The organism is Pseudomonas sp. KB_15, from assembly GCF_052114525.1.
Classification (GTDB): Bacteria; Pseudomonadota; Gammaproteobacteria; order Pseudomonadales; family Pseudomonadaceae; genus Aquipseudomonas.
Genome location: NZ_JBFREX010000051.1, coordinates 1 through 55,389 on the forward strand (window position 1 = coordinate 1; position 55,389 = coordinate 55,389).

Genomic DNA, 55,389 nt, shown 5'->3' on the forward strand with positions numbered 1-55,389 from the left:
TAGCGCATTGGAATACTGCGACGGAAACGGGTACAGCCCCGGCTGGCGCATGAAGGCTTCGAGCGCCGCGGCCGAAGGGCCGCTGCGGGCGATGCTGTTCGGGTCCTGCACGGGAGCCGGGCCGACGGTCGGAACCGGGAAAGTCAGGGACGGCGCTGGCAGTGTCGGGTCGAGTTTCTCCGTGCCGAATTCTTCGAACAGCAGCAGTTGTTGAGTGTACGGCTGCGCCCCAAACAATGGGCTGGGCTTGCCATTGGTGGGGATTTTGAATGAAGTTTGCAGGGCTGGCGGCAGCACGTTTTCGGTCGTTGGCGTGGTGCGGGTGCCGTACATACCATTGGGCAGGGCGATGGAACCCTGGTAGGTGGGAGGCATGGTCAGTATCGAATCCAGCGCAGCCTTGGGGTCGGCCGCCGGGTTGGTATACGCCGAAGGATCCGTTGGCGGCGGCTGGCTGACATCGTCAAGCGGTGCAGCGTTGGCGTTGCCGAAGCTGATGTTGATCAGCATCACAGCGGCGATGCCCGGTTTTCGGAAAAAACCGAGTGACTGGAGGTCAGGCATTTTTTTCATGTTGTTCCCCTCGGGGGCGCGCCGGTGTGGCAGACGTTCGCAATTCGCTTAATGCAAGAGGTGCGCCAATCGCGGGGAGATCAAGGGAGACAAAAACCTGATTGATATCAAAAGGCTGGCGGTTTGGACTTTAGTCGCCGCGCCGCAGTGGGTGGGAATCCTCAAAGATGGGGGGCTTCACCCACCTATTCCCCTCACTCACACCACAGACCGGCGTGATGGTGGACGCGTTCGCGAGCAGGCGAGCTCCCACAGAAGATCGAGGAGTGGGCAAAACCGCAGTCCCCTGAGGGAGCGGGCCTGATCGCGAAGAGGCAAGTTTATCCAGCACAAAGTGTGCCTGAGTCACTGCTGTCAGCTTCGAAAACGCAACGCCTTCAGCAGTAACGCAAGCGCCTGCGATGCGCATGGCTGATGAATGGGGGTTGTCCATCAGCCTTCGGACCGGACGCGTCAGGCGCGCTATGATAGGCGGCCCTTGCCTCCCGGAGTCCGTCACCGCAATGCCCCTGATCAGCCATTTCAAGACCCCGTGCCCCGAGCACATCAATAGCCAGATCCTGCAGATGGTGGTCGACAACCTGACCGACATCAGCATGGTCGCGATCCCGCCCAGCAACCTGCTGTACAACCTCTATCAATATGCGATCGGCTATGAGGTGCATCTGTATCTGGAGGCGCTGAACGGAGAAAAGGGCATTGCCGTGGAGTTGATCGTTGCCACTGACGAAGACGACCCGCAAAAGGTGATTGGCTTTTTGCTGTACCTGCCGGTGCAGGACGACCCCGAGGCTTGCGGCGTGGCGTACATGGCGGTACAGGCCGAATATCGGCGCCAGGGCGTGGCCCGGCGGATGCTGCGGGAGATGGTCGGCCGTTATCCCCATGCCGAGTTGACCTGTGCGGTGGCCAAGGTGCCGTATTTCGAAGCGATGGGCTTTCAGGTAGTGGGCGTGCGTGCGACCCAGGTGTTGATGAACACCCGCGACCACGCTACCGATGGCTTGATGGCGCTGCTGGACGTGGCGTCGATCTACAGCTCGCTGGAAGTGCGGCAGATTCATACCTACCTGCTGCAAAAGCACGGCAAGCGGGCCATGACCGACGCGGAAAAACAACGCGACCGGCATCTGGACCAGTTGACGCGCAAGGCTCAGGAGTTTGTGCGGGCGCGGTTGGGTGATGATGCGGTGCCGGTGTCTGGCCCCCGGTTGCGCCTGGTCTGATCGCACTCTCCCAAACACCACAAATCCCCCTGTGGGAGCGGCGGTGCGGCGATCCGACTTGCTCGCGAAGGCGGTGTGTCAGCCAACATTTATGGCGACTGAAACGACGCCTTCGCGGGCAAGCCCGCTCCCACAGGGATTGAGTTGTCCGCGAGAGAGCCGGTCAGCGTTTAGGCCAGCTTCACATTCATGGTGATCCGCGCCGTGAACACCTTCTTGCCCTCGGCATCGTGAATGTCCACCGGCACGATCTTGTCGCCTTCAGTGGTCCAGTCCACTGCATCCCCCGCGGCCACCGCCGTCACATCGCTCTTGGCCTTGGCCAGGTATTCCACGGTCATGCCTTTGGGAATCCAGCGTGCGCCGGCGGGAATGGAGACGTCGGTCATCATCCCGGCGGCCAGTTCGGCGGCGTTGCACATGGCAATCGCATGCACCGTACCCAAATGATTGGTGATCTCCCGGGCAAACGGCACATGCACGGTGGCAGAGCCTTTGCGCAAATCCTTGACCAGCGGGTTGATGCTGGAGAAATAGGGCGCCACCTGGCAGGCCATTTTGCTGAACCCTTCTGGCCCTGCGCTGTTGAACATGCTGAGGAACTGACTCATTTTTTTGCCTCTTGAGGATGACAGTTTGCAGAATATTCTTCCGTAACAGAATAATGTTCTGTAACGGAACAGTATTCTGTTGAAAGGAAATCTGTCAACCTAGCGCCACTTGTTCGCTGGCAACCACCAGCCTCCACCCATGACTTTCCCGGACTGTTTTTCAGCATGGATACCGCCGATCTACTCGAACGCTGCTACCCCGGACGACGCGCCGAACTCAAGCGCGACATCTTCAGAAAGGCCCTCGGCCTGTTCAACGAACAGGGGATCGAGGCCACGACTATCGAAATGATTCGCGCCGAATGCGATACCAGCGTGGGCGCGATCTATCACCATTTCGGCAACAAGGAAGGCCTGGTGGCGGCGCTGTTTTTTACCGCCCTCGATGATCAGGCCCGTTTGCGCGACAGCTACCTGGCTGACGCCAAAACCACTCAAGCAGGGGTGCATGCGCTGGTGCACAGCTATGTGGATTGGGTCGATAGCCAGCCGGAGTGGGCACGGTTCCAGTACCACGCACGGTTTGCCGTCACCAAGGGGCCGTTCAAGGATGAACTCGCCACCCGCAACAAGACGCGCAACAAGCAGTTGCTGGAGTGGCTGAGGGCACAGGGTAATGAGCTGGGGAGTTTTCCGGCGGAGTTGATACTGTCACTGATCGTCGGCCAGGCCGACAGCTACTGCCGCGCCTGGTTGTCGGGCCGGGTCAAGGGCAGCCCGAAGGCGTACCGGGACATGCTGGCGCAGGCGGCGTGGCGTTCGCTGTGCATCCCCCAACCCCAATGAAAATCCCCCCCTGTGGGAGCGGGCTTGCTCGCGAAGGCGTCATATCAGTCGCCAACCATGTTGGCTGACACACCGCCTTCGCGAGCAAGCTCGCTCCCACATTGGAGATGTGTTGATTGGAAAATGGTTTTTCAGAGGCAAAAAAAGAGCCTCAAAGCTCTTTGATGGGGAGGAAGTAGAGCCGAGAGGCTCAAGATGCGCATGAAGCAGGCGGTGAGCTTGGTAGGGGTTCAGTGCACTCACCACCTGCGCAGCGATTTGAGTCAACAAACGGCTGCGCAAGTTCATCGTAAAAAGACCAAGTGTTTCACTCAAGTACCACTAGTCGCATCCCCCGGCCAGCCGGCGCGGCGCAACGCCTTGAGCAACGTTTCGACATCCAGCCCTGGTACCGCATGCCCATTGCCTTCGGCGGTGTCGGCGGCGAGCAAGGCATTGATGATGGCTTCTTCCACGGCTTCGGTGGCGGCCAGGAACAGCTCGCTGATGTGGTCGTTGTTGACCATGCTCAGGTTGTCGGTGGTCGGCGCTTTCTTGCTCTCATAGGCGGCTGGTGGCACGTGATCGTTACCGGTGGCGAAGGCGATGAAGATGTCGCCGCTGTGGTCCTCATTACCGCCGCCGGTGCGGGCCAGGCCGAGGCTGGCGCGTTGGGCCAGGCGCGTGCACTGGTGTGGCAGCAACGGCGCATCGGTGGCCAGGCAGACCACGATCGAACCCATGCCCGGATGCGGTAACGAGGCCTTGAGGAATGGCGAATCGACCTGTTCCATGTAGCGCCCGACCGGATAACCATCGACGCGCAGTTCATGGCGGATGCCGTGGTTGGCCTGGACAATCGCCCCCACCGTCCAGCCGCCCTGGGCGCTGTTCAAGCGTCGCGACGCGGTGCCGATGCCGCCCTTGAACTCATGGCAGATCATGCCGCTGCCACCGCCGACATTGCCTTCGGTCACCGGACCGCCCGCCGCCGAACGCACGGCCTGGGCCACGTGTTCCGGCTTCACGTGAAAGCCGTTGATGTCGTTGAGCAAGCCGTCGAAGGTTTCCAGCACCACCGGCATGTTCCAGTAGAGACGCCCGTCATCGGGTTGCTGCTCGCGGTCGAGCACAATCAGCGCATCGCGTACCACACCCAGGCTATGGGTGTTGGTGAACGCGATGGGGCTGGTCAGCAAGCCCGCTTCGCGAATCCACTCCAGCCCTGTGGCATCGCCGTTGCCGTTGAGCACATGCACGCCGGCAAAGCACGGTTGCTGGCTGGTGGAACCGGCGCGCGGTTCGATGACGGTGACGCCCGTGAGGATGTCGCGGCCGTTGGTGGTGCGTCCTCGTACATTGCTGTGGCCGACCCGTACGCCGGGGACGTCGGTGATGGCATTGAGCGGGCCGGGTTGCAGTTGGCCGATCGGGATGTTCAGGTCGCGGGCGCGTGGTTTCATGGGTTTTCTCATCTTCGATTCGTGGCAGAAAAAATTGGCGGGGCGGATGCTTTACCTGTGGGAGCGGGCTTGCCCGCGATGGCGTCATGTCAGCCAACATCAATGCTGAATGTGCTGGCCTCATCGCGAGCAAGCTCGCTCCCACAGGGTTTTGTGGTGTCCTCGTCACTGACCGTTTTTGACCTTGCTCCAGATCCGCGTGCGCACGCGCTCGGTAGCCGGCGGCAGGGGCTGGAGGGTGAACAGGGTGGCCATGGCTTCGGCTGGCGGGTAGACGGCCGGGTTGCTGCGGGTCGCCTCGGCAACCAGCGTCGTGGCGCTGCGGTTGCCGTTGGGATAATTGAGGTGGTCGCTGACCGGGGCGATGACTTCAGGGCGCATCAGGTAGTCGATGAAAGCCATCCCTTGTTCCGGGTGCGGTGCGTCCTTGAGCAGCACCAGCGTGTCGAACCACACCGGCGCGCCTTCCTTGGGCAGGCTGTAGGCGATCTTCACACCGTTGCCGGCCTGCTCGGCGGTGGCCTTGGCTTCGAGCATCGCGCCGGACCAGCCGACCGCCACGCAGATGTTGCCATTGGACAGGTCGCTGATGAACTTCGACGAGTTGAAGTAGGCAATGTGCGGACGCAGCTTGAGCAGCAGTGCTTCGGCTTTTTTGTAGTCCTCGGGGTTAGTGCTGTTGGGTGGCAGGCCGAGGTAGTGCAGGGCGACCGGCAGCATCTCCGACGGCGAGTCGAGCATGGCCACGCCGCACTCGCCAAGTTTGGCCAGGTTCTCCTCCTTGAACACCAGGTCCCAGGAATCCACCGGCGCCTTGTCACCCAGCACCGCGCGCACTTTGTCGACGTTGTAGCCGATGCCGTTGGTGCCCCAAAGATACGGCACGGCGTACTGGTTGCCCGGATCGTTGTTGGCCAGTTTCGCCAGCAGATCGGCGTCCATGTTCTTGAAGTCCGGCATCTGCGCCCGGGGCAATGGCGCCAGGGCACCGGCCTTGATCAGGGTGGGCAGACTGAAATTGCTCGCCACCACCACGTCGTAGCCGCTGCGGCTGGTGAGCAGTTTGCCTTCGAGTACTTCGGCGCTGTCGAAGGTGTCGTAGACCGGTGCGATCCCGGTGTCACGCTTGAAATCCTGCAGGGTGGTGGGGCCGATGTAGTCGTACCAGTTGTATACGTGCACGGTCGGGGTTTCGACGGCAAAGGCCGACAGTGACACGGCCAGACAGGCGCCAAACCCCAGATTGAAATACAAGCGGTGACGACTCATGATGCGGCACTCCTGGCCTGCTATGGCCGGTGGTAATCAGGAGTTTGCAGCGTATCGACCGGGGTGGCCTTCACCCATTCCCATCATGGGTTACTCAAAAGGGGTAGTGCGTGGACGCGTTGTTGAAAGAGTTGCCGGTGCACCAGGGGCTGGCGCGGGTTTTCACGACGGTGGGGCGGGACGGTTTCTGGCGTGCGCTGGTCGATACCCTGCGCTTGCTGGTGCCGCTGGACAACGCCCTGGTGGCGCTGATGCGTCCGGGCCATGTGCCGCGCCTGCTGATTGATTTCGATGCCAAGGGCAGCAGTGATGAGCACGAAGAACTGGCGGACTACCGCGCCGGCATGTACCTGCTCGATCCGTTCTATCAAGCCGCCTGCGCGGGCATCGCCGACGGCTTGCACAGCCTCGAATCGGTGGCCCCCGACCAGTTCCAGCACAGCGAGTACTACCTGAGTTACTTCAGTACCGTGGTCGGTGGGGACGAGTTGCAGTTCATGGTCAACATCGACGGCGCCGTGCTCGGCCTGTCCCTCGGGCGTTCGACGCGCTTCAGCCTTGAGGAGCAGGGCCGCCTGCTGTGCGTGCGTGACTGGGTGCTGGCAGCGATGCGCCGACACCTGGATTTGCTGCCGCCGGAAGGGCCGGTCGCCGAACCACCGGCCGGCGATCTGGCGACCTTGCTCGATCGCTTCGACGCACGCCTGACGCTGCGGGAAATCGAAACCGCGCGCCTGATTCTCCAGGGCTTCTCCAGCAAGGCCATCGCCCAGCAAATGGGCATCTCCCCGGAGACAGTGAAAGTGCACCGGCGCAACCTCTATCACAAGCTCAATGTGAACGGGCATGGCGAGTTGTTTGCGCTGGTGTTGCAGCCGCGATAAGTCCGTTGACCCTGGTGACCATTCCGACGTCATCGCGAGCAGGCTCGCTCCCACAGGTGTTGTGAACGCCGCCAATCCAGTGTGGGAGCGAGCCTGCTCGCGAAACAAGCGACTCGGTGTTACTGCCGAAACACCAACGCCTTCAACCCACACTCGACATTGGCATCCGGAAACTCCGGCGGATTCTCCAGCCGCTGCTCGAACCGCAAGCTCGGGGCTTCGCGGGTCACGCCGTCAATGAGGAAGTCGGCACCAAATGCCGGGTCGTTCATGCACGCCAGCACGGTACCTTGCGGGCTGAGCAACTCCGGCAAACGGCGCAGCACGCGCTGGTAATCCTTGGTCAGCAAAAAGCTGCCTTTCTGGAACGACGGCGGGTCGATGATCACCAGGTCGTACGGGCCTTTGCCGATCACCTTGCCCCAGGACTTGAAAAGGTCGTGGCCGAGGAAACTCACTTTGCTCAAATCGTGGCCGTTGAGCCGGTGGTTGTCGCGACCACGGCTCAGGGCCGGGCTCGACATGTCGAGGTTGACCACGTGGGTCGCGCCGCCTTCGATGGCCGCCACCGAGAAACCGCAGGTGTAGGCGAACAGGTTCAATACCCGCTTGCCCTCGGCATTGGCCCGTACCCAGTCGCGGCCGTAGCGCATGTCGAGGAACAGCCCGGTGTTCTGTTTGCGGCCCAGGTCGACCCGGTACTTCAGGCCGCCCTCGGTGATGGTCATTTCCTCGATGACTTCCCCGAGCAGCCATTCGGTGGTGCTTTGCAGCAGGTAGCGATGTTGCAGCAACAGCGTATGGGCGCCGGATTTTGCCCACTGCCCAGACCGGGTGATCGCCATCAGCACCTGCTTCAAGTCTTCCAGTTGCTCAGCTTCCGGCTCCTTGAACAGCGCCACCAGCACCACACCTTGCAGCCAGTCCACGGTCACTTGCTCCAGCCCCGGCCAGCAGCGGCCACGGCCGTGGAACAGGCGGCGGGTTTCGGCAGGGGCGGCTGCCAGTGCCGTCAGCAAGTGGTCGTGAAGGGTGGCAAGGGCGTCTGTGTTCATTGGTCTGGGTCGGCAATTTGCGGGGGCGGCATTTAACCATAATTGCACAACCGGCGGACCACCACAGAACCCTGTAGGAGCGAGCTTGCTCGCGATAGCGGTGGGTCATTCAGCAGTTGTATCGCCTGACACGACGCCATCGCGAGCAAGCTCGCTCCCACAGGTTTTTCGGTGCTCGTTGTGAGCGAGTTATCACGTTTAATTTAACTTTACGTGAGGATTTGGCGATCTTCCGGCTCCCATAATCGGCTCCAACGAATAACAACCGGGAGCCGGACATGTCGCAGACCACTCCTTCACCCAAGTCCAGTCATCCACGCTGGCTACGCCTGACTCACTGGCTCAACGCCCTGGCGGTGCTGGTGATGGTTACCAGCGGCTGGCGCATCTACAACGCCTCGCCGATCTACGAATTCAGTTTTCCCAAGTCGATCACCCTCGGCGGCTGGCTTGGCGGCGCGCTGCAATGGCATTTCGCAGCGATGTGGTTCCTGGCGATCAACGGTCTGATCTACCTCGCCTTCAACCTGTTCAGCGGACGCCTGAAGCGGCGTTTCTTCCCGGTTTCGCCCAGAGGCGTGCTGCATGACCTGTGGGCCGCGTTGCGCGGAAAGCTCGGACACGCCGACCTCAGTCATTACAACCAGGTGCAACGAGTCGCCTACCTGTTCGTGATGGTCGATATCACGCTGCTGGTGCTCTCCGGGCTGGTGTTGTGGAAGTCGGTGCAGTTCCCGCTGTTGCGTGAATTGCTGTTCGGTTACGAAGGCGCGCGCCGTGTGCACTTCTTCGCCATGGCTTTATTGGTGGCCTTTGTGGCGGTGCATCTGCTGATGGTCGCGCTGGTTCCGAAAACGCTGTGGGCCATGATCGTCGGCCGCAAGGAGCAGGTATGAAAAAGCGCATTCAGGTACCCGGGCTGGACGAGGCTTCGATCCTGATCGACGCCCGCAAGATTCTCGCCCCACAGATCGAAGACCGCTCGCGCCGCTCGTTCCTGCTGCGCGGCCTGACCCTCGGCGGCGTGGCGATGTTGTCCGGTTGCAACATCACCGACAACGAAAGTGTCGAGACGGCGTTGTCGTCCATGTCGCGCTTCAATGACCGCGTGCAAGGCTGGCTGTTCAACCCCAACGCGATGGCGCCGACTTATCCCGAATCGATGATCACCCGGCCGTTTCCGTTCAATGCCTTTTACGGCATCGACGAGGCACCGACGGTGGAGGAGGAGGGCTATCGCCTGGAAGTCACCGGACTGGTCGCCGACAAGCGCAGCTGGCGCCTCGAAGAGCTGCGCGCCATGGCCCAGACCGAGCAGATCACCCGGCACATTTGCGTTGAAGGCTGGAGCGCGATCGGCCGTTGGGGCGGCGTGCGTTTCAGCGATTTCCTCAAGCGCATCGGCGCCGACACCGATGCCAAATACGTCGGTTTCAAATGCGCCGACGACTACTACACCAGCATCGACATGGCCACCGCGCTGCACGCGCAGACCCTGTTGACGCTGACCTGGGACGGCGCGGTGCTGCCGCGCGAATACGGCTTCCCGATGAAGCTGCGTATGCCCACCAAGCTTGGCTACAAGAACCCCAAACACATTCAGGCGATTTTCGTCAGCAACACCTACAGCGGCGGCTTCTGGGAAGACCAGGGCTACAACTGGTTTGGTGGCAGCTGATGAATGCCCGAAACATTCACCGTCCGCAAACCCGTGCTCCAAGGAGTTTCACCATGAAAAAGTTGACCACCGTTGTTCTGTCCATGTGCCTGGCCGTTGGCGCTGCCTCTGTGTTCGCTGCTGACACGATGAGCAACGACAGCATGAGCAAGGACTCGATGTCCAAGGACGCCATGTCCAAGGATGCGATGAAGAAAGATGCGATGAAGAAGACCGATTCGATGTCCAAGGACGCCATGAAAAAAGGCGATGCGATGTCCAAGGACGCGATGAAAAAAGGCGACTCCATGTCCAAGGACGCCATGAGCAAAGATGCGATGAAAAAGGACGCCACGTCGCAGTAATCCCAGGCAACCTCGGACCCTGTGGGAGCGGGCTTGCCCGCGAAGACGGACGCCCACCAGCTCATCAACAACAAAAAAGAGCGTTTGCAACCATGACTCATCATCACTGCCGCGTCTTCGCCAGCGTCCTGCTGCGCTCTTCGAACCCGAACATCTGCCACGCCAGGCCCTGTGCTTGCGTGTGCTGCTGAACACCCAAACACATCCCTCTGCGTCCCCAAGAGTAATGATCATGAAAGAACTCGACCTGTACATCGGTGAAGGTTTCGAAGGCCCGGGCGTGAACGCCGCGCACATCAACATCCTGATCGGCCCGCGCAACGGCCCGGCAGGGCAAGCGTTCGCCAACAGCCTGGCGTCGCCAAGCCAGGGTCACTGCCCGTTCATGGTGATCGCCCAGCCGAACATCCCGGTCAAGCCGATGACCCTGTATGTGAACAAGGCCGCGATCGGTAGCGACCTGCACGGCAACGCCACCTGGGGCGCGTCCCAGGCCGGCATCGCCAAGGCGGTTCTGGAAGCGTTGCTTGACGGCACCCTGCCGCCGGAAGCCGAGGACGAGTGGGCCATCGTGACGGCCAACTGGGTCAACCCGGCCTGCGATGACCTCGACGCCGTGTACCTGAACAACTACAACGCCTGCCGCACCGCGATCCGCGCCGCCCTGACCGGCAAACCGGAAACCGCGCAGCTCAAGGATGTGGTCGATCACATCAGCAACCCTTTCTACACGCCAAAAGCCTGAGGTCCGCGCCATGCAATACATTCGTTTGGGCAACTCCGGCCTCGAAGTCTCCCGCCTGTGCCTGGGCACCATGAACATGGGCACCCCGGACTGGAAACCGTGGATCTTCGATGAGAAGAAAAGCGAGCCGATCGTCAGGCACGCCCTGGACAACGGCGTGAACTTCATCGACCTGGCGGACTTCTATTCCGCTGGAGTCGGCGAGGAAGTGGTGGGGCGTATCGTCAAGCGCCTGGCCCGTCGTGAAGACCTGGTGATCACCACCAAGGTCGGCTACGGCACCCGCAGCGGCATCAACGCCAGCGGTCACTCGCGCAAGCACATCATGGACAGCATCGACGCCTCGCTCAAACGCCTGGACATGGATTACGTCGACGTCTTCATGTTGCACTACTTCGACATCAACACCCCGGTCGAAGAAACCATGAGCGCGATGAACGACATCGTGCGTTCCGGCAAGGCCCGCTACATTGGCGTGTCGACCATGCTCACCGGGCAACTGGCGAAAATCCTCATGGCTTGCGAGCGCAATGGCTGGGTCAAGCCGATCAACATGCAGCTGCAACTGAACTGCGCCTACCGTGAAGAAGAGCGCGAGATGATCCCGTTCTGTCGTGATCAGGGCCTCGGTGTCTCGGTGTTCAGCCCGTTGGCTCGCGGCCTGCTGACCGGTGACGCGCAGTCGACCCGCAATCAGACCGACTTCTTTACCCAGCAGATGTACAGCGACGAAGCCTCGTTCGAAATCGCCCATTCGGTGCAACGTGTCGCCCGTGCCCGTGGCGTGTCCAACGCGCAGATCGCCCAGGCGTGGGTGGCCAACCATCCGGGCGTGGATTGCATGCTGGTCGGCGCCGACACCACCGAACAGTTCGACAGTGCCCTGGCGGCCCTGGAAACCAGACTCGACGCCGAAGAGCTGCACGAGCTGGAACGCAACTACACGCCGTGCGACGTGATCAACGATTACACCGCTGGCAGGCGCATCCTGCGTACCGCCCGTCCGGGTCTGGAACGCTTCAACCTGACCGAGGCCGTGGCATGAGTACTTTGATCCGCCACGGCAATTTCATCGATGGGCAATGGTTAAGCGGTGAGGGGCCCAGCGGCGGTGCGACTTATCCGGTGCTGAACCCGGCCAACGGCGAGCTGATCGCCGAGGTGCAAAAGGCCGGTGCTGAAGAGACTGATTTGGCCATCGAAGCCGCCAACCGTGCATTGCCGGCGTGGCGCAAGCTGACCGCCAAGGAACGCAGCCAACGCCTCAAGCGCTGGAGCGAACTGATGCTGAGCAACCAGAAGGATCTGGCCACGCTGCTGAGTCGCGAACAAGGCAAGCCATTGGCTGAGGCCATGGGCGAAGTGGTGTATGCCGCGAGCTTCCTGGAGTGGTTCGCCGAAGAAGCCAAGCGTGCATATGGCGATGTGATCCCGAGCCACAAGGCCGATGCGCGGATCATCGTCACCAAGGAAGCCATCGGCGTGGTCGCGGCGATCACGCCGTGGAACTTCCCGCTGGCCATGGTCACCCGCAAGGTCGGCCCGGCGCTGGCCGCCGGTTGCACGATGATCCTCAAACCGTCGGAAGAAACCCCGCTGTCGGCCTTCGCGCTGGCGGTGCTGGCCGAGCAGGCCGGGATTCCGGCCGGTGTGTTCAACATCGTCTCCGGTGATGCCGTGGCGATTGGCGGTGCGCTGCAAGCGTCCAGCGTTGTGCGCAAGCTGTCGTTCACCGGCTCGACCCGCACCGGTAAATTGTTGATGCGCCAGGCCGCCGACACCTTGAAAAAGGTCTCGCTGGAACTGGGCGGCAACGCGCCGTTCATTGTGTTCGACGACGCCGATCTGGATGCAGCGGTCAAAGGCGCGATGGCCTCGAAGTTCCGCAATACCGGACAAACCTGTGTCTGTGTGAACCGCTTCTTCATTCAGGACGGTGTGTACGAAGCCTTCACCGGCAAACTCGCCGAAGCGGTTGCAGCGATGCGCGTCGGCAGTGCGTTGGACGGTGAAACCGAGCAAGGCCCGCTGATCAATGGCGCCGCACTGGCCAAGGTCGAGCTGCACGTGAGCGACGCGGTGGAGAAGGGCGCCAAAGTCCTGTGTGGTGGCCGTCGTCATGCGCTGGGCGGCACGTTCTACGAGCCGACCATCCTCGCCGAAGCCAACAGCGAGATGCTGATCGCCCAGGATGAAACCTTTGGCCCGGTGGCGGCCTGCTTCCGTTTCAAGGACGAAGCCGAAGTGCTGCAAAAGGCCAACGACACGCCGTTCGGTTTATCGGCCTATTTCTACAGCCGTGACATCGGTCGCGTGTGGCGCATGGCCGAAGGGCTGGAAGCGGGCATGGTCGGGATCAACGAAGGGATCATTTCCACGGAAGTGGCGCCGTTCGGCGGCATCAAGGAATCGGGCCTGGGTCGCGAAGGATCGAAGTACGGTCTGGATGACTACCTGGAAATCAAATACCTGTTGATGGGTGGTTTGTAAGGACGTACGCCGCCCCCTGTAGGAGCGAGCCTGCTCGCGATGGACTTGAGAACTCCGCGGGGTGTCAGGCTCCCCGCGATATCGTTGACGTCCATCGCGAGCAGGCTCGCTCCTACAGGAGTTACACGTTTCATTTCTCCGTCAATAACAACAATTGGAGATTTACATGTCCGTACAACCGGTAAAAATCGACGACCTGCCCATTGGCCGCTTTCACATCAAGATCGCCGGCCTGACCTTGAGCCAGGCGGGCAAGGCGCAGAGTCCTGTGGAGGGTGGTTCGACGGTGGCAGTGAAAGTGGCTGCCCGGGTCTAACTGACTGTCGAAGATCCAAATGTGGGAGCGGGCTTGCTCGCGAAAGTGCTGTGTCAGGCGATACAAATGTCGACTGACACTCCGATTTCGTGAGCAAGCCCGCTCCCACAAGGGGGATGTTGGTGTATCAGGGATTGCTGACCAGTCCCAACCACTCGGTAAACAACCGCACCTTCGACAGGCCCTGCTTGTCATTCGCCACATCCAGCCAATAGCCATAGGGCCCGGCCACTTCCACCGGGGTGATCGGCAGCAGGCTGCCATTGGCCAGTTCCTTTTCGATCATCTGCCGGTCGATCACCGCCAGCCCACCGCCCGCCAGTGCGGTGTGGATCACCTGGTCCAGGGTGCTGAATTCCAGCCCTTGCCCGGCATCGATGTCGTCCCGGCCCATGGCTGCCAGCCAGTTCTCCCAGACCTTCAGGCGTTTGCCGTCGTGCAGGATGTGCAGCAATGGAAATTGCCGCAGGTCCGGCGGCTGCTCGCCATTGAACAACTCCGGACTGGCCACGGCGATGTGCCGCTCCATCACCAGTAACCGACTGCTGCAATGGCTGGCGGCTTCGAGGCCGAAGCGGATATGGCAGTCGATTTCCGCAAGACTCTCGTGGCCCATCTGGTTGGTCACGCTGAGGTTGATGTCGGGATAGCGCTGAACGAACGCTCGCAGGTGCGCCGACAGCCAGCGTGTCGCCCAGGTGGGCGGCGCGACAATGCGCAGGCGTTGGCGCAGATTGGGCACGCGTACCGCTTGCAGGGCGCGTTCGATATGGTCGAAGGCTTGCGCCAGATGCGGCGAGAGGGCGGTGCCGGTTTCGGTCAGGGTCAGGCCCTGGGGCGTGCGGACGAACAGCGCGACGCCGAGGTAGTCTTCAAGCTGTTTGATCTGCCGGCTGACGGCGCCCTGGGTGACGTTCAGTTCCAGGGCCGCCTGGCTGAAACTGCGATGCCGCGCGACCTCTTCGAAGACGCGCAGCATGTTGAGCGAGGGCAGTTGACGCATGGGAGGGGGCTCATTTCTGAAGTGTTTTGTAGCGTCTATCTGACTATTGGCAACGAGCCGATGCAAGTGTTGTTTGGGCTGACGCCATCGCGGGCAAGCCCGCTCCCACAGGTTCTTTGGTGTGCACAGATTTTTTGTACGACGCGGACATTGTGGGAGCGGGCTTGCCCGCGATGGCGTCCTCATGGACGCCAAAACCTTCGGATCAGAAGTAATACCCGATGTTCACGTACAACTGATTCTCCCACTGATCAGTCCCACCCGCCCCAAGGCTCTGGGTATAGCTGCTGCGGCCAATGTACGGATCGTTCTTGCCGAACAGCCATTCGGTGTAGACCCACAATTTGCTGACCGCGAACGAGGTGCCGAGGATCATCCGTTGGGAGGTCTTGAAATCATCGGCGGATTTGTCGAAGGCGCTGTAGTTGGCGTAGAGCTTGACCCCGCTGACCTGGTCGAACAGGTACTTGCCGGCCACGTCATAGCTGAGGTCCGCCACGTACAGGTTGCCGCGGCTGGCGACGTTGTAGGTGCCGTCGTAACCACCGAGGGTCACCAGTTCATCAGTGCCGGGGTTGCGCGGTGACATCTGCTGCCGCGCCGCCTGCAACTGCACGCCCCAAGGGCCGTTCTTGCCCAGGTAGTGCACGGCCACGGCATTGCGCCGGCCGTCGTTATCGGTGTCCCTGTTCTGAATGCTCGACGTCAGGCCGGAAACACCGACCTCGGACTTCCACGGCCCCAGGTCCAGCGCCTTGGCCACCCGCAGCACCACGGTGTTGCGTTCCTGGTTGTCGCTACCGTCGGCCACATAGCTATCGGCTTCCGACACCACGCTGGAGTAGGTGACGCCGTTGCTGGTGCCCTTGCCTTGCCAGGCCGGACGCAGGTAGTAACCGGCCTGGACGTTCCAGTCACCGCTTTGCTGGATGTACTTGGCGCCGACCTGTTGCACATCTTCCAGGCCGATGACGTTGCCCAGGGTTTCGTAGAAGGTGCTGCCGAAGTACGGCTGCAAACCGAACGGCACCGTGTTCAGGCCCACTTGCACCTGCTGGTCGGGGTTGAACTTGTAGCCGGCCCACGCGTACTTGGCGAACTGGATGTCGCCGTAGTTTTTGGTGTACTGGTAGGGGTAGGAGCGACCGTAGAAACGGTACTGGGCCTCACCGATCCAGGTATCGGAGTTGTACTTGGCGCTGAGAAACACGGTGTCGAGGCCGAACTTCTGGATGTCGCGGTCCGGGTCGTAGTCCCAGCGGGCACGGACGGCGCCACCGAGGTCGAGGTTGTCGGTGACCTGGACCGCCATGGCCGGTGCTGCCAGGGCGCCAAGCACCGGTATCAAGGCCATGCAATGGATAGCGCGAAGGGTAGGTGTGCGCAAAGTCTTACTCCCGTTTTTTGATTTTTGTTGGCAACAGCAACCCCGGCCGCAGCGAATGCTGCAGCGTGGGGGAAAGGGTTTTCCGGGCCGATGGCCTAGGGGCGGATCAGTCTCAACGCTGGGCTATCGACAGGGGTGGCCGGTATCGCCGAAGCGCCGGGGGCCGCCGCCAAAAGCGTCTGGGTGTAGCTGTTGTGCGGTCGCAGCAGCACCTGTTCGGCAGTGCCGTACTCGACCACTTCGCCCTGACGCATCACCGCGATGTAGTCGCTGATCTGCGCCGCCACCCGCAGGTCGTGGGTGATGAACAGGATGCTCAGGTTCAATCGTTGTTGCAGTTCGGCGAGCAACTCCAGCACCTGCTTTTGCACCGAGACATCGAGGGCCGAAACGCTTTCGTCGGCGATCAGCACTTGCGGGCGCATCGCCAAGGCCCGGGCGATGCCGATGCGCTGGCGCTGACCTCCGGAAAACTGCCGTGGCTTGCGCTTGAGCGCGTCGCGCTTGAGCCCGACCTGCTCGAGCAAATCACCGGCCTCAGCCCAGGCATCCTTGGCCGACAAACCACGCAACTGCGCCGCGCGAGCAATGATGTCGCCGACCCGGTGGCGTGGATTGAGCGAGCCATAAGGGTCCTGGAAAATCATCTGGATGCGCCGCCGATTGGCCGCCAGCTCCGCGCCGCGCAAGGCCAGGAAATCGGTGTCGCCGACCCAGACGTGACCGCTGTCGCTGTCCACCAGGCGAATCGCCGCCTTGACCAGGGTGCTCTTGCCCGAGCCGGACTCGCCGACGATGGCCAGGGTCTTGCCCCGTGGCAATTGCAGCGAGACATCCCGCAGCGCCGCCACCGAGCGACCACCGACGTTGTAGGTCTTGTTCAAATGCTCGATGCGCAACGCCAGTTCGCCGTCGGCGCTGGGTACGTGCAATTCCGGGTGCAACGCCGGCACTGCCGCAATCAATTTGCGTGTGTACGGGTGCGCCGGGGCGTTGAGCACCTGGTCGCGCTCACCGATTTCCACCAGTCGTCCACCCTCCATCACTGCAATGCGGTCGGCGATCTCCGCGACCACTCCGAAGTCGTGGGTGATGAACAGAATCCCGTGCTGGCCGCGCCCGCGCAGTTCGCGCACCAGTTTCAGCACTTGCGCCTGGGTGGTGACGTCCAGCGCCGTGGTCGGTTCGTCGGCGATCAGCAGGTCCGGGTTCATCGCCAGGGCCATGGCGATTACCACACGCTGGCATTGGCCACCGGAGAGCTGGTGGGGAAAGCTGTTGGCGATCCGTGGCGGGTCGGGCAAATGGGTCGAGTCGAGCAGAGCGAGCATGCGTTCGCGGCGCTCGGCGGCAGGCATTTGCGGTGCATGAATGTCGAAGATTTCTTCGACTTGCCGGCCGATTCGGATCGCCGGGTTCAGTGACGCCATGGGTTCCTGAAAGATCATGGCGATGCGATTGCCGCGCAGCTGACGCAAGGCATCGTCCGGCATGCGGCAGATGTCGTCGCCGAGAAAATCAATCACCCCTTCGCTGTGGCGCAGGCCTTTGGCGTAGTCGCCCATGATCGCCGCCGACAGCACGGATTTACCCGAGCCGGACTCGCCGATCACGCAGAGGATTTCACCCTTGCGCACATCCAGGCTGATGCCGTGCACGGCGTGGCTGCGGTCGGCGCCGGCCGGCAGTTCAATGGAGAGGTTCTCCACGCGCAGCACTTGTTGCAGGTTCTGTGGGTTGTTCATGCTCAGCTCCTTGCGCCTTTCTGGGCGTGTTCGTCCAGACCGTCCGCCAACAGGCTCAGGCCCAGCATCAGGGTGGAGATGGCAATGCACGGGAAGATCACCAGGTGCGGGAAGGCGATGGCCATGCTGCGGCCTTCGTTGATCATGCCGCCCCAGTCCGGGGTCGGCGGTGGCAGGCCGAGGCCGAGGAAACCGAGGGCGCCGATCATGATCGCGGTGTAGCCGATGCGCAGGCAGAAATCGACGATCAGCGGCCCGCCGCAGTTGGGCAGGATTTCCACCAGCATGATGCGCAACGAGCCTTCGCCCTGGGTGATGGCGCTGAGCACGTAGTCCCGGGAGCGGATGTCGATGGTCAGGGCGCGCATGATGCGAAAGATCGCCGGGGCGCTGGTGAAGGTCACTGCTATCAAAATATTCAGCGCCGAAGCACCGAGGGCGATGATGATCACGATGTACAGCACCAGCACCGGGAACGACAGCACGGTGTCGGCGACATAAGACAGGAAAGCGTCGACCTTGCCATTGAAGTAACCGGCGCACAGGCCCATGGCAATGCCCACGGTGAACGCCGTCAACGTGGCGAGGATCGACCAGAACAGCACGGTACGGGTGCCCCAGACCAGCCGCGAAAGAATGTCCCGGCCAATCATGTCGGTGCCCAGCAGGAAGCTCTGGCCGCTGGGGTCAGCGGTCATCGGCGTCATCAGCGGGGAAAAGCTTGCCAGTGGATCATGGGGTGCCAGCCATGGCGCAAACGCGGCGATCAGCACCCAGCCACCCACCAACAGCATGCCGAGCAGGGCTAAAGGATGTTTGAACGATTGCAGGAAGCTCATTGGCCACCTCCGCCAAGACTGCGCAAGGTGATGCGCGGGTTGAGCCAGGTGTAGGCCAGGTCGGAAAAGATTTTGGTCGCGCCAACCACTGCACCACTGATCATGGCGCAGGCTTCGATCAGGTACACGTCGTGGTTCAGTGAGGCGGTGTACAGCAACGAGCCAAAGCCTTTGTAGGCGAAGAACACCTCGACCACGATCACGTTCGACAGCAGCCACGGGATGTACAGCATGATCACCGTGATCGGCGCGATCAGCACATTGCGCAGGGCATGGCGCAGCACGATGCGCGAAGTCGACGCACCCTTGAGGCGAGCGGTGCGGATGTATGGCGCCTGCATCACTTCGACCATCGAAGCGCGGGTGATGCGGGCCAGATAGCCGATGCCGAACAGGCACAGGACCATCAGCGGCAGGGCCAGTTCGGCGGCGTTGAAGCCGTCGCTCATACTGCTCACGCCCGGCAGCCAGTTGAGCCAGAAGACGAAGATCGCCGAGACGAACACCGCGCTGGCGAAGTCCGGAATCGAAGTGGTGACAATCGACAGAAATGACACCAGGCGGTCCACCGGCGAACCCTGGCGAATGCCCGCCAGAATGCCCAGGGTCAGGGCCACCGGCACCATCACCAGCAAGGCCAGCCCGGCAAGGATCAGGGTTTGCCCGAGGTTGGGCAGCAACAGATTGATCACCGGCTCACGAAAGTGCACCGAGGTGCCCCAGTCGCCGCTGACGAAGTCTTTCAGCCACACCAGATAGCGCCACAGGAACGGCTGGTTGTAGCCATGTTCCACCAGCCACGTGGCGCGCTGGTCGGCGGCGGAGTAGGGGCCGAGGACGTTGATCGCCACGTCCTCGATGTTCAGTTCCAGGGCGACAAACACGATCAGCGACACTGACAACAGGGTCGCGATCAACGCCATCAATTTGCGTAACAGAAATTCAGCCATGCTTGCAGGCTCCGGCTAATCAAGGGATGCCGGCCCGCCGCACCGGTCGGTGGGCGGGCACATGTGGGGCTGCGCGTCAGGCGCTCAGCCAGACTTCATCCATTGGGTAGAAGTCCGAAGGGTGAACCTTGAAGCCCTGGACCTTCTTGCTGGTGGCGGTGAACTTGTCACCCCAGAACGGCTGCACCATCACGGCGGCGTCCTGCAGGATGCGCTCGACGTCCTGCATCGCCAGGGCGCGTTGTTTCGGATCGATGATGCCCATGGCCTTGTCCAGCGCGGCGTCGAACGCCGGGTCGCTGTAGTGGCTTTCGTTCCAGGCGGCGCCGCTGCGGTAGGCCAGCTCCAGGGACATCACGCCCAGCGGGCGGTGTGCCCAATAGGTCAGGCTGAACGCCGCTTTGTCCCAGATCGGCCAGTACTGGGTGGCCGGGATCACTTTGAGGTTGATGCGGATGCCGGCTTCCAGGCAGTTCTGTTGCAGGATCTGCGCGCAGTCCTGTTCGTAGCGGCCCTGGGTGTTGCCGACGATCAGGTCGATTTCGATGCCATTCGGGTAACCGGCTTCGGCCAGCAGCTTTTTCGCCCCGGCGACATCCCGCTCGCGCTTGGGTAGCGGCGAATATTCCGGGTGGGAAGGGGCGACGTGGTGGTCTTCACCGAGGGTGCCAATGCCGCGATAGGCGATCTTCAGCATTTGCGCGTTATCGGCACACAGCACCACGGCTTTGCGGATGCGCACATCGGTAAACGGTTTCTGGTCGCAGGCCATGCGCATGACCACGGTTTGTGCCGACTTGCAGCTGAGCAATTGGGCACCCGGCAAGCGTTTGGCCAGGTCCAGTTCGGCGACGGTGACGCGGTACAGCACGTCGACTTGACCGGCCTGCAACGCTGCCAGATGGGTGGAAATGTCGGTGCCCATGTCGACGTAGCGCAGTTCGTCGAGGTTGGCCGGTTTGCGCCAGTAGTCCGCGCGTTTGGCGAAGGTGGCTTGCTTGTTGACCGCGAATGAAACCAGCTTGAACGGGCCGGTGCCGATCGGGTTTTTGGTCCAGTCGTCGCCGGCCTTGAAGCTGCGGTGAACGAGGGTGCAGGTGAAGGCGCTGAGCATTTCCGGGACGGCCAGGATCGGGCGCTTGAGCACCAGGCGGAATTGGTACGGGCCGGTTTTCTCGAAGGCTGCAACGTCCTGGAATGCGGTGCGGTTGACCGACTTGGAGTCGGCGGCGATCCAGCGATTGATGTTGTGCTCGACGTCATCCGAGGTGAACTCGTCGCCGTTGCTCCACTTGACGCCTTGGCGCAGGTTGAAGGTCCAGACCTTGAGGTCTTCGGACGGGCTCCAACTCTCGGCCAGGTACGGGTGAGTGATGTTCTCGGCATCGACCCAGGTCAGGAATTCCAGGGAATTACGCAGCAGGTTCGACGCTTCGATCCAGGTGATCAGCATCGGGTCCTGGATTTCCTGGATGGCGCAGGCAAAACGCAGGCTGCCGCCCTGGCGCGGTGGCTGATCCTCGGCGGCGAATGCCGAATCACCGAGCAGCGCCGAACCGATAAAGGTGCTGGCGCTGGCCACGGTGACGCCCAGCAGGGCGGCGGTGCGCAGGAATTGCCGGCGATTGATCTCGCCGCTTTTGATCTGGGCGCAAAGGTCGTTTACCGCTGGATGCGGCAGGGCGCCGTCCAGAGTCTTTAACTCGTCGAGATGGGGCATGGGGCAGCTCTCATGTTGTTTTTATTCGAGATGGCCGCAGTTTTGTCAGGGGGGCAAAGAACGACAAACGATAAAATCAGCGCGGAAACGTTCGATAAATGCATGTTACTGGCGCAGGGCAGTGCCAGCGCTTGAAATAGAAGGGCTGGACACAACCCCTGTGGGAGCGAGCTTGCTCGCGATGGCGGTGTGTCAGTTGACTTTTATGTGTCAGAAATTACGCCATCGCGAGCAGGCTCGCTCCTACAGAAGAGCCATACGTGGTGAAGTCTGAATTGTCCTACACAACACAAAAATGCATGTTACTGCGGAAATTTCCTGAAATGCGTGGGATGCTTATGTCCAGGTCAGCCTTCAACGAGAGCCCTTCATGAAACGTAAAATGCCCGGCCTGAATGCCCTCAAAGCCTTCGAAGTGGCCGGCAGCACCGGCAGCTTCACCCGGGCCGCCGAATTGCTCAATGTCACCCAGAGCGCGGTCAGCCGCCAGGTGCGTCAGCTCGAAGAGCAACTGGGCGAGAGCCTGCTGGAGCGGCGGCATCATCACCTCGACCTGACCAGTGCCGGCCGGGTACTGTTGCGGGCGCTGCACCAGTCGTTCGACAAGATCGAGCTGACGGTGCGCAGCATCCAGCAGAAAACTCATTCCAACCGTCTGCACATCAACGCGCCACCGACCTTCACCAGCCGCTGGTTGATGCCGCGCCTTGGGCGCTTGCGCGAGCAGCATCCGGAGCTGGAATTGAGCATCACTACGCGCTTGCAGGACAGCCTGGCGGAGACCAGCACACTGGATTGTGCGATCCGTTTCGGCGATGGCGAATGGGACGGGCTGGACAGTTCGCTGCTGATACAGGAGCGGCATATCGCGGTGTGCGCGCCGTCCCTGTATGCGCGGGAGTGGAGTGAGCAGGGCCTGGACCTCAATCGGCTGACGCTGCTGCATGTGCTGGCCCGGGAAGACCAGCGCTACCTGACCTGGAAACACTGGCTGGACGCGGCCCGCATCAGTGGTGTCGACACTCAGGGAGGTTATGAATTCGACCTGCTGGACCTGGCGATCCAGGCTGCCACCGATGGCCTGGGGATCACCATTGCCGACTGGCACATGGTTGCCTCGGAACTGGCCAGCGGGCAGTTGACCCAGGTGTTGAATGTGCACGTCGACGGGCATCAATCCTACTGGCTGGTGACCCGGCCGGAGCAGACCGAGATGCCGCAATTGCAGGTCTTCAGCCAGTGGCTGCAGGAGGAAGTCTGGTTGGCGCAAAGGCAGTTGGAGCCCTCTACCGCTGCTGTCTAGTCACCGCTGAACCCCTTGTGGGAGCGGGCTTGCTCGCGAAGGCGTAGTGTCAGACACCAGCTCTTCATTGAACCGGTCAGCGATGCGCTGATCGCGGTCTACAACCCCGCGACCGAAGCGCTGGTAGGCCACGTCTCGGCGGCCACGGCCGATGAAGCCACGGCGGCGGTCGAAGCGGCCCAGGCAGCACAAAAAGTATGGGGCAAGCTCACCAGCATTGAACGCGCCGATTACTTGCGCTCCTTCGCTGATGCTCTCGAGGCCCGCGCGGTCAACATCGGTGAGGCCCTCGCCGCCGAATCCGGCAAGAGCGTGGCCGACGCCAGCAACGAAGCCCGTTACGCGGCGCAGATCACCCGCTATCACGCTGAATGGGCGCGCCGTATCGAAGGCGAGATCATTCCCAGCGACTCCCCGAACGAAAACCTGTTCCTGCACCGCGAGCCGATTGGCGTGGTCGCGTGCCTGATTCCGTTCAACTACCCGGTCTACACCCTGCTGCGCAAAATCGCCCCGGCGCTGATCGCCGGCAACACAGTGGTCGTGCGCCCAAGTAACAACACGCCGACCTCGGCCTTTGAAATCGCCAAGGCTGTGCAGCAATCCGGCCTGCCGGCGGGCGTGGTGAACATCCTGACCATGGACCACGGCACCGCCGCGGTCGTCTGCACCCATAAAGCCGTGGGCCTGATCACCCTGACCGGCAGCGTCAATGCCGGGCGCATCGTGCTCGATTACTGCAAGGCCAATATCGCCAAGCCGTCCCTGGAACTGGGCGGCAAGACCCCGGCGATCATCGAGGCCGATGCCGACCTCGAAGCGGCCGCCAGTGCCATCGTCGCTTCCAAGACCACCCACTGCGGCCAGTTGTGCACGGCGGTGGAGCGGGTCTATGTGCAGGAAAGCGTCTACGACAAATTCCTCGGCCTGCTGAAAGAGAAAATCAGTGCGGTGAAATTCGGCGACCGCGCCACCGATGCCAGCCTGATGGGGCCATTGGTCAACGCCAGTTCGCAGCAGAACATCCACGCCATGGTCGAGCGCGCCATTGCCGATGGTGCGGTGCTGGAAACCGGCGGCGTGCTGCCTGAAGGCAAGGGCCATTTCTATCCGCCGACCCTGCTCAGCGGCTGCCGTCAGGACATGGAAATCATCCAGGAAGAAATCTTCGGCCCGGTGCTGCCGGTGCTCAAGTACCGCGACATCGACGAAGCGCTGGCCATGGCCAACGACCACCAGTTCGGCCTGTCGTCGGTGCTCTACACCGAGAACTACCGCACCGCACAGAAAGTCGCCAACGCCATCGAGGCCGGCGAACTGTACGTCAATCGCACCCCGGCCGACCCGTACCAGGGCTTCCACGCCGGCTGGAAACGCTCGGGCCTGGGCGGTGATGACGGCAAGCACGGCATGCTTGAATTCACCCAGACCCGATTGGTGGTGATGAAGTACTGATTTACCCGGAGCACCCCTCTCGCTTATGTGGGAGCGGGCGTGCACTCGATGTCCAAGCAAGCATCCACTGCTGCCGCTGTTCAGGGTTCGAACGCGGGTCTAAAAAGCCACAGTGACAAGGGAAGTCGTTATTTCCAACTGATGCTGTTGGTGCTCGCCGCCGGTGCGATCTACCCGATCCTGTACCTGCGCCAGGTCTACCAGACCACCATGCTCGAAGTGTTCCAGATCAACCACAGTGAACTGGGTTATCTGTACTCGATGCTGGGCACGATCTTCCTGTTGTCGTATCTGCCCAGCGGCTGGCTGGCGGATCGCATCGCACCACGCTTTCTGATTTTCTTCTCGCTGGTGGCTACCGGCGCCCTGGGCCTGTGGTACTCCACCGCGCCGTCGATGACCGGCCTGATGATCATCTTCGGTTGCTGGGGCCTGACCACCGGTTTGACCTTCTGGGCCTCGGTGCTCAAGCGGGTGAAGATGATTGCCCATCACTCCGAGCAAGGCCGCTTCTTCGGCATCCTCGACGGCGGTCGCGGTCTGGTGGAAGCCTTGCTGGCGACGGTTGCCCTGGGCCTGTTCGCCTTCGCCACCGAAACCCGTGGCGAGTCGGCGGCCGAAGGCTTCAAGCACGTGGTTTACCTCTATGCCTTCACCTGTATCGCCATCGGTTGTGTGCTGGTGCTGATCAAGGATCCGAAGTCGATGGAAGACACGGCGGCGGTGGAGAAGGGCAAGTTCAATCTGCTCAGCGACCTGGCCACCCTGGTGAAAATCCCTGAACTTTGGCTGGTTACCGCCATTGTGTTCTGCGGTTACCACATCTTCTGGGCCACCTACAGTTTCTCCGATTACCTGCAGGGCGGCGGCATGACCGCGGTCATGGCCGGCACCATCACCACCATCAAGTTGTGGATGCGCCCCATCGGCGGCATCGGCGGCGGCTGGCTGGGCGACAAGTTCTCCAACATTTCGGTACTGGTCGTCGCGTTGTTCCTCGCGTCCCTGGCGATGATCGGCCTGATCGTGTTCCCGGCCCTCAACAACCTGGGCCTGCTGATCGGGACGGTGATTTTCATCGGCCTGATGACCTACGCCATTCGCGGGCTGTACTGGGCGATTCTCGATACCTGCAACATCCCGCTGCGCATCACCGGCCTGGCCATCGGCATCGTCTCGGTGGTGGGTTACCTGCCGGATGCCTTCATTCCCTTGATCAATGGCTACCTCACCGAGCATTTCCCCGGTGCCTTTGGCTACAAGCTGTATTTCGGCTACATCGCATTCGTCGGCCTGCTCGGGACCCTGGCAGCCCTGACACTGCGCGCACGGATCAATCGTCATTCTTTGAACAAGCCAACTTTGAACAAGACAGGTGCCTGAGATGAAAATCGTCGCCCTTGAAACCCATATCGTTGCCGTTCCACCACCGCACATCGGCGGGATGTACTGGCTTTTCGTCAAGCTCAAGACCGACTGCGGCATCGAAGGCGTCGGTGAAATCTACGCCGCGACCTTTGGCCCCAAGGCCATGGTGCCGATCATCGAAGACGTGTTCGAACGCTACCTGCTGAACCAGGACCCGCACCACATCGAACGTTTTTTCCGCCAGGCTTATTCGAGCGGCTTCACCCAGCGCCCGGACCTGACCATGATGGGCGTGGTCAGCGGCCTGGAGATGGCCTGCTGGGACATCATCGGCAAGGCGGCGAACAAACCGGTGTACGAGTTGCTCGGCGGCAAGGTCCACGAAAAGCTGCGTTCCTACACCTACCTGTACCCGGTCAACAGCAAGGGTGAGTACGACTACGACGACCCGGACCTGGCCGCCGAGTGCGCCATCGAGAACATGAACAAAGGCTTCACCGCCGTGAAGTTCGACCCGGCAGGCCCGTACACCGCGTATTCCGGTCACCAGATTTCCCTGGAAGTGCTGGAGCGCTGCGAGACCTTCTGTCGCAAGATCCGCGAAGCGGTGGGTGACAAGTGCGATTTGCTGTTCGGCACCCACGGGCAAATGGTGCCGTCCTCGGCGATCCGCCTGGCCAAGCGCCTGGAGAAGTACGACCCGCTGTGGTTCGAAGAGCCGGTGCCGCCAGGCCAGGAAGACGCGATGGCGCAAGTCGCGGCCAAGACCAGCATCCCGATTGCCACCGGTGAACGCCTGACCACCAAGTACGAATTCTTCAAGTTGCTGCAGGCCGGGGGCGCGTCGATCCTGCAAATGAACGTCGCACGCTGCGGTGGCCTGCTGGAAGCGAAGAAGATCGCGAGCATGGCCGAGGCGTATTACGCGCAGATCGCCCCGCACCTCTACAACGGTCCGATTGGCGCGGCGGCGAGTTTCCAGCTGGCGACGTGCACACCGAACTTCCTGATCCAGGAAAGCATCATGACCTGGGGCGGTTTCCATGCCGAAGTCCTGAGCAAACCCTTGCAGTGGGAGGACGGCTACATCATCCCGTCCACCGAGCCGGGCCTTGGCGTGGAGCTGAACATGGATGTGGTGCGCAAGCATTCGCCGTACACCGGTTCACGCCTGCACCTGCAAATGGCGCCGACCCCGGCTGACGTCAAAGACACATCGCCGGCCAGGGGCTGACGGGAATTCCGGTCGCCGGGCACAGCCCATGTGGGAGCGGGGGGGGGCACGACTACATCATCGCTGGCGCCGGCGCAGCAGGCTGCGTTCTGGCCAATCGCCTCTCGGCCTCCGGGAAACACACGGTGCTGCTGCTGGAAGCGGGCGGGAAAGACAGTTCCCTGTGGTTCAAGATCCCGGTCGGCTTCGCCAAAATGTATTACAACCCGACCTTCAACTGGATGTACTACAGCCAGCCGCAAAAGCAGCTGAACAACCGCGAGATCTACGCCCCGCGCGGCAAGGTGCAGGGTGGCTCGGGTTCGATCAATGCGATGATCTACGTGCGCGGCCAGGCCCACGATTTCGATGACTGGGCGGCCAACGGCAACGACGGCTGGGGTTTCAAGGACGTGCTGCCGTACTTCCGCAAACTGGAAAACCACCCGCTGGGTGACAGCGATTACCACGGCGGCAGCGGCCCGATCAGCATCACCCCGATGAAGGGACAGACCCATCCGATCTGCGATGTGTTCCTCAAGGGTTGCGACGAACTGGGCTACCCCATCAGCGACGATTTCAACGGGCCGAAATTCGAAGGTGCGGGCATCTACGACGTCAACACCCGCGACGGCCAGCGTTGCTCCAGCAGCTTCGCCCATTTGCATCCGGCATTGAGCCGGCCGAACCTGACGGTCGAGCATTTTGCCCTGGTGGACCGGGTGCTGTTCGACGACCGGCAGCGCGCTACCGGGATCTCCATCACCCAGCACGGCGTGGTGCGAACCTTCAGCGCCAACAAGGAAGTGATCCTCTGCGCCGGTGCCGTGGACACACCGAAGATTCTGCAACTGTCCGGTGTGGCCGATCAGGCGCTGCTGGCCAGGCACAACATCCCGCTGGTCAAGCACCTGCCGGCGGTGGGACAGAACCTGCAGGATCACCTGTGCGCCAGTTACTACTACAAGGCCAACATCCCGACACTCAACGACCAGCTCAGTTCGTTGTTCGGCCAGTTCAAACTGGGCCTGAAGTACCTGCTCACCCGCAAGGGCGCGCTGGCGATGAGCGTCAACCAGGCCGGCGGGTTCTTCCGTGGCGACGAGCAGCAGACCAACCCGAACCTGCAGTTGTACTTCAACCCGCTGTCGTACCAGATCCCGAAAAACAATAAGGCCAGCCTCAAGCCCGAGCCGTACTCAGGCTTCCTGCTGTGCTTCAACCCATGCCGGCCGACCAGTCGCGGGCACATCGAAATCGCTTCGAAAAACCCGCGGGATGCAGCGCTGATCGACCCCAATTACCTGAGCACCCAGAAGGACATCGACGAGGTGATCCAGGGCAGCCGCCTGATGCGCAAGATCATGCAGGCACCGGCGCTCAAGGGCATCACTGTCGAAGAAGTGTTGCCGGGACCGATGGTCGAAACCGACGAGCAGATGTTGCAGTACTTCCGCGAAAACAGTGGCTCGATCTACCACCTGTGTGGTTCCTGCGCCATGGGCCCGGACGAACACAAGTCGGTGGTGGACAAGCGCCTTAAGGTCCACGGGCTGGACGGTTTACGCATCGTCGATGCGTCGATTTTCCCCAACGTGACGTCGGGCAACACCCACGCCGCCGTGCTGATGGTGGCGGAGAAGGGGGCCGACCTGATCCTGCAGGACGCTTGATGCCGGTCACCTGGCTGTATCAAAAATGAATTTCCGCGGTCTGCGCTGCTCATAACTTTAAGTGGCGGGCTAGAACCCGCGAAATCATTGAGGCAATCAGGGAGCGGCACGGTCATGAGTCGAGTACCGACAGCGGGCGGAGATCTTCCTGGCGGGTTGATTCTGGTGGTTGAAGACGACCCGCTGATCCTGGAGTTTCTCTGTGAGATTCTTCAGGATGAAGGTTTTGTCGTCGAGCCGCATATCAGTGCGGACGCGGCAGCCATCTATCTGGAACAGCATGCGCCGCAGGTGGGCATGCTGTTGACGGACATCACCATGCCCGGCACGCTCAATGGTGCGGACCTGGCCAACCAGTTCGGCGATCGCTGGCCGGACAAGCCGATCATAATCATGTCCGGTTTCGAAACGCCGGCCAGTTCCGGGGTGCGACACGCCGTTTCGTTCATCAAGAAACCCTGGGCCATCGGTCCGTTGCTGGACTGTGTCGACGGCGCCTTCAAGTCCAGGAGACTCAACTGAACCGCTCGCAGATGCTACATTGCCGGGCAAATCCGTGCGGCACCTGCGAGGTTCTTTTCCTTGTCCGATCACTCTGTTTTCAACTCGACTTACCGTGCCTTTCTGTTCGACATGGACGGCACCGTCCTGACGTCCATTGCCGCCGCCGAGCGCGTCTGGACAACCTGGGCGGTGCGCCATGGTGTCGATGTCGAAACCTTCCTGCCGACCATTCACGGTACCCGCGCCATCGACACCATCAGGCGCCTGGGGTTGCCCGGGGTGGATGCCGAGGCCGAAGCCGCCTGGATTACCGAAGCGGAAATCGAGGATGTCGACGGGGTATTCGAAGTGGCTGGCGCGGCGAATTTTTTGCGGTCTTTGCCAGCCCGCCAGTGGGCCATCGTCACCTCCGCCCCGCGGGAACTGGCGTTGCGGCGGATGGCGGCGGCGGGGATTCCCGAGCCTGAGGTGCTGGTGACTGCCGAGGACGTCACGGCTGGCAAGCCCGATCCTGCGGGGTACAAGCTCGCGGCCCGGCGCCTGGGCGTCGAGCCTGCGCAATGTCTGATTTTTGAAGACGCCACAGTGGGGATTCTGGCGGCCGAGGCGGCGGGGGCGGATTTGATGATTGTCACGGCGACCCATGAGCAGCCGATCAGGACGGCCCATGCGACATTGGCAAGTTATGAGTCGGTGCGGGTTCAGGTGGATGCCGCTGGTCTGCGCCCGCTCGCCGTCTAATGTGGGAGCGGCGGTGCGGCGATCCGACTTGCTCGCGAAAGCGTCCTTTCAGTCGACATGTTTGTTGAATGAGGGACCGCTTTCGCGAGCAAGCTCGCTCCCACAGGGTCCTGCGTTGCTTCAGTAAAGTCCGGGAACCAGCCGCCAGGTGCGGGCGCAATAGGCCTCGTATTCGCTGCCGAACTGCGCCTTCAGCAAAGCCTCTTCTGAATGAATCCGGGCAATCAACGGGATCAGGGTCAGTGCTGCCAGCAGCAACCCGATCCCCGAACGAAACGCCAGCGCCCAGCCCACGGCGATGACCATCATCCCCAGATAACTGGGGTTGCGCAGGTTGCGGTAAATCCCCTCGGTGACCAGTCGATGCCCCGGCTGGATGGCCACCAGCCCGCTGAAGCGCTTGCCCAGCACAAACACCGGCCACAACCGCAGCGCGCCGCCCACGATGAACAACAGCGCCCCGAGCCAGCGCACGCCCTCACCACCGAAAGTCCAGAAATCGATACGGTCGGTATAGGCCGGCAGAAAGCCGCTGAGCACACCGATCACGCCGAAAGCCGGGAGGACCCAGCGATTGGCCCGGTCTTCGCGTACCCCCGAACTCAGGTTGACTTCGGTGAACAGTGAGACGACGGCCATGATCAGGGTGGCCATGGCCACGACGACCAGTGAACCGTGGCTGAAGTAAGCCGCGAAACCACCCAGTCCCCAGATCGCCAGGGCAAGGTAGGCGAGGGTGCTGACGACCGCGAAAAACGCCAGCTTGGCCGAGATTTTCATGGCGCCTCCAAAAGTAACCTCCGGTATGTTCAGTGTAGAGACTGATGATTCCCTCGCTGGGCCGGGGAGTGATCAAAGCACCTCTGCTCGCGCATTGCGCCGAATCACCTGTGGTGGTTGCCCGAACGCCCGCAGGAACGTTTCGCGCATGCGTCGGCGGTCTGTGAACCCGGTTTCCAGGGCGATCTGGTCAAGCGTCAGGCGTCCGCGTTCGAGCATCTGTCGCGCCGCCTCCAGGCGCAGGTTTTCGATGGCTTTGGCCGGCGATTGCCCGGTTTCGGCGCGAAACGCCCGGCTGAATTGCCGGGGGCTGAGGTTGGCCACTTGCGCCAGTTGCTCTACTGAAAGGGGCTGCGCGAGGTGTTCCCGGGCGTAGCCGAGTACGGTTTGAATAYGATCGGATTTCGGCTCCAGCGCCAGCAGCGCCGAGTGCTGCGACTGGCCGCCAGCGCGGCGGTGGTACATCACCAGTTTCTGTGCCACCGCCCGGGCCAGCTCGGCGCCGTGATCCTTTTCGACCATGGCCAAGGCGAGGTCGATACCCGCTGTCATGCCGGCGGAGGTCCAGATCGAACCGTCGATCACATAGATGCGATCGGCTTCGACCTTGATCGCCGGAAACCGCGCTTGCAGTTCCCGGGCGTAGGCCCAGTGGGTAGTGGCCCGCCGCCCGTCGAGCAAGCCGGCCTGGGCCATGACGAACGCCCCGGAGCAGATCGACGCCGTACGGCGTGCCGTGTTGATGCTGGCCCGCAGGTAATCCAGCACGGCCTCGGGCGCCTGTTCGACGATGGCGTCGCCGCCGACCACGATCACCGTGTCGAACACGCGTCCGTCGAATGCCTCGGTGCCGACGCTCAAGCCGCCGGAGGCCCGCAGGTTGTGTCCGTTTTCGGACAGCACGCGTACGTCATACAGCACTTCTGCGGCACTGAAATTGGCGTACTCGAACACCGGCATGGCGGCCAGCGCCATGGACTGGAAACCCTCGAAAACCACGAACGCCACGCTGATCATGGATCTGCCCTCAAACGGTTGTGTCCTAAAAACGTACTTTAAACGTCATTTGAGACGGTCGAAAGTCCCTTTATAACGGTCTGCACCCGGCGAATCTCTCGCCTCACCGTAGAGGAATTGCACCATGGCTCTCTCATCCAAAGGTACTGCACTGATCACCGGCGCTTCTTCGGGCATTGGCGCGGTGTATGCCGATCGCCTCGCCCGGCAGGGTTACGACCTGATTCTGGTGGCCCGCAGCCGGGCCAGACTCAATACCCTGGCCAGTCATTTGAGCGACGAAACCGGGCGCACCGTGGAAGTGGTTGCCGCCGACCTGACGAACAAGGCGGATTCGCTGCGGGTCGAACAGATCCTGCGCAGCGACGCCAGCATCACCCTGTTGGTCAACAATGCCGGGGTCGGTGGCGTCATGCCGCTGCTCGCCAGTCCCGTGGACGACATGGACGCGATGATCAACCTCAATGTGACGGCGTTGATGCGCCTGGCCTATGCGGCTGTACCGGGCTTCGTCGCCCGGGGCACCGGCACCGTGATCAATATCGCCTCCATCGTCGCCATCGCCCCGGAAATCCTCAACGGCGTGTACGGCGGGACCAAGGCGTTTGTCCTGGCACTGAGCCAGTCGATGCAGCATGAACTGGCGGATAAAGGTGTGCGCATCCAGGCGGTGTTGCCGGGGGCGACCGCCACAGATTTCTGGAGCGAGGCCGGCAACCCGGTGGAAAACCTGCCGAAGGAAATCGTGATGTCCGCCGAAGACATGGTCGATGCTGCGCTCGTCGGCCTGGCGGCCGGCGAAGTCGTGACCATTGCGGGGCTGCACGATGGCAGTCAGTGGGACCGTTACGAAGCCCAGCGCCGGACGCTGTCCGGCTTGTTTGGCAATTGCGTGGCGGCGCCGCGTTATCGCTGAGACGGTCGCCCCGAGGCCGGGTGAACTAAGCTTGGGAGAGAGGACCGTTCACCGCCGGCTCGCGCAAGCTCGACGAGCCGGTGGCGTGTAACAGGAGCCCATATGCTTCACATCCGAACGCCTTTGATCCTGCACCCTGGCCTGTCGACCCCGTCCCGTCGTATCTGGTTGAAACTGGAAAACCTGCAACCTGGCGGCTCGTTCAAAATACGCGGCATCGGGTTGCTGTGCAGCCGGGCGGCGCAGCAGGGAAAGCGCAAGGTGGTCTGTCCCTCCGGCGGTAACGCGGGACTGGCCACGGCCATGGCCGCTGCATGCCTGGGGCTCAAGGCATGCATCGTGGTGCCGCACACCACCCCGCAAAGCACCCGGGCGCGGATCAGCAAGACCGGCGCCGAGGTGATCGTGCACGGCAAGGTCTGGGACGACGCCAATCAACGGGCACGGGAACTCGCCCAGGACCCGCGCAGTGAATTCGTGCCGGCCTTCGACCACCCTGTGTTGTGGGAAGGGCACAGCACCATGGTCGATGAAATCCTTGACGACTGCCCGCCAGTGGATGTGCTGGTGGCATCAGTGGGCGGCGGTGGCTTGCTGGCGGGGCTGCTCACCGGCCTGATTCGTCATCGGCACACCGATTGCCGCATCGTTGCCTGCGAAACCGAAGGCGCGGCATCGTTCGCCGCGGCGGTGGCGGCCGGGCACCCGGTCAAATTGCCGAAAATCGACACGGTCGCCACGTCCCTGGGCGCCGCGCAAGTGGCCGCCTGGCCGGTCAGGCACATCGGCGATTTCCCGTATGAGTGCGTGGTGCTCAGTGATGATGAGGCGATCATGGGTGTAGTGAGTTACGCCAATGATTTGCGTCAGCTGGTCGAGCCAGCGTGCGGCGTTTCATTGGCGATTGCCTACCTCGATCACCCGGCGATTGCCGACGCCCATGACGTGGTGATCGTGGTGTGCGGCGGGGTGAGTATCAACGCGCAGCTCGTAGCCGGGTGGGCACGCTTGTCCACTGGCACGCACGCCAGGTAGGGCCGGAAACGCTATCCCGGTGTCACAAGCCCCACCGCTGGCGATGACGGTCTTCAATGATCGGTGGCAACGCCATCCTGGACGAGGATGGCGCGGGCCAGGTCTTCGTCGCTTGCGTTGTTGAGGGCGGGATTGTCCTGACGGACTTTTTTCAATACCGCCTCCAGATAAGCACCACGAATCGCACCGCCACTGGCGACGAAGCTGGAAGCGTCATCCCGGGCGGGAATCATGAGTTTGTGGTCTTTGAACGTCGAGTACAGCGAGGCGGAAACCCCGGCGGAAGTGGCGACGTCACCGGCATCCACTTTGGCCAGAGCCGAGCCGAAGGGTAAACAAAGTACCAGGGAAGAAATGATAAACAGACGGCGCATGACGGTGTCCTCCGACAGCATGAAGCATAAGGTAAGTACCACATAATTTAGGATGCACGGCGATCACCAAGAGTTCCCTGGCACCGCCGAGCGCGTGGTGAAGCGTTTGAACGACCGATGATCAGCGCTGGCCCTGCTTCGCGGCCAACGGGTCTATGCTAGGGAGTGCGCTTACTGCCATCGGAGAACTCTGATGATCACCGTACGCACTGCCTGCCTGCTGGCCGATTACAAACGCTGGGCCAATCAGCGCCTCTTCGACAGCCTCGCGGCGCTCCCTCCGGGCGAAGTCAAAAAGGAACGGGTGTCGGTGTTCAAAAACATGATCGGCACCCTCAATCACGTCTACGTGGTGGATTGCATCTGGCGGGCGCACCTTGAAGGCCGGGGACATAACTTCAAGACTTCACACGATCTGCTGCATGCCGATCTGTCCGAACTGCGCATGGCACAAAAAGAGATCGATCGCTGGTATTGCGACTGGAGCGCCCGGCAAACCGATGCGTCCCTGGACAAGTCCGTGGAGTTCACCTTTGTCTCGGGTGAAAGCGGCTCCATGAGCGCCGGCGCGATGCTGATGCACGTGGTCAACCACGCCAGCTATCACCGTGGCTGGGTGGTGCAGATGTACTTCGAGATTCCCGCCATGCCACCGGTGACCGACATGCCGGTGTACCTGCGCGAGTCCGAGCCGCTGCTGTTCCGCCCGGTCAACGTGCCGGTGGTGGAAACGCCATGTGCTGTGCAATTTTCGAGCGCAACCAGCGTTCTGCCGGATCGTTATCGCTGACCCCGTTCCATGGATGTTGGATGTGCTGCCGCCATCGCGAGCAAGCTCGCTCCCACACGGGGTCTGCAGCGAGCAGAAGTGCTGCGTACGACATCAATCAACTGTGGGAGCGAGCTTGCTCGCGAAGAGGGAGTGTCAGTGACATCAATGTTGCCTGACCTGCCGCTTTCGCGAGCAAGCCCGCTCCCACACGTTCGGCGCTTTACTCAGGCGGATCAAGTCGATCCAGCGCCCGGTTCACTGCCAACTCACCCAGCATGATGACCTGAGCAATGCCCAGCAGCGTGTTGCGATGTGAGCCCTCCAGAAAACCCGCCAGATCATTGGTCATCACATTGGCCGAGGCCAGTGATTCGCAGGCGTGGGCCAACAGGGTCTCGGTGTCGATGTCGGGGTTGATGGTGAACATCGTGGACGGTTTGTGGGGCGTGGCCATGATGTAGGCCGCGGAGTTTAAGTAGTGATTGAGGGCGCGTTCGGCCGCTTCGTGGAATTGCTTGGAGTCGGGGCTTTCGTAGGGGGAGGCTGGATCGGTTTCTGGCGGGTTGGGTGTTGGTTTGATCATCGATAGAACTCCAGTACTGTAAAAATTGGAGCCATCACTTTCGCTACCAAACGAAGGGCGGTGGCCATGCACAGGTTGGTAGACCGGAGTACTGGAACCGGCGCCCCCGAAGAGGCCCTGCGCATGACGACCATAAAAGCAGCAACTGCTTGAAGTGGCGCTACGCGCAGTACTCCGGGCTACCAAACCCGATCGCTGTTTTTCAGCGACCGGCTAACGATAAAGCCTGGACTCAAGGCGCGTAAGCCGGCGGATTCTGGCGTAACCGTAGGCAATGACGCAAGGCGCTGTAGCTCTCATCAAGTTACGCTGACAGCCGTTAAACAAGGGCAGTCAGTCGATGTTTAATGTGCGGCTGTCACGACAAAAGCATGGCTTTGGGCTGAGCACGAAACCTGTGGGAGCGGGCTTGCCCGCGATGGCGGAGTGTCAGCCGACGGTTTTGTTGGCAGGTAGATCGCAATCGCGGGCAAGCCCGCTCCCACAGTGTTGTGTGTTGGATTCAGGCTCCGTCAGCACCTTCCTGAATGTCTCCACCAGCGGCCGCAGGTTGATCCGGTGCCACGCCGCCCACAATGGCGTGGTGAAGCAAATCCACGGCACTTCCCGCAGCACCACGCCCGGCGGGGCGTTGCGGCTCAGGCCTTTCTGGATCATCGCGATGCCCAGCCCCGACGCGACCAACCCAAGTGCGGTGAAAGGTTCGGTGGCCTCCATGCGGATGTCCGGCGTGAAACCGGCGCGGATGCAGGCGCTGACGAAGTCGTCGTGGCAACTGGCGTTTTGTCGGTGCTGCACGCCAATCCACTCCTGATCGGCGAGGTCCGCCGGGGTCAGTACAGCTTGCTGCGCCAGCCGATGGTGCTCGGGCAGGGCCAGCAGCATCGGGTCGTCCAGCACCTGAAAGCCCAGCAGGTCGGGGTCGTCATCGGTCGGTGGTTCGCTGACCAGGGCGATGTCCAGGCTTCGCTGGCGCAAGCCTTCGAGTTGTTCGGCCGAGCTGAGGTTGTACAGCGCCACGTGCACGTTGGGCCGGTCGACTCGCAGCACGCGCAAGGCATTGGGCAGCACGCCAGCGTGCATGGCATTTTCGATGTAGCCAATGCACAGGCCGCCTTCTTCGCCGCGCCCCAGACGCTTGCCGAGGGATTCCAGGCGATTGGCGTGGGTCAACAGGGCGCGGGTTTCGGCGAGGAAGGTCTGGCCGTCGCGGGTCAGGCGGATGCGTTGCTGGCTGCGCTCGAACAGGGTCAGGCCCAGGCGCTCTTCGAGCTGGGCGATCTGCCGGCTCAGGGGGGACTGGGAAATGTGCAGGCGTTCGGCGGCGCGCCCGACGTGTTCTTCCTCGGCGACGGCGACGAAGTAGCGCAATTGGCGGATGTCGATCATGTCAGACCTGCAGGGACTCAAGTGCTGCACATTATGTCTTGGACGGTCAGATCCTCGCAATCTAGGATCTGCTCAACGGTCATCACTGACCCCTGACTACTGACGAGGAATCATCCATGAGCTTGAAAGACAAACTGCCCGGCGCGCTGGGTTTCGGCACCGCACCGCTGGGCAACATGTTCCGCGCCATCCCGGAAGAAGAAGCACAGGCGACTGTCCATGCCGCCTGGGATGCCGGCGTGCGCTACTTCGATACCGCGCCGTTCTACGGTTCGGGTCTGTCGGAGATTCGCCTTGGCAGCGCACTGTCGCGCTACAACCGTGACGACTATGTACTGAGCAGCAAGGTCGGCCGGGTGATCCTCGATGAAGTCGAAGACGCCGCCGCCCGTGACCTGGGCGAGAAGAGCGGAGTGTTCGAGCACGGCCGGCCGAACAGGATCGTCAACGACTACAGCGCCGATGCAACAATGCGTTCGATCGAGGACAGCCTCAAGCGCCTGCAAACCGATCGCCTGGACATCGTCTGGGTGCACGATATCGCCCAGGATTTCTACGGCGATCAGTGGCTGGAATTCTTCAACCAGGCCCGTACCGGTGCCTTCAAAGTGCTGACGCGTTTGCGCGAAGAGGGCGTGATCAAGGGCTGGGGCCTGGGGGTGAACAAGGTCGAGCCGTGCGAACTGACCCTTGATCTGAGCGAAGCGCAGCCGGACGGTTTCCTGTTGGCTGGCCGCTACACTCTTCTCGACCATGATCGTGCCTTGCAGCGTCTGATGGACGCTGCCCAGGCGCAGAACGTCGAAATCGTGGTCGGCGGCCCGTACAGCTCGGGTATCCTCGCCGGTGGCGCACACTTCGAGTACCAGAAGGCCAGCCCGGCGATCATCAACAAGGTCGAGCAGATCAAGCGCATTGCGGCGGCCCACGGTGTCGACGTCAAAGCCGCTGCATTGCAATTCTCGTTGGCCAACCCGGCAGTGGCCGCGGTGATTCCGGGCTCCAGTCGCCCGGACCGGATCGCCGAAGATGTGGCCGCGTTGTCGGCGGTGATTCCCGCTGCATTCTGGCAGGCGATGCGTGAGGCGAAGCTGGTTTCCGAGCGCGCACCCTTGCCCCTCATTGGAGCTTGAACATGAAGATTGATTTGAGTGGAAAACTGGCGATCGTCAGCGGCAGCACCGCCGGCATCGGCCTGGGCATCAGCCAGGCACTGGCCGAGGCGGGTGCCACGGTGGTGGTGATCGGCCGCGACACGGCCAAGGTCGAACAGGCGCTGGCGAGCATTCGCCAACGCGTACCCGGTGCGCAATTGCGCGGCGTGACCGCCGACCTCGGTACCGCCGAAGGCGCCGAAATATTGTTCGCCGCCGAACCTCGGGCGGACATCCTGGTGAACAACCTCGGGATCTTCAACACCGTGGATTTCTTCGACGCACCGGACAGTGAGTGGACACGCTTCTACGAGGTCAACGTGATCTCCGGCGTGCGCCTGTCCCGGCATTACACGCCGGACATGGTCAAGCAGGGCTGGGGCCGGGTGATCTTCCTGTCTTCGGAATCCGGCGTGGCAACCCCGGCGGACATGATCAACTATGGCGTGACCAAAAGCGCCAACCTGGCTGTGTCCCATGGTTTGGCCAAACGTCTGGCCGGCACCGGCGTGACGGTCAATGCGATCCTGCCCGGCCCGACCTTTACCGATGGCCTGGAAGACATGCTCAAGGACGCCACGGCCGAGTCCGGACGCAGCGCCCGGGACGAAGCCGATGCGTTCGTGCGCAAGGCCCGGCCGACGTCGATCATCCAGCGCGTGGCGGATGTCGAGGAAGTCGCCAATCTGGTGGCCTACATCGCTTCGCCGCTATCCTCGGCCACCACCGGCGCTGCCTTGCGAGTTGACGGCGGTGTCGTCGACAGCCTGGCCATCTGAACCTTATTGATTAGAGAGAACATTTCATGGCAACTGCATCAGCCTTCATCGATATCCCGGCTTCGGCCGAACAGGTCTGGCAATTGATTGGCGGTTTCAATTCGCTGCCGGACTGGCTGCCGTTCATTCCCAAGAGCGAGCTCAGCGAAGGCGGGCGCGTGCGCAGTCTGCAAACGGCTGACGGCGCGGTGGTGATCGAACGTCTGCAAGCGTTCGACAACGTGGCTCAAACCTACAGCTACTCGATTTTGCAGGCACCCTTTCCGGCGACTGATTATCTGGCGACGATCAAGGTCGAGGCGCAAGGCGAGGGCGCGCGGGTGACCTGGTCCGGGAGGTTCGAGCCGGTGGGTGTGAGCAACGAGGAAGTGGAGGCGTTGTTTAACGGCATCTATCAGGGTGGGCTTGAGGCACTGCGGGCCAATTACCCGGCCTGATTCACCCAGCGGAAAACACCACCAATCCCCGGTGGGAGCGAGCTTGCTCGCGATAGCGGAGTGTCAGGCGATATATTTTTACCTGATACACCGTCATCGCGAGCAGGCTCGCTCCCACAGGGGTTGATCATTGTTTGTAAGAGTTTGTCAGGTCTGTGGAATCAAACTCTGCCGACAATCGAGCACCAGCCGCGCGCCACCCAGTTCGCTGCTGCCCACCTCCAGGGTAAACCCGTGCAGGCTGACAATCGCCGCGACGATGGACAGCCCCAGTCCGAAGCCGCTTTTTTGATTGCCCGCCTCGGCGCGATAGAAACGCTGGAACACCGCCTCACGTTCCGCCTCGGGAATGCCCGGGCCGGAGTCGAGCACTTCGATCCGTGTATGCCCGCCATCATTGATCCCGCGCAAGATCACCGCGCCACCGGGCGGGGTGAACTTGATCGAATTGCTCAACAGGTTCGCCACCGCTTCAAACAGCAGTGCCCGGTCGCCATTGAGGGGTGGCAATGACGCGGGCAGGTGCAGTTGAAAAACCAGGCCATCGTCTTCCGCCAGGGGCAGATAGAACTCATGCAGTTCTTGCAGCAACGCCACCGGGTCCAGTTGCACGAAACCGGAGCGGCGCTGGCGATCTTCCAGTTCGGAAATCCGCAGCAAGCCACGGAAACGCGCCATCAGGGTGTCGGCCTCGGCGAGCACCAGGTCCAGTTGCATGGCCTGCGGCGAGCCTTCGCCGGCTTGCTGCTGCATACGATAAAGCTGCGCGCGCAGACGGGTCAGGGGCGTGCGCAGGTCATGGGCGATGTTGTCGCACACACCCTTGACCTCGTTCATCAAGCGCTCGATGCGCTCGAGCATGACGTTGACGATGGCGGCGAGCATGTCCAGTTCGTCACGCCGATTGGACAGTGGCAAGCGCCGGCTCAGGTCGCCAGCGACGATGGCTTCGGCACTGGCCTGAATCCCGCGAATGCGTCGCAACGGACGGCGCCGCAGCAAATACCAGCCGACGATGYCCGGCACAATGGTCAGGGTCACACCCCAGAACAAGGCGTGAAGGATGATCCGGGTCACGGCAAACAACGAACCATTGTCGCGCACCAGCACCAGCCAGCGGCCGTCGAGGGTGCGGGTCGCCACGGCGTCGCAACTGTCGGCAGGCAGCGTCTGGTCGTCGCTGTCGTCGGAGGCATCGCAGTCGTTGAGCATGTGGATCTTGCCATCGAGCGGCAAGCCGTCCGGAATGTAGCGCAGGGCACCGTTGAGGTAACGGTGTTGGGCATCGAACAGGCCGTAGGCGTCGATGCCGCGGATGTCGAAGGTCATGCTGACGGCGAGGGCGTCCACCAGTTGCTCTCCGGAGAAGCGCGAAAACAGGTGCTGGCGTTGCATCAGCGAATGCTTGGCCAGGTTGTCCAGGTAAGTGGAAACCTCGTAGTACATGACCCCCATGAGAATCCCGCTCCAGATCACGAACAGCGAACTGTAGAGCGCGAGCAGGCGACTACTGGAAGAGCGCCAGCCTTTAGACGGGTTCGGCAATGACATAACCCGAGCCTCGCACGGTCCGAATCAGTGGGACATTGCCAGGCGGGTCGATCTTCTTGCGCAGACGGCCGATGTGGACGTCGATCAGGTTGGTGCCGGGGTCGAAGTGGTAACCCCAGACTTCTTCGAAAATCATCATACGCGACAGGATTTGCCCGGTGTTGCGCATCAGAAATTCCAGCAACTTGTATTCGGTGGGCAACAGCGTCAGCAGTTGGCCGTCGCGGCTGGCTTCGTGGCTGATCAGGTTCAGCTCCAGATCCGCCACCCGCAGCGTGGTGGCCTGGGCGGTCACGGTGTTCTGCCGGCGCAGCAGGACTTCGACCCGGGCGGCCATTTCATCGGTGGCGAAGGGTTTGGTCAGGTAGTCATCGCCGCCGGCGCGCAAGCCGCGCACGCGCTCATCGACATCGGACAGTGCGCTGATCATCAGGATCGGCGTGGCCACGCCCATGGTCCGCAGCGTGGTGACGATCGCCAGGCCGTCGAGCCCGGGCAACATGCGGTCGAGGGTGATCAGGTCATAGTTGCCGCTGACCGCACGTTCCAGCCCTTCGCGACCATTGTCGACCCAGTCGACGTCGAGGCCGTGGTTACTCAGTTCGGCGACAATTTCCCGGGCGGTCACGGCGTCGTCTTCGATGGTCAAGATGCGGGTCATAGGGCTGGCCTGATTAAATGTTCACAACGTTGTGCGGCATTTTGCCAAGAAATGATCGCAGGCTTTCTAAATAAAAGTTCATGGACGCGACACTGGCGACTGCCCTGGTTTCGCGAGCAGATTCTCTCCCACAAGAGAATGCAATCCCCCTGTGGGAGCGAGCTTGCTCCGGGCGGCGTTCCGACGATGACGGTAGACCAGGCAAAAAGAATCTGTCAGTCAATCGGCGTACTGATAAACACCTCAAGCCCCTCGGCATACTTCGTGAACGCGGCAATCTGCGGAAACTGCGCCGCACTCACCTGATCCGGCACCACCAGGTTGGTGAAGCTCCAGGCCACGGCCAGGGTAATGCCATCCTGCTCAATCGAACCGTCAGTCTTCAGCGGCTGCTTTTCCAGCTCGCGCTCCAGCGCCGAACAGGCCGCCACCAGCTGTCCTTCGACCCGCTGCACCCAAGGTTCGAATTGAATTTCCGCCGGTCGCAGGTTGCGCTCGTAGTAAAGCTGCACGGACTTTTCGCTGGCGGCCAACGCGAGGCCAATCAGGCGCAACGCGCGCAGGCGCTGACCCGGTTCGACGGGCATCAGGCTGTTATCGGCCAGGGTTTCCAGGTAGTCGATGATCAGCGTCGAGTCCATCAACACCTCACCGTCATCCAGCACCAGGGTGGGCGCCTTGACTACCGGGTTGATCTGCCGGAATTGTTCGAAGTGGCGGAACACCGAGACCGATTGATGTTCCAGCGTGATGCCCAGGCATTTGGCGGAAATGGCGGCGCGTCTTACATAGGGCGAGTCCAGCATACCGATCAGCTTCATGGTCCTTTCCTTTATATGGCCATTTCGGGAGGGACAACCTTAGCTGAGGTTCGCCGCCCTGCAAATGAAGACGAAAAATGCCCGGTGCAAGCCGTTTGTCTTCTATATACAGCCGCTCGATTGAATTTCTTGCTATAAACGCACTCCGATTACCGCCCCAAAGCCTGCCGTAGAGCATTTTCAGGGCTTTGTCGGACAAATTCGCTGTCTTTTCGGTTGCTGAGGCCTCAAGTCGGCCGTAGACTGCCGCCCCTCGTAAATTGAGTGCCGGGTGGCGCTTGGAACAAACGGCGCCTTTCCGATGGCCTGCCCAGGTCTGCCGGAACGCTCCCTTATTCGCCTTAATGCACGTTTTTTATAGAGATATCAATGACAAAGGACAAGTTGCTGGCCATGCCGGCGGATGACTACATGAATGCCGAGCAACATGCTTTTTTCTCCGAGCTGTTGCAGAACATGAAAGTCGAAACCCATGAGCGCATCGAGCAGAACCGCATCGCGATCGAAAGCCTGGACACCCCGGCCGATCCGGCAGACGCGGCTTCGGTCGAAGAAGAGCGCACCTGGCTGGTGAACGCGATCGATCGCGACCAGCGCATGCTGCCTCAGTTGGAACAAGCCCTTGAGCGCATCAAGGAAGACAGCTTCGGCTGGTGCGACGACAGCGGCGAGCCGATTGGGCTCAAGCGCCTGCTGATCAGCCCGACCACCAAGTACTGCATCGAAGCTCARGAACGTCACGAGCARATCGACAAGCACCAGCGTCAGGCCTGATTCTGCGAGGTAGCCCCTTTAATCCGGGCTGCCTTGAAAAGATCGCAGCCTGCGGCAGCTCCCGCACAATCGATGCAGGGCGCTGCCGCAGGCTGCGATCTTTGTTTTCTGCTGTCTTCGATTTCCCGGTTCTTCTATTGATCTGCTGCAACGTTCGCGACTAAAGGCTCATGGATAATGGCCTTATGGTGGCGTTTAATGCGAAGACAACAATTAGAAGCTTTCCGGGGTGACGATGATGACGAGAGACGGGTCTCTGGTTGCAGCAGTGCCTGCACCAGTGCTGTTGCCGAAAAACCGCTGGTTGACGCCGACGTTGCAAAGCATCGCCCTGATGCTGTTGTTAAGTGGCATGACGCTGGGCGACTGGTCGCTCTACCTTGCCCTGCCCCTGGCCGTATTGATTATCTGGCTGCCTCGCCTGCGTTCGCGCGCGACCCCTGAGGCTGCTTCCCCAGCCAACCCCGATGCCATTGGCGAATTGACTCGCAACCTTTCCTACACCACCAGCCATAACGCGCTGTCTGCCGCCGGTGTGGCGTTTTCGGTTCGGCAACTGGCGGACAAATTGCAATCGCAGCTCACGGCGGCGGCACAGATCGTCAGTAACGCCGAGGTCATGATCACCACCGAACAGGCCACCTCGGCGCTCAGTCGCCAGGCGCTGAGTGCCGCCAGCGAGGCTCATCAAAGCGGAGCGGCGGGGCGTACGGAACTGATCGAGTCCATTGCGCGCATGCATCAGCTCAGCCAGCGCGCCAGCAACAGCCGTGAACTGATCGAAGCCTTGAGCCTGCGCAGCGATGATATCCAGCGAGTGACCCTGGTGATTCAGTCCATCGCCAGCCAGACCAACCTGTTGGCGTTGAACGCCGCCATTGAAGCGGCGCGGGCGGGGGAGCACGGTCGCGGGTTTGCAGTGGTGGCCGACGAGGTTCGTGGGCTCGCCGCACGTACGGCGACCGCCACGGGCGAAGTTGGCGAGATGGTGGCCGATATCCAGCAACGTACCGCGCAGGTGGTGGAACAGATCCGCCAACTGTCCAGCGACCTGGACACAGGTGTCGAGCAGGTCGAACGGACGGGACAGCACCTGGAGAACATTGCCCGTCTGGCGGCCAGTGTCGAGTCCCAGGTCGGGGAAATCGCCCAAGGGGCAGACACCAATCGCGAACAACTCGACAGCCTGTTTCACGCCATCGAACAGATGCGCAGCGACCTGGCGGTCAGCGACCAGCAAACTCAGGGTCTGGCCCATGCGGCGGTGCAAATGGAAGGGCAAGCCGAAACCATCAGCGAGCGTCTTGCCGAGGTGGGGCTGGATGACTATCACCAGCGGATCTATGACCTGGCCCGGGAAGGCGCGAGCCAGATTGCTGCGCGTTTCGAGGCGGATATCGATGCGGGTCGAATCAGTCTCGACGATCTGTTCGACCGCAATTACCAGGTCATCCCCCATACCAGCCCGGCCAAGTACCAGACGCGTTTCGACCGCTACACCGATCAGGTTTTGCCAACGATCCAGGAACCGTTGTTGCCGCGTCACGAAGGATTGGTGTTCGCCATCGCCTGCACCCAGCAGGGTTATGTGCCGACCCACAACAGCGTATTCAGTCAGCCGCTGACGGGCGACGCGCAGGTCGATGCCATGCAGAACCGGACCAAGCGCAAGTTTGCTGATCGCACCGGGATCCGCTGTGGCAGCCATCAGAAGGCCGTGCTGCTGCAGACCTATACACGCGACACCGGCGAGTTGATGCACGATCTCTCGGTGCCGATCATGCTCAAGGGCCGGCATTGGGGCGGTTTGCGCCTGGGCTACAAACCGGAAAAGCCGCGCTAGAAACCCCGGGTTGCCGGGCGATTGTTACAGATCCTGCAACTGACCTGTACAGGGTTGTGCTGTTTCCTCACCGGCAATCTAATTAACATAGCTATTAATTAGGTTGCTAATGAAGTTCGGGGGGCAGCATGCAAGGCAAAGTTGATGTCGCGGTCATGATCGGCAGCGGAGTACCTGCCAATCTGCGCTCCATGGGACGCAAGGTTTGCTGGGTGGTGCTGCTCAATGGCGAGCGCCGGGGCACGGCGTTCTCCAGTCGCGATGAAGCGGAGGAATGCAAGGCTGCCTGGTTGGCGCAATTGAGCACCGAAAGACCTGGCAGCCTGCATTGAGGTTGTCAGTGCGTCTGGTGCATGCGCAGGTTCAGATCGTCGACCACCCGCGACCAGTCAGCGTCTTCGCGCAATTGTTCTTTGAGGAAGCCGGCCTGTTGCGGTGACCAGAACTCGGCGTCGATGAGTTTCTTGTCATCAGGCAGGAAATGGCCGGCAATGAAGTCGTCGATCGCTTTCTGGCTGGAGTCCAGGCCGAGCTGGTCGAACAGGCCTTTCAAGTCGTGGGTCGGTGATTCCATCTTCATCTCCTTGCAGGTCATCAGTCGGGTCGAGGGGCGAGGCGCGGCACCCTGGTTTCGAAGGCGCCGCACGGGTGGAGTTCGATCGCGATGTTCAAACGCAACAGTGAGCATAGACCGCCAATCGGACATTCAGGCTTTCAGTGCCCCGGCATCGACTGCCGCCTTCAGTTCCATGGCCGATTCCTGGGCCGCCAGGGCAGCGACATCCGGGGTCTTGAACCAGCGATCCTTTTCGACCTGGTGATAGGTCACGGTCTTTAGCGGTGGTTTGGCACGCATGACAATCACGGCCTGGAATTCACCGTCGATTTCTCTGGCTTCGCCCCGGATAAAAAACTCGCCGATATCAAATTCCGTCACGTTGCAGACTTCCCCTGGAAATACATTGTTGTTGTCAACGCAACCCGATTTTTTGCGGATCCGTTTTATTGGGCGGCAGTATGGCAGTAGTTGCCCGTCGACGGCTGAGATAAGTCGGCGGGCAGACGAAACGTCGATGGCGATGAGCGCGGCGGGCATGTCAACAATGTGATTCAAGAAACCGGGCGAGGGCACACGCTTCGTTATGATCAGCTCGGAAACCTCTTACGCAGCCTGTCGAATTATCCTTGATGTGAAAGAAGGCAATGCCCGCCATCACCACTTGAAATCGCGGGCGGGCCGGGACAACGGGAAGCGGTTCATGGTGGCGGGACCGTATCGGGTGCGAGCCTGGCGCTGTTTCCGAGTCAGGCATCAAGGGATAAGCAAAGTGAGTCAGCGTGCACATATGAAGTCCTTTTCATTGTTTACCGACGTATGTACGTCGTTTTGGCTAGTCTCCAAGAGCATCGCTGCTCTAGAATCACCCTCACTGGTGGGTGAATGATGTTTATCTAAAGCAATTTTTTGCGGACGATATGTAGGAAAAGATTTTTTCTTGATGAGATTTTTCCCCGAAGTTGATAGTCCATAATTTTCTGGCAGCAGGAAGGGGGTTTTCCTTCAGCCTGTGACGAACGCCAGGCAAGACGATGCGAGTGACGCTCCAGTAGTCTTCTCAAGCTTCGTGATGAATGAGTGCACTGCTCATTCAGGACTTCAATCCGGGTTCTTTGGCTACACCTTCGGCATTGCCGCTTTTTTGGCTGTGCGTTTATTTTTCGCGCACGGCACCATTTTTCAGATGTGGGGATGTTTCCTTGGCAGTAAGTAATCTCGATATGCATGCCTTGTTCGTGCTGGGTGATTTGCGCGCAAAGCTGGTCAAACAGTTTCAGTCACGTTTCGTTTACATCACTGAACAGAACGCTGAAGGCATTTACATTGCCGAAATCGACACCGAATCAGCCCTGGTGGTGGACGACAAGCCCGGACTCAAACTCAAGGTCGGCGATCATTTCAGCGCTTCGGTGCTGCCCAGTCGCGAAGGCGGCAAACTGGACATCAAGTTCCGCGACATCAAGCTGACGGTTTACGGAATTGGCGATTACGCCTTCGTGACCACGGCCGACGGCCAGGGGATCGTGTTCAAGGAGGGTCACAGCGTGGTGATGGTGTTTGCCGCCCATCAACAGCTGCAGGAAGGCCTGACCAAGACCCTGAAAGCCGTGACCGCCAAAGCGGCCAAGTGGCGCAAGGGCGAGTTGGTGACCTTCAAGGCCAGCGAGTGATGACCCTGACCCGCGCCGATTTCCACGAACAGAACCAGGCCAGCGCTCAAGACGAGGCGCGGCGGCTGTTCGGGCAGAAGAGCATTCTGCAGGGAGCCTGGCTGAATTGGGTGGCGTCACAACTTTACCAACTGCAACCGGCGGCATACGCCAGCATGGTCAGACGAGAGCTGATGCGTTTGCAGGAAACCTGCGAAAACTGATCCACGCACCTCGAAAGCAGAAACCTCTACTACAGTCAGTGGACTGAGTATTCAGAGGCTTCGCGGCCTGCTGCCAGGCCATCCTGCTATTGCTGTGAACAGCACGAGGTGCAAAAGCATGAACGGAATTCGACAGTTGCTGGCTGCTGTCCTGGCCACTTTCGGTTTGCTGGCGACACCCGCCCCGGTGTTTGCCGCCCAGACACCGATCCACTTCGCCGACCTGAACTGGGAAAGCGGCAGCCTGATCACCGATGTCTTGCGCATCATTGTCGAGAAGGGCTACGGGCTGTCGACCGACACCTTGCCGGGCACCACCATCACCCTGGAAACCGCGCTGGCCAACAATGACATTCAGGTCATTGGCGAAGAGTGGGCCGGACGCAGCCCGGTCTGGGTCAAGGCGGAGGCCGAAGGCAAAGTCGTCAGCCTTGGCGACACGGTCAAGGGTGCGACCGAAGGCTGGTGGGTGCCGGAGTATGTGATCAAGGGCGACCCGGCCAAGGGCATCAAGCCGCTGGCGCCGGACTTGCGCAGTGTCAGCGACCTGCCGCGCTATAAAGACGTGTTCAAGGACCCGGAAGCCCCGACCAAGGGACGCTTCCTCAATAGCCCCATCGGTTGGACCTCGGAAGTGGTCAACAAACAGAAACTCAAGGCGTATGGGCTGGACGACAGTTACGTGAACTTCCGCAGCGGTTCGGGCGCGGCACTGGACGCGGAGATCAGCTCGTCTATTCATCGTGGCAAGCCAGTGCTGTTTTACTACTGGTCGCCCACGCCGTTGCTCGGCCGCTTCAAGCTGATTCAACTCGAAGAACCGCCGTTCGACGCCGAAGCCTGGAAGACCTTGACCGACGCCGACAACCCCAATCCACAGCCGACCCGTTCCCTGGCCTCCAAGCTGTCGATCGGTGTCTCCACACCGTTCCAGAAGCAATATCCGCAGATTGCCGAGTTCTTTGCCAAGGTCGACTTTCCGATCGATCCCCTGAACAAGGCGCTGGCCGAGATGAGCGAGAAACATACGCCGCCGCGCCAGGCTGCGCAGGCGTTCATGAAGGCCCATCCGGACGTCTGGCGGGCGTGGCTGCCCAAGGACGTGGCGGAAAAAGTCTCCGCCGCCCTGTAGGCGCTGCCGCAGGTCGGGATCTTTTGATCTTTGTCATGAAAAAGCAAAATCAAGACATCGCAGCCTGCGGTAGCTCCTACAATGTTCGGTTCATATCCCTTTCAAGGATCTCTGAACCATGACCTTGTTGTTGGCTCAATGGCTGGTGACGATCTTCGCAGTGATCAGTCTGGTGCATGTGTATTGGGCGTTGGGTGGTGAGTGGGCGGCGGTGGCGGCGGTGCCGCAAGTACCGCAGGAGGGCAGTGCAAAACTGAGGCCGGCGTTCACGCCGCGAGGCTGGATCACGCTGACGGTGGCCGGGGCATTGCTGTTGATTGCGGTGCTGGTGTGTTTGCGGGTGGGTTGGTGCCTGCCACCGTTGCATCACTGGTCGTTGCAGTGGTTGATCAGCGCGATTGCGATCTTGCTGTTTGCCCGGGCCATTGGCGATTCGGAGCTGGTGGGTTTTTTCAAAGAGGTCAAAGGCTCGGAATTTGCCCGGCTGGACACCTGGGTCTACTCGCCGTTGTGTGTGGTGTTGGGGGCTGGGTTGTTGGCGGTGGCCTGGGTCTGAGACAGACCGGTCCTGATGCATTGACAGGTCTATCGCCTTCGCGGGCAAGCCCGCTCCCACAATTGATCTGCGTACACAGGTCAAAATGTGGGAGCGGGCTTGCCCGCGAAGAGGCCGGTCCAGTCACTGCAAAACTTTGGCTTAGCTGCCACTCTCACTCCGCCGGCTGCTCACCTCGGCCGGCACATCATCCCCGGCCATGCGTTTACGGAACAGCGCCGCCCGGGCCAGCAGCAAAGTGGTCACGGGCACGGTAATCGCCAGCAGGATCGGAATCAGCCAGGCGTGCAAGACCGGCGCGGACTTGAGCGCCGAAAAATAGATGATCGAAGCCAGCGCCACGCACCAGGCCCCGAGCGTCGAGGCCAGGGCCGGTGGGTGCATGCGCTGGAAGTAGTCCTGCATGCGCAGCAGGCCCGTGGCGCCGATCAATGCAAACAGGCTGCCGAGTACCAGCAGGATCGCCACCGGGATTTCCACCCACAACGACAATGGCGTATTCATTCGATCACCTCACCACGCAGCAGGAATTTCGCCAGGGCGAACGAGCCGACGAAACCGAACAGTGCTATCAGCAGCGCCGCCTCGAAGTACGTATCACTGGCATAACGAATACCCAGCGCCAGCATCATCAGCATCGCGACGATGTACAGGTAGTCCAGCGCCAGGACCCGATCCTGGGCCGACGGCCCCTTGAACAGGCGGATCAGGGTCAGGATCATCGCCAGGGAAAAGATGAACAGGCTCAGCGGGATCGCGTTCGACAGCAACGGGCTCATTCGAAGATCTCCATCAACGGACGTTCGTAGGTTGCCTTGAAGTGCTGGATGAACAGCGCTTCGTCGTCCAGGTCGAAGACGTGCAACAGCAGAATGCTGCGGTCCAGCGCCAGCTCCGACCAGACCGTACCGGGCACCACCGTGGTGATCATCGACAGCGCGGCCAGGCCGTTGGCGTCACGCAAGTCCAGCGGCACCTTGATGAATTGCGAACGGGGCGGGCGGCGACCCGCATTGAGCACACCCCAGGCCACGGCGAGGTTGGACACCAGCACATCACGCCCGACCAGCAGGACCAGGCGCAGGATCACCCCGGGACGACGGATGCGTACCGGCAGCGGACGCAGCTTGCGCATCATCAATGGCGCACAGAACCCCAGCGCTGCACCCAGCAGCAGGTTGCCGGGGCTGATCGACAGGTTCAGCAGCAACCACAGCAGCCACAAGGCCAGTGACAGCAACGGTGCCGGAAACAGGCGCTTCATGGCTGCACCTCCAGCGTGGTCGCATGGGCCGGCGGGTTCGGTACGACGCGCGTATCGAGCACCGCCATCACGTATTGCTGCGGGTTGTACAAGGCATCGGCGGCGGCCTGGGTGTAGCGCAGCAGCGGATCTGCCTTGAAGGTCAGCGCAATACTCAGGCCCAGCAGCGCGAAGATCGGCACGCATTCCAAGCGCCGCAACAGGGGCGATGGTCGTTCCGCTGGCGTCCAGAAGCGCTGGATGCCCAGGCGCGAGAAGGCGATCAGCGACGCCAGCCCGGACAAAATCAACAACACCAACAGGCCCCACGCGGCGTTGGAAATCGGCTCGTCGCCGCTGTTGCCCAGGCCCAGCGGATTGAGCAGGGCACCGATCAACCCGAGTTTGCCGATAAACCCGGAGAGCGGCGGCATGCCGATGATCAGCAAGGCGCAGGCGATGAAGCTCAGGCCAAGAAACGCCATGGTCCAGGGAATCACCTGGCCGACCACGGCTTTTTGCTCGTCGTCGAGGTTGATGCCTTTGGGCGGATGCAGGGATTCCAGTGGACGGGGCAGCAGTTCGGCTTCATCTTCGAGCAGGACTTCATTGGCCGAGCGCGAGCGCTCGATCAGTTCGGCCAGCAGGAACAGCGCGCTCAACGCCAGGGTCGAGCTGAACAGATAGAACAGCGCCGCGCCGGCCAGGTTCGGCTGGGCGAAACCGATGCTCGACAACAGAATGCCTGCCGACACCAGAATGCTCAGGCTGGCCATGCGCTCCAGGCGTTGTGCGGCGAGGATCGCAATGGCTGCGCAGACAATGGTCGCCATGCCGCCATAGATCAGCCACTCACCGCCAAAGAACGCCGATGCCCCGGCCTGGGCGGAAAACAGCAGCGTCCACAGGCGCAGCAAGGTGTAGACGCCGACCTTGGTCATGATTGCGAACATCGCCGCCACTGGCGCGCTGGCCGAGGAATAGGCCGGCACCAGCCAGAAGTTCAGCGGCCACATCCCGGCCTTGGCCAGAAACGCGACGGCCAGAATCCCTGCGCCGGCGTGTAGCAAGCCGCGATCAGCTTCGGATACCAGYGGGATTTTTACCGCCAGGTCGGCCATGTTCAGCGTGCCGGTAACCCCATAGATCAGGGCCGCGCCAATCAGGAACAGCGACGAGGCCAACAGGTTGATCGAGATGTAATGCAGCCCCGACGACACCCGCGCCCGGCCCGAGCCGTGCAGCATCAACCCGTAGGACGCGGCCAGCAGCACCTCGAAGAACACGAACAGGTTGAACAGGTCAGCGGTGAGGAACGCGCCGTAAAGGCCCATCAACTGGATCTGGAACAGCGCGTGAAAACTGGAACCTGCGCTGTCCCAGCGTGCCATGGCAAACAGCAGGGCACTGACGCCGATGATGCCGGTCAGCACCAGCATCAGCGCCGACAGGCGATCGACCACCAGCACCAGGCCGAACGGCACTTGCCAGTTGCTCGGCAGGTACACGCCGATGGAGCCTGGCACGCCGGTGGTTTGCGTCCATTGCAACAACGCCACGGCAATGCCCAGCCCGAGCAGGCTGGAGAGCAGATTGATCTTTGCCTTGAGCGGGCGGTGCTTCTCGCCAAGCATCAGCATGATCGCGGCGGTCAGCAGCGGCAGCAGGATGGGCGCGACGATCAGGTGAGACATCGCCATCATTCCCTGGGCTCCCGGCCATCCACATGGTCGGTGCCGGTCAGGCCCCGGGACGCGAGCAGCACCACCAGAAACAGCGCGGTCATGGCGAAGCTGATGACGATCGCCGTCAGCACCAGCGCTTGTGGCAACGGGTCGGTGTAGTGCAACAGATCCTGCGGCACGCCGTCCTTGATGATCGGTTCCTTGCCGATGAACAGGCTGCCCATGCTGAAGATGAACAGATTGACGCCGTAGGACAGCAGGCACAGGCCCATGACCACCTGGAACGTCCGTGGGCGCAGGATCAGCCAGACGCCGGACGCGGCCAGGACGCCGATGGCGATTGCGATGACTTCTTCCATCAGACGGCTCCTTTGGCGGCAACGGATTTAGGCTGGGCAGCGGTTTTGTGGCCCCGCACCGACTGGTGGGCGAGGGCGGTGAGGATCAACAGGGTCGAGCCGACCACCACGCCGTACACGCCGATGTCGAAGAACAGCGCGCTGGCCAGGTGAATGTCACCCAGCAGCGGCAACGAGAAATGCCAGGTGTGGGTGGTCAGGAACGGATAGCCGACCAGCATCGCACCCAGCCCGGTGGCCGTGGCAAACAGCAGTCCGGTGCCCATCCAGCGCAGCGGCCGCAGGCTCATTTGCGCCTCGACCCACTGCGTGCCGGCGACCATGTATTGCAGGATGAACGCCACCGACATCACCAGCCCGGCGACAAAGCCGCCGCCCGGTTGGTTGTGCCCACGCATGAACAGGTAGAACGACACCACCAGCGCCACCGGCAACAGCAGGCGCACCAGCACCGCCGGTACCATCATGAAGCCGAGCGCGGTGTCGCTGGCGTGACGCGGGTTGACCAGGTCGGTGACCACGTCCGGCGCGAGCAAGCGTTGCTGGGCCGGCAGTTGCAGGCTTTCTTTCGGCGGACGGAAGCGGCGCAGCAGGGCGAACACGGTCAGGGCCACGGCCACCAGCACGGTGATTTCACCGAGGGTGTCGAAACCACGGAAGTCCACCAGCATCACGTTGACCACGTTGCTGCCACCGCCTTCGGGCAAGGCGCGACTCAGGTAGAACGAAGAAATATCGTTGGGTGTCTGGCGCGTCAGCATGGCGTAGGCCAGCAAAGCCATGCCGACACCGACCGTGGTCGACAGCAGCAAGTCACGGATACGCCGCACCCGCGCCCGGCGCAGGCTGCCCGGCAACGGCGAGACTTCTTCGATCCGCCGTGGCAGCCAGCGCAGGCCCAGCAGGATCAACACCGTGGTCACCACCTCGACCGCCAGTTGCGTCAGGGCCAGGTCCGGCGCGGAAAACCAGACGAAGGTGACGCAGGTCATCAGGCCACAGACGCTGACCATGGTCAGTGCCGCGAGGCGGTGGTACTTGGCCTGATACGCCGCGCCAAGGGCGCAGGCGATGGCCAGCAACCACAAGGTGACGAACACGATCGACCCCGGAATTTTCGGCCGGTCACCCCAGTGAAGGCTGCTGTGCAACATGGGAATCAACCCGGCCAGCACGGCGGCGAGCACCACCAGGAACAATTGCATTTGCAGGCGCCTGGTACCCATCCGGGGCTCCAGGCGACGGGCCAGGCGCATCATCATGATCAGGCCACGCTCGAACAGGCGCTTGCCGTCGAAACGACCAATGACCGGCGGGCAGTGGAAGCGTCCACGCTTGAATTGGTTGCGCAGCAGCAAGTAGAGCAGGGTGCCGCAAGAGAGGGCGATCAGGCTCATGATCATCGGCGCGTTCAGGCCGTGCCAGATGGCCAGGCTATACTCGGGCAGCGTGCCGCCGACCACCGGTTGCGCCGCGGCAGCGAGCAGCGGGCCGACCACCTGCGCCGGGAATATCCCCACCAGCAGACAAGTGAACACCAGCAATTCGACCGGCGCGCGCATCCAGCGCGGTGGCTCGTGGGGCGTGTGGGGCAAGTCGGTCGCCGGCGGACCGAAGAACACATCCACGGTGAAACGCAGGGAGTAAGCCACGCTGAAGGTACCGGCAATGGTTGCCACGATCGGCAAACTCAGTTCGACCCAGCGCGTGGCATTGATGAACACGGTTTCGGCGAAGAACATCTCTTTGGAGAGGAAGCCGTTGAGCAACGGCACGCCGGCCATCGAGGCGCTGGCGACCATGGCCAGGGTGGCGGTAAACGGCATCAGTTTGAACAGCCCACTGAGCTTGCGGATATCGCGGGTGCCACTTTCGTGGTCGATGATGCCCGCGGCCATGAACAATGAGGCCTTGAACGTTGCATGGTTGAGGATGTGGAACACCGCGGCGACGGCGGCCAGCGGGCTGTTCAAGCCGAGCAGCAGGGTAATCAGGCCGAGGTGGCTGATGGTCGAGTAGGCCAGCAATCCCTTGAGGTCGTTCTGGAACATCGCGCAGTACGCCCCGAGCAACAGGGTGCAGGCACCGGCGCCGCTGACGATGTAGAACCATTCTTCACTGCCCGAGAGCGATGGCCATAGCCGCGCGAGCAGAAATACCCCGGCCTTGACCATGGTCGCCGAGTGCAGGTACGCCGACACGGGGGTCGGCGCGGCCATGGCGTGGGGCAGCCAGAAGTGAAAGGGAAATTGCGCACTTTTGCTCAAGGCGCCGATCAGGATCAGGGGCAACAGGATCGGGTAGAGGGCATGGGCGCGAATCAGGTCGCCGGCGGCCAGGACCTTGTCCAGGTCATAGCTGCCGACCACATGGCCGAGCAGCATGACCCCCGCCAGCAGGCACAATCCGCCCGCACCGGTCACCATCAGCGCCATGTGGGCACCACGCCGGGCGTCGGCGCGATGGTGCCAGTAGCCAATCAACAGGAACGAAAAGAGGCTGGTCAGCTCCCAGAAAAACACGATCTGGATCAGGTTGCCGGAGATCACCAGGCCAAGCATGGCGCCCATGAAGGCCAGGAAAAACGCGAAGAAGCGCGGCACTGGATCGTTCGGCGACATGTAGTAGCGGGCGTACAGCGAAACCAGGGTGCCAATGCCCAGCACCAGCATGGAAAACAGCCAGGCGAAACCGTCCATGCGCAGGACGAAGTTCAAGCCCAGGCTGGGCAACCAGGAAAACTCTTCGCGAATGACGCCGCCATGGGCGATCTGCGGGTACAGGAGCGCGACCTGAAGGGTGCCGATCAGGGCGATCAGGCCAGCCAGCAGGGATTCGGCGTTACGTGCATTGTGCGGCAACACGGCCGCCAAACAGCTGCCTATGAAAGGCAGAAGCAGTAGAACTATCAGGGACATAGGCTTCTAATCTGCGAAAGTTTGTGAAGCATCATACGTGCCAGCTCCCGGATCACCAAACGCCAAGCTGTCGCAGAATCCTACACGGTAGATGGAAAAGTCCTGTTTATCCTTGTTTCAGGGGGTTGGGTTTAACCTCTCGGACGCCATCGCGGGCAAGCCCGCTCCCACAGGGTTTTGCGGTGTGCACACCGTTTTGTGTACATCCACAAACTCTGTGGGAGCGGGCTTGCCCGCGAAAGCAATCGATCATGCACCGCTGAATTAGCGGTTCAACCCTGTGTTTCCCGCTCCAGCTCTTCTTCTACCGCAGCCGCCTTACCCTTGGTCTTCAGCTCACTGACAATCACCGCCGCCACAATCAACCCGGCCCCGAGCAGGGCAATCGCCGGCAGGCGTTCCCCGGCGATGCGCCCGACAATCCCGGCCCATACCGGCTCGCCGGCATAGATCAGCGTGGCGCGGGTCGGTGAAACGCTTTTTTGTGCCCAGTTCATCGCCACCTGAATCGCCGCACTCGCCGCCCCAAGGCCCAACGCGCTGCACAGCAGCAACCACGAGAAGTCCGGTATCGCCTCATTGGTCGGCACCACCATCAGGAACGACAGCACCGAAGTGACCGCCAGTTGCACCGCCGTCACCCGACGCACATCGACCTGGCCGGCATAGGTGCTGATCAAAATGATCTCGGCCGCAATGGCCACGGCGCTGATCAAGGTGGCGATTTCACCGGGGCTGAAGTTGAACGACGCACCGGACGGCCCGGACAACAGCATCAACCCGGTAAAGGCCAGCATGATGCCGATGCTCGGCATCAACCCCGGACGGCGCCCCAGCACCAGCCATTGCAGCAACGGC

The 55,389-nt window shown here is 61.4% G+C and carries 58 protein-coding genes and 1 pseudogene (1 of these 59 only partly in view); 30 read left to right on the plus strand and 29 right to left on the minus strand.

Features of this window, described 5'->3' with window-relative positions; translation table 11 throughout:
- Positions 1–573 (minus strand): annotated as a pseudogene (locus AB4Z35_RS26010) (copper oxidase); the annotation flags it as partial.
- 503 nt (positions 574–1,076) lie between these two features.
- Between AB4Z35_RS26010 and AB4Z35_RS26015 the strand changes: the two are divergent.
- Positions 1,077–1,799, plus strand: coding sequence for a GNAT family N-acetyltransferase (locus AB4Z35_RS26015; protein WP_442100214.1), 723 nt, complete (start codon positions 1,077–1,079; stop codon positions 1,797–1,799).
- A 170-nt stretch (positions 1,800–1,969) separates the two neighbouring features.
- Here the strand turns inward: AB4Z35_RS26015 and AB4Z35_RS26020 are convergent, their stop codons facing one another.
- Entirely contained in the window at positions 1,970–2,410 is a 441-nt protein-coding gene (locus AB4Z35_RS26020) for a hotdog fold domain-containing protein (protein ID WP_442100215.1), read from the minus strand.
- A gap of 165 nt (positions 2,411–2,575) precedes the next feature.
- On the opposite strand from AB4Z35_RS26020, the gene AB4Z35_RS26025 reads away from it, so the two are divergent.
- Positions 2,576–3,196 carry a TetR/AcrR family transcriptional regulator gene (locus AB4Z35_RS26025; RefSeq protein WP_442100217.1) on the plus strand — a complete coding sequence of 207 codons (621 nt, stop codon included), beginning with the start codon at positions 2,576–2,578 and terminating at the stop codon, positions 3,194–3,196.
- Positions 3,197–3,507: 311 nt separating this feature from the next.
- Here the strand turns inward: AB4Z35_RS26025 and AB4Z35_RS26030 are convergent, their stop codons facing one another.
- Positions 3,508–4,638 (minus strand): DmpA family aminopeptidase, encoded by a 1,131-nt coding sequence (locus AB4Z35_RS26030; protein ID WP_442100219.1) that lies wholly within the window; start codon positions 4,636–4,638, stop codon positions 3,508–3,510.
- Positions 4,639–4,803: 165 nt separating this feature from the next.
- On the minus strand, positions 4,804–5,907 hold the full coding sequence (locus AB4Z35_RS26035) for an extracellular solute-binding protein (RefSeq protein WP_442100220.1): 1,104 nt from the start codon (positions 5,905–5,907) through the stop codon (positions 4,804–4,806).
- Between the two features lie 110 nt (positions 5,908–6,017).
- On the opposite strand from AB4Z35_RS26035, the gene AB4Z35_RS26040 reads away from it, so the two are divergent.
- Complete coding sequence (locus tag AB4Z35_RS26040; RefSeq protein WP_442100221.1) at positions 6,018–6,791, plus strand: helix-turn-helix transcriptional regulator; 774 nt, start codon at positions 6,018–6,020, stop codon at positions 6,789–6,791.
- 119 nt (positions 6,792–6,910) lie between these two features.
- Here the strand turns inward: AB4Z35_RS26040 and AB4Z35_RS26045 are convergent, their stop codons facing one another.
- Positions 6,911–7,846: a class I SAM-dependent methyltransferase gene (locus AB4Z35_RS26045; protein ID WP_442100222.1), complete on the minus strand. Its 936-nt coding sequence runs from the start codon at positions 7,844–7,846 to the stop codon at positions 6,911–6,913.
- A 278-nt stretch (positions 7,847–8,124) separates the two neighbouring features.
- Here AB4Z35_RS26045 and AB4Z35_RS26050 point away from each other — a divergent pair, with 278 nt between their 5' ends.
- The 7 genes from AB4Z35_RS26050 to AB4Z35_RS26080 all read left to right on the plus strand — a co-directional run bounded on the left by AB4Z35_RS26050 (position 8,125) and on the right by AB4Z35_RS26080 (position 13,419).
- Positions 8,125–8,742, plus strand: a complete 618-nt coding sequence (locus AB4Z35_RS26050) for a cytochrome b/b6 domain-containing protein (RefSeq protein ID WP_442100223.1) — start codon at positions 8,125–8,127, stop codon at positions 8,740–8,742.
- The gene (locus AB4Z35_RS26055; protein WP_442100224.1) at positions 8,739–9,524 is read left to right on the plus strand and encodes a molybdopterin-dependent oxidoreductase; all 786 of its coding nucleotides are present in this window, start codon (positions 8,739–8,741) and stop codon (positions 9,522–9,524) included. Before AB4Z35_RS26050 ends, AB4Z35_RS26055 begins: the two co-directional genes overlap by 4 nt.
- A 53-nt stretch (positions 9,525–9,577) precedes the next feature.
- Positions 9,578–9,868: a pentapeptide MXKDX repeat protein gene (locus AB4Z35_RS26060; protein WP_442100225.1), complete on the plus strand. Its 291-nt coding sequence runs from the start codon at positions 9,578–9,580 to the stop codon at positions 9,866–9,868.
- 232 nt (positions 9,869–10,100) lie between these two features.
- Positions 10,101–10,613 carry a formaldehyde-activating enzyme gene (gene fae, locus AB4Z35_RS26065; protein WP_007984954.1) on the plus strand — a complete coding sequence of 171 codons (513 nt, stop codon included), beginning with the start codon at positions 10,101–10,103 and terminating at the stop codon, positions 10,611–10,613.
- Between the two features lie 10 nt (positions 10,614–10,623).
- Positions 10,624–11,658, plus strand: a complete 1,035-nt coding sequence (locus AB4Z35_RS26070; RefSeq protein WP_442100227.1) for an aldo/keto reductase — start codon at positions 10,624–10,626, stop codon at positions 11,656–11,658.
- Complete coding sequence (locus AB4Z35_RS26075; RefSeq protein ID WP_442100229.1) at positions 11,655–13,103, plus strand: NAD-dependent succinate-semialdehyde dehydrogenase; 1,449 nt, start codon at positions 11,655–11,657, stop codon at positions 13,101–13,103. Before AB4Z35_RS26070 ends, AB4Z35_RS26075 begins: the two co-directional genes overlap by 4 nt.
- Positions 13,104–13,269: 166 nt before the next feature.
- A complete protein-coding gene (locus AB4Z35_RS26080; protein ID WP_442100312.1) occupies positions 13,270–13,419 on the plus strand; it encodes a hypothetical protein in 150 nt (49 codons plus the stop codon).
- A gap of 127 nt (positions 13,420–13,546) precedes the next feature.
- Here AB4Z35_RS26080 and AB4Z35_RS26085 read toward each other — a convergent pair whose 3' ends face one another.
- From AB4Z35_RS26085 to AB4Z35_RS26110, 6 genes are all read right to left on the minus strand, one after another.
- Positions 13,547–14,422, minus strand: coding sequence for a LysR substrate-binding domain-containing protein (locus AB4Z35_RS26085; protein ID WP_442100231.1), 876 nt, complete (start codon positions 14,420–14,422; stop codon positions 13,547–13,549).
- 205 nt (positions 14,423–14,627) lie between these two features.
- Complete coding sequence (locus AB4Z35_RS26090) at positions 14,628–15,776, minus strand: hypothetical protein (protein WP_442100306.1); 1,149 nt, start codon at positions 15,774–15,776, stop codon at positions 14,628–14,630.
- Positions 15,777–15,904: 128 nt separating this feature from the next.
- Complete coding sequence (locus AB4Z35_RS26095; RefSeq protein ID WP_442100233.1) at positions 15,905–17,554, minus strand: dipeptide ABC transporter ATP-binding protein; 1,650 nt, start codon at positions 17,552–17,554, stop codon at positions 15,905–15,907.
- 2 nt (positions 17,555–17,556) lie between these two features.
- A complete protein-coding gene (locus AB4Z35_RS26100; RefSeq protein ID WP_442100234.1) occupies positions 17,557–18,393 on the minus strand; it encodes an ABC transporter permease in 837 nt (278 codons plus the stop codon).
- Positions 18,390–19,343 carry an ABC transporter permease gene (locus tag AB4Z35_RS26105; RefSeq protein ID WP_442100236.1) on the minus strand — a complete coding sequence of 318 codons (954 nt, stop codon included), beginning with the start codon at positions 19,341–19,343 and terminating at the stop codon, positions 18,390–18,392. The genes AB4Z35_RS26100 and AB4Z35_RS26105 overlap by 4 nt, the downstream gene beginning before the upstream one ends.
- Positions 19,344–19,419: 76 nt before the next feature.
- Positions 19,420–21,063, minus strand: a complete 1,644-nt coding sequence (locus AB4Z35_RS26110; RefSeq protein ID WP_442100238.1) for an ABC transporter substrate-binding protein — start codon at positions 21,061–21,063, stop codon at positions 19,420–19,422.
- A gap of 370 nt (positions 21,064–21,433) precedes the next feature.
- Between AB4Z35_RS26110 and AB4Z35_RS26115 the strand changes: the two genes are divergently transcribed.
- From AB4Z35_RS26115 to AB4Z35_RS26145, 7 genes are all read left to right on the plus strand, one after another.
- Positions 21,434–22,366, plus strand: coding sequence for a LysR substrate-binding domain-containing protein (locus AB4Z35_RS26115; protein ID WP_008049949.1), 933 nt, complete (start codon positions 21,434–21,436; stop codon positions 22,364–22,366).
- A 15-nt stretch (positions 22,367–22,381) separates the two neighbouring features.
- Complete coding sequence (aldA, locus tag AB4Z35_RS26120; protein WP_442100240.1) at positions 22,382–23,821, plus strand: aldehyde dehydrogenase; 1,440 nt, start codon at positions 22,382–22,384, stop codon at positions 23,819–23,821.
- Positions 23,822–23,869: 48 nt separating this feature from the next.
- Positions 23,870–25,204: an MFS transporter gene (locus tag AB4Z35_RS26125; protein WP_442100242.1), complete on the plus strand. Its 1,335-nt coding sequence runs from the start codon at positions 23,870–23,872 to the stop codon at positions 25,202–25,204.
- Between the two features lies 1 nt (position 25,205).
- The gene (locus AB4Z35_RS26130; RefSeq protein WP_442100244.1) at positions 25,206–26,423 is read left to right on the plus strand and encodes a mandelate racemase/muconate lactonizing enzyme family protein; all 1,218 of its coding nucleotides are present in this window, start codon (positions 25,206–25,208) and stop codon (positions 26,421–26,423) included.
- 5 nt (positions 26,424–26,428) lie between these two features.
- Complete coding sequence (locus AB4Z35_RS26135; RefSeq protein ID WP_442100308.1) at positions 26,429–28,075, plus strand: GMC family oxidoreductase; 1,647 nt, start codon at positions 26,429–26,431, stop codon at positions 28,073–28,075.
- 114 nt (positions 28,076–28,189) lie between these two features.
- Positions 28,190–28,597: a response regulator gene (locus AB4Z35_RS26140; protein WP_442100245.1), complete on the plus strand. Its 408-nt coding sequence runs from the start codon at positions 28,190–28,192 to the stop codon at positions 28,595–28,597.
- Between the two features lie 60 nt (positions 28,598–28,657).
- Positions 28,658–29,320, plus strand: a complete 663-nt coding sequence (locus AB4Z35_RS26145; RefSeq protein ID WP_442100247.1) for an HAD-IA family hydrolase — start codon at positions 28,658–28,660, stop codon at positions 29,318–29,320.
- A 120-nt stretch (positions 29,321–29,440) separates the two neighbouring features.
- Here AB4Z35_RS26145 and AB4Z35_RS26150 read toward each other — a convergent pair whose 3' ends face one another.
- Together AB4Z35_RS26150 and AB4Z35_RS26155 are read right to left on the minus strand one after the other, a co-directional pair.
- Entirely contained in the window at positions 29,441–30,100 is a 660-nt protein-coding gene (locus AB4Z35_RS26150) for a methyltransferase family protein (RefSeq protein ID WP_442100248.1), read from the minus strand.
- Positions 30,101–30,172: 72 nt separating this feature from the next.
- Positions 30,173–31,117: a GlxA family transcriptional regulator gene (locus tag AB4Z35_RS26155; protein ID WP_442100249.1), complete on the minus strand. Its 945-nt coding sequence runs from the start codon at positions 31,115–31,117 to the stop codon at positions 30,173–30,175.
- Positions 31,118–31,241: 124 nt separating this feature from the next.
- Between AB4Z35_RS26155 and AB4Z35_RS26160 the strand changes: the two genes are divergently transcribed.
- Entirely contained in the window at positions 31,242–32,033 is a 792-nt protein-coding gene (locus AB4Z35_RS26160; RefSeq protein WP_442100251.1) for an SDR family NAD(P)-dependent oxidoreductase, read from the plus strand.
- A gap of 102 nt (positions 32,034–32,135) precedes the next feature.
- The gene (locus tag AB4Z35_RS26165) at positions 32,136–33,068 is read left to right on the plus strand and encodes a pyridoxal-phosphate dependent enzyme (protein ID WP_442100253.1); all 933 of its coding nucleotides are present in this window, start codon (positions 32,136–32,138) and stop codon (positions 33,066–33,068) included.
- A gap of 53 nt (positions 33,069–33,121) precedes the next feature.
- On the opposite strand, the gene AB4Z35_RS26170 is transcribed toward AB4Z35_RS26165, so the two are convergent.
- The gene (locus AB4Z35_RS26170; RefSeq protein WP_442100254.1) at positions 33,122–33,442 is read right to left on the minus strand and encodes a DUF2388 domain-containing protein; all 321 of its coding nucleotides are present in this window, start codon (positions 33,440–33,442) and stop codon (positions 33,122–33,124) included.
- A 193-nt stretch (positions 33,443–33,635) separates the two neighbouring features.
- Here AB4Z35_RS26170 and AB4Z35_RS26175 point away from each other — a divergent pair, with 193 nt between their 5' ends.
- Entirely contained in the window at positions 33,636–34,232 is a 597-nt protein-coding gene (locus tag AB4Z35_RS26175; RefSeq protein ID WP_442100256.1) for a DinB family protein, read from the plus strand.
- Between the two features lie 202 nt (positions 34,233–34,434).
- On the opposite strand, the gene AB4Z35_RS26180 is transcribed toward AB4Z35_RS26175, so the two are convergent.
- The gene (locus AB4Z35_RS26180; protein ID WP_442100258.1) at positions 34,435–34,797 is read right to left on the minus strand and encodes a DUF6124 family protein; all 363 of its coding nucleotides are present in this window, start codon (positions 34,795–34,797) and stop codon (positions 34,435–34,437) included.
- Positions 34,798–35,226: 429 nt separating this feature from the next.
- Positions 35,227–36,186, minus strand: a complete 960-nt coding sequence (locus AB4Z35_RS26185) for a LysR substrate-binding domain-containing protein (protein WP_442100259.1) — start codon at positions 36,184–36,186, stop codon at positions 35,227–35,229.
- A gap of 116 nt (positions 36,187–36,302) precedes the next feature.
- Between AB4Z35_RS26185 and AB4Z35_RS26190 the strand changes: the two genes are divergently transcribed.
- Genes AB4Z35_RS26190 through AB4Z35_RS26200 form a run of 3 tightly spaced genes read left to right on the plus strand, consistent with a single transcriptional unit; the run spans position 36,303 to position 38,556 of the window.
- Positions 36,303–37,319: an aldo/keto reductase gene (locus AB4Z35_RS26190; RefSeq protein ID WP_442100261.1), complete on the plus strand. Its 1,017-nt coding sequence runs from the start codon at positions 36,303–36,305 to the stop codon at positions 37,317–37,319.
- Between the two features lie 2 nt (positions 37,320–37,321).
- Positions 37,322–38,119 (plus strand): SDR family NAD(P)-dependent oxidoreductase, encoded by a 798-nt coding sequence (locus AB4Z35_RS26195; protein ID WP_414876243.1) that lies wholly within the window; start codon positions 37,322–37,324, stop codon positions 38,117–38,119.
- Between the two features lie 26 nt (positions 38,120–38,145).
- The gene (locus AB4Z35_RS26200; protein ID WP_442100264.1) at positions 38,146–38,556 is read left to right on the plus strand and encodes an SRPBCC family protein; all 411 of its coding nucleotides are present in this window, start codon (positions 38,146–38,148) and stop codon (positions 38,554–38,556) included.
- A gap of 147 nt (positions 38,557–38,703) precedes the next feature.
- Here AB4Z35_RS26200 and AB4Z35_RS26205 read toward each other — a convergent pair whose 3' ends face one another.
- The 3 genes from AB4Z35_RS26205 to AB4Z35_RS26215 all read right to left on the minus strand — a co-directional run bounded on the left by AB4Z35_RS26205 (position 38,704) and on the right by AB4Z35_RS26215 (position 41,589).
- A complete protein-coding gene (locus AB4Z35_RS26205; protein ID WP_442100267.1) occupies positions 38,704–40,107 on the minus strand; it encodes a sensor histidine kinase in 1,404 nt (467 codons plus the stop codon).
- On the minus strand, positions 40,085–40,768 hold the full coding sequence (locus tag AB4Z35_RS26210; RefSeq protein ID WP_007995209.1) for a response regulator transcription factor: 684 nt from the start codon (positions 40,766–40,768) through the stop codon (positions 40,085–40,087). The genes AB4Z35_RS26205 and AB4Z35_RS26210 overlap by 23 nt, the downstream gene beginning before the upstream one ends.
- Before the next feature lie 215 nt (positions 40,769–40,983).
- Positions 40,984–41,589 carry a glutathione S-transferase gene (locus AB4Z35_RS26215; protein ID WP_442100269.1) on the minus strand — a complete coding sequence of 202 codons (606 nt, stop codon included), beginning with the start codon at positions 41,587–41,589 and terminating at the stop codon, positions 40,984–40,986.
- A 369-nt stretch (positions 41,590–41,958) separates the two neighbouring features.
- On the opposite strand from AB4Z35_RS26215, the gene AB4Z35_RS26220 reads away from it, so the two are divergent.
- The 3 genes from AB4Z35_RS26220 (at position 41,959) to AB4Z35_RS26230 (ending at position 44,538) form a co-directional block, all read left to right on the plus strand.
- Complete coding sequence (locus AB4Z35_RS26220) at positions 41,959–42,363, plus strand: TraR/DksA family transcriptional regulator (protein WP_007935965.1); 405 nt, start codon at positions 41,959–41,961, stop codon at positions 42,361–42,363.
- Between the two features lie 619 nt (positions 42,364–42,982).
- On the plus strand, positions 42,983–44,206 hold the full coding sequence (locus tag AB4Z35_RS26225; RefSeq protein WP_442100310.1) for a methyl-accepting chemotaxis protein: 1,224 nt from the start codon (positions 42,983–42,985) through the stop codon (positions 44,204–44,206).
- A 128-nt stretch (positions 44,207–44,334) separates the two neighbouring features.
- A complete protein-coding gene (locus tag AB4Z35_RS26230) occupies positions 44,335–44,538 on the plus strand; it encodes a hypothetical protein (protein ID WP_007995215.1) in 204 nt (67 codons plus the stop codon).
- A gap of 5 nt (positions 44,539–44,543) precedes the next feature.
- On the opposite strand, the gene AB4Z35_RS26235 is transcribed toward AB4Z35_RS26230, so the two are convergent.
- From AB4Z35_RS26235 to AB4Z35_RS26245, 3 genes are all read right to left on the minus strand, one after another.
- Positions 44,544–44,780 (minus strand): DUF2789 domain-containing protein, encoded by a 237-nt coding sequence (locus AB4Z35_RS26235; RefSeq protein WP_007995217.1) that lies wholly within the window; start codon positions 44,778–44,780, stop codon positions 44,544–44,546.
- Positions 44,781–44,912: 132 nt separating this feature from the next.
- A complete protein-coding gene (locus tag AB4Z35_RS26240) occupies positions 44,913–45,143 on the minus strand; it encodes a hypothetical protein (protein ID WP_007995218.1) in 231 nt (76 codons plus the stop codon).
- Positions 45,144–45,303: 160 nt separating this feature from the next.
- Positions 45,304–45,552 (minus strand): hypothetical protein, encoded by a 249-nt coding sequence (locus tag AB4Z35_RS26245; protein WP_442100272.1) that lies wholly within the window; start codon positions 45,550–45,552, stop codon positions 45,304–45,306.
- Positions 45,553–45,964: 412 nt separating this feature from the next.
- Here AB4Z35_RS26245 and AB4Z35_RS26250 point away from each other — a divergent pair, with 412 nt between their 5' ends.
- The 4 genes from AB4Z35_RS26250 (at position 45,965) to AB4Z35_RS26265 (ending at position 48,326) form a co-directional block, all read left to right on the plus strand.
- Positions 45,965–46,435, plus strand: a complete 471-nt coding sequence (locus AB4Z35_RS26250; protein WP_007986246.1) for a hypothetical protein — start codon at positions 45,965–45,967, stop codon at positions 46,433–46,435.
- On the plus strand, positions 46,435–46,638 hold the full coding sequence (locus AB4Z35_RS26255; protein ID WP_442100274.1) for a hypothetical protein: 204 nt from the start codon (positions 46,435–46,437) through the stop codon (positions 46,636–46,638). Before AB4Z35_RS26250 ends, AB4Z35_RS26255 begins: the two co-directional genes overlap by 1 nt.
- Positions 46,639–46,756: 118 nt before the next feature.
- The gene (locus AB4Z35_RS26260; RefSeq protein WP_442100276.1) at positions 46,757–47,770 is read left to right on the plus strand and encodes an ABC transporter substrate-binding protein; all 1,014 of its coding nucleotides are present in this window, start codon (positions 46,757–46,759) and stop codon (positions 47,768–47,770) included.
- Between the two features lie 118 nt (positions 47,771–47,888).
- Positions 47,889–48,326, plus strand: coding sequence for a DUF3995 domain-containing protein (locus AB4Z35_RS26265; protein ID WP_442100278.1), 438 nt, complete (start codon positions 47,889–47,891; stop codon positions 48,324–48,326).
- 141 nt (positions 48,327–48,467) lie between these two features.
- Here AB4Z35_RS26265 and AB4Z35_RS26270 read toward each other — a convergent pair whose 3' ends face one another.
- The 7 genes from AB4Z35_RS26270 to AB4Z35_RS26300 all read right to left on the minus strand — a co-directional run.
- Positions 48,468–48,830, minus strand: coding sequence for a Na+/H+ antiporter subunit G (locus AB4Z35_RS26270; protein WP_007995227.1), 363 nt, complete (start codon positions 48,828–48,830; stop codon positions 48,468–48,470).
- Entirely contained in the window at positions 48,827–49,105 is a 279-nt protein-coding gene (locus AB4Z35_RS26275) for a K+/H+ antiporter subunit F (RefSeq protein ID WP_442100280.1), read from the minus strand. The genes AB4Z35_RS26270 and AB4Z35_RS26275 overlap by 4 nt, the downstream gene beginning before the upstream one ends.
- Complete coding sequence (locus AB4Z35_RS26280; RefSeq protein WP_007995229.1) at positions 49,102–49,590, minus strand: Na+/H+ antiporter subunit E; 489 nt, start codon at positions 49,588–49,590, stop codon at positions 49,102–49,104. The genes AB4Z35_RS26275 and AB4Z35_RS26280 overlap by 4 nt, the downstream gene beginning before the upstream one ends.
- Positions 49,587–51,272, minus strand: coding sequence for a monovalent cation/H+ antiporter subunit D (locus AB4Z35_RS26285; protein ID WP_442100282.1), 1,686 nt, complete (start codon positions 51,270–51,272; stop codon positions 49,587–49,589). The genes AB4Z35_RS26280 and AB4Z35_RS26285 overlap by 4 nt, the downstream gene beginning before the upstream one ends.
- Positions 51,269–51,613: a Na+/H+ antiporter subunit C gene (locus tag AB4Z35_RS26290; RefSeq protein WP_007973781.1), complete on the minus strand. Its 345-nt coding sequence runs from the start codon at positions 51,611–51,613 to the stop codon at positions 51,269–51,271. The genes AB4Z35_RS26285 and AB4Z35_RS26290 overlap by 4 nt, the downstream gene beginning before the upstream one ends.
- Entirely contained in the window at positions 51,613–54,531 is a 2,919-nt protein-coding gene (locus AB4Z35_RS26295; RefSeq protein ID WP_442100284.1) for a monovalent cation/H+ antiporter subunit A, read from the minus strand. Before AB4Z35_RS26295 ends, AB4Z35_RS26290 begins: the two co-directional genes overlap by 1 nt.
- 272 nt (positions 54,532–54,803) lie before the next feature.
- Positions 54,804–55,389 carry the 3' portion of a DMT family transporter gene (locus tag AB4Z35_RS26300; protein WP_442100286.1) on the minus strand. It continues 350 nt past the right edge of the window, so the window shows 586 of its 936 coding nt (coding positions 351–936); the start codon falls outside the window, past its right edge; its stop codon occupies positions 54,804–54,806.

Excerpts from the sequence above, each read along its gene's own strand:
- AB4Z35_RS26235 (WP_007995217.1), bottom strand. The coding sequence starts at position 44,780 with ATGGAATCACCGACCCACGACTTGAAAGGCCTGTTCGACCAGCTCGGC.
- AB4Z35_RS26055 (WP_442100224.1), top strand. The coding sequence starts at position 8,739 with ATGAAAAAGCGCATTCAGGTACCCGGGCTGGACGAGGCTTCGATCCTG.
- AB4Z35_RS26175 (WP_442100256.1), top strand. The coding sequence starts at position 33,636 with ATGATCACCGTACGCACTGCCTGCCTGCTGGCCGATTACAAACGCTGG.
- AB4Z35_RS26200 (WP_442100264.1), top strand. The coding sequence starts at position 38,146 with ATGGCAACTGCATCAGCCTTCATCGATATCCCGGCTTCGGCCGAACAG.
- AB4Z35_RS26275 (WP_442100280.1), bottom strand. The coding sequence starts at position 49,105 with ATGAGCCCGTTGCTGTCGAACGCGATCCCGCTGAGCCTGTTCATCTTT.
- AB4Z35_RS26230 (WP_007995215.1), top strand. The coding sequence starts at position 44,335 with ATGCAAGGCAAAGTTGATGTCGCGGTCATGATCGGCAGCGGAGTACCT.
- AB4Z35_RS26210 (WP_007995209.1), bottom strand. The coding sequence starts at position 40,768 with ATGACCCGCATCTTGACCATCGAAGACGACGCCGTGACCGCCCGGGAA.
- AB4Z35_RS26150 (WP_442100248.1), bottom strand. The coding sequence starts at position 30,100 with ATGAAAATCTCGGCCAAGCTGGCGTTTTTCGCGGTCGTCAGCACCCTC.
- AB4Z35_RS26035 (WP_442100220.1), bottom strand. The coding sequence starts at position 5,907 with ATGAGTCGTCACCGCTTGTATTTCAATCTGGGGTTTGGCGCCTGTCTG.
- AB4Z35_RS26265 (WP_442100278.1), top strand. The coding sequence starts at position 47,889 with ATGACCTTGTTGTTGGCTCAATGGCTGGTGACGATCTTCGCAGTGATC.
- AB4Z35_RS26030 (WP_442100219.1), bottom strand. The coding sequence starts at position 4,638 with ATGAAACCACGCGCCCGCGACCTGAACATCCCGATCGGCCAACTGCAA.
- AB4Z35_RS26080 (WP_442100312.1), top strand. The coding sequence starts at position 13,270 with ATGTCCGTACAACCGGTAAAAATCGACGACCTGCCCATTGGCCGCTTT.
- AB4Z35_RS26170 (WP_442100254.1), bottom strand. The coding sequence starts at position 33,442 with ATGCGCCGTCTGTTTATCATTTCTTCCCTGGTACTTTGTTTACCCTTC.
- AB4Z35_RS26160 (WP_442100251.1), top strand. The coding sequence starts at position 31,242 with ATGGCTCTCTCATCCAAAGGTACTGCACTGATCACCGGCGCTTCTTCG.
- AB4Z35_RS26025 (WP_442100217.1), top strand. The coding sequence starts at position 2,576 with ATGGATACCGCCGATCTACTCGAACGCTGCTACCCCGGACGACGCGCC.
- AB4Z35_RS26110 (WP_442100238.1), bottom strand. The coding sequence starts at position 21,063 with ATGCCCCATCTCGACGAGTTAAAGACTCTGGACGGCGCCCTGCCGCAT.
- AB4Z35_RS26215 (WP_442100269.1), bottom strand. The coding sequence starts at position 41,589 with ATGAAGCTGATCGGTATGCTGGACTCGCCCTATGTAAGACGCGCCGCC.
- AB4Z35_RS26090 (WP_442100306.1), bottom strand. The coding sequence starts at position 15,776 with ATGGCCTTGATACCGGTGCTTGGCGCCCTGGCAGCACCGGCCATGGCG.
- AB4Z35_RS26050 (WP_442100223.1), top strand. The coding sequence starts at position 8,125 with ATGTCGCAGACCACTCCTTCACCCAAGTCCAGTCATCCACGCTGGCTA.
- AB4Z35_RS26290 (WP_007973781.1), bottom strand. The coding sequence starts at position 51,613 with ATGGAAGAAGTCATCGCAATCGCCATCGGCGTCCTGGCCGCGTCCGGC.
- AB4Z35_RS26075 (WP_442100229.1), top strand. The coding sequence starts at position 11,655 with ATGAGTACTTTGATCCGCCACGGCAATTTCATCGATGGGCAATGGTTA.
- AB4Z35_RS26245 (WP_442100272.1), bottom strand. The coding sequence starts at position 45,552 with ATGTGCACGCTGACTCACTTTGCTTATCCCTTGATGCCTGACTCGGAA.
- AB4Z35_RS26060 (WP_442100225.1), top strand. The coding sequence starts at position 9,578 with ATGAAAAAGTTGACCACCGTTGTTCTGTCCATGTGCCTGGCCGTTGGC.
- AB4Z35_RS26255 (WP_442100274.1), top strand. The coding sequence starts at position 46,435 with ATGACCCTGACCCGCGCCGATTTCCACGAACAGAACCAGGCCAGCGCT.
- AB4Z35_RS26185 (WP_442100259.1), bottom strand. The coding sequence starts at position 36,186 with ATGATCGACATCCGCCAATTGCGCTACTTCGTCGCCGTCGCCGAGGAA.
- AB4Z35_RS26270 (WP_007995227.1), bottom strand. The coding sequence starts at position 48,830 with ATGAATACGCCATTGTCGTTGTGGGTGGAAATCCCGGTGGCGATCCTG.
- AB4Z35_RS26140 (WP_442100245.1), top strand. The coding sequence starts at position 28,190 with ATGAGTCGAGTACCGACAGCGGGCGGAGATCTTCCTGGCGGGTTGATT.
- AB4Z35_RS26195 (WP_414876243.1), top strand. The coding sequence starts at position 37,322 with ATGAAGATTGATTTGAGTGGAAAACTGGCGATCGTCAGCGGCAGCACC.
- AB4Z35_RS26260 (WP_442100276.1), top strand. The coding sequence starts at position 46,757 with ATGAACGGAATTCGACAGTTGCTGGCTGCTGTCCTGGCCACTTTCGGT.
- AB4Z35_RS26020 (WP_442100215.1), bottom strand. The coding sequence starts at position 2,410 with ATGAGTCAGTTCCTCAGCATGTTCAACAGCGCAGGGCCAGAAGGGTTC.
- AB4Z35_RS26100 (WP_442100234.1), bottom strand. The coding sequence starts at position 18,393 with ATGAGCTTCCTGCAATCGTTCAAACATCCTTTAGCCCTGCTCGGCATG.
- AB4Z35_RS26180 (WP_442100258.1), bottom strand. The coding sequence starts at position 34,797 with ATGATCAAACCAACACCCAACCCGCCAGAAACCGATCCAGCCTCCCCC.
- AB4Z35_RS26070 (WP_442100227.1), top strand. The coding sequence starts at position 10,624 with ATGCAATACATTCGTTTGGGCAACTCCGGCCTCGAAGTCTCCCGCCTG.
- AB4Z35_RS26115 (WP_008049949.1), top strand. The coding sequence starts at position 21,434 with ATGAAACGTAAAATGCCCGGCCTGAATGCCCTCAAAGCCTTCGAAGTG.
- AB4Z35_RS26125 (WP_442100242.1), top strand. The coding sequence starts at position 23,870 with ATGTCCAAGCAAGCATCCACTGCTGCCGCTGTTCAGGGTTCGAACGCG.
- AB4Z35_RS26165 (WP_442100253.1), top strand. The coding sequence starts at position 32,136 with ATGCTTCACATCCGAACGCCTTTGATCCTGCACCCTGGCCTGTCGACC.
- fae (WP_007984954.1), top strand. The coding sequence starts at position 10,101 with ATGAAAGAACTCGACCTGTACATCGGTGAAGGTTTCGAAGGCCCGGGC.
- AB4Z35_RS26085 (WP_442100231.1), bottom strand. The coding sequence starts at position 14,422 with ATGCGTCAACTGCCCTCGCTCAACATGCTGCGCGTCTTCGAAGAGGTC.
- AB4Z35_RS26295 (WP_442100284.1), bottom strand. The coding sequence starts at position 54,531 with ATGTCCCTGATAGTTCTACTGCTTCTGCCTTTCATAGGCAGCTGTTTG.
- AB4Z35_RS26045 (WP_442100222.1), bottom strand. The coding sequence starts at position 7,846 with ATGAACACAGACGCCCTTGCCACCCTTCACGACCACTTGCTGACGGCA.
- AB4Z35_RS26095 (WP_442100233.1), bottom strand. The coding sequence starts at position 17,554 with ATGAACAACCCACAGAACCTGCAACAAGTGCTGCGCGTGGAGAACCTC.
- AB4Z35_RS26130 (WP_442100244.1), top strand. The coding sequence starts at position 25,206 with ATGAAAATCGTCGCCCTTGAAACCCATATCGTTGCCGTTCCACCACCG.
- AB4Z35_RS26190 (WP_442100261.1), top strand. The coding sequence starts at position 36,303 with ATGAGCTTGAAAGACAAACTGCCCGGCGCGCTGGGTTTCGGCACCGCA.
- AB4Z35_RS26225 (WP_442100310.1), top strand. The coding sequence starts at position 42,983 with ATGATCACCACCGAACAGGCCACCTCGGCGCTCAGTCGCCAGGCGCTG.
- AB4Z35_RS26105 (WP_442100236.1), bottom strand. The coding sequence starts at position 19,343 with ATGGCTGAATTTCTGTTACGCAAATTGATGGCGTTGATCGCGACCCTG.
- AB4Z35_RS26015 (WP_442100214.1), top strand. The coding sequence starts at position 1,077 with ATGCCCCTGATCAGCCATTTCAAGACCCCGTGCCCCGAGCACATCAAT.
- AB4Z35_RS26280 (WP_007995229.1), bottom strand. The coding sequence starts at position 49,590 with ATGAAGCGCCTGTTTCCGGCACCGTTGCTGTCACTGGCCTTGTGGCTG.